Annotated in this window: 49 protein-coding genes (1 of these 49 running past the window's edge); 36 read left to right on the top strand and 13 right to left on the bottom strand. The window is 46.4% G+C overall.

Annotated features, from left to right (window positions below; all coding sequences use genetic code 11):
- From H735_RS13815 to H735_RS13800, 4 genes are all read left to right on the top strand, one after another.
- On the top strand, positions 1–595 hold the 3' portion of the coding sequence (locus H735_RS13815; RefSeq protein WP_020194671.1) for an MFS transporter. 593 nt of this gene lie to the left of the window's left edge; the window shows 595 of its 1188 coding nt (coding positions 594–1188); its start codon lies off the left edge, out of view; it ends in the stop codon at positions 593–595.
- 78 nt (positions 596–673) lie between these two features.
- On the top strand, positions 674–1303 hold the full coding sequence (locus H735_RS13810; RefSeq protein ID WP_020194670.1) for a GrxB family glutaredoxin: 630 nt from the start codon (positions 674–676) through the stop codon (positions 1301–1303).
- A 10-nt stretch (positions 1304–1313) separates the two neighbouring features.
- Positions 1314–2405, top strand: a complete 1092-nt coding sequence (locus H735_RS13805; protein WP_020194669.1) for an alkene reductase — start codon at positions 1314–1316, stop codon at positions 2403–2405.
- A 163-nt stretch (positions 2406–2568) separates the two neighbouring features.
- Positions 2569–2754, top strand: coding sequence for a hypothetical protein (locus H735_RS13800; RefSeq protein ID WP_020194668.1), 186 nt, complete (start codon positions 2569–2571; stop codon positions 2752–2754).
- Between the two features lie 58 nt (positions 2755–2812).
- Here the strand turns inward: H735_RS13800 and H735_RS13795 are convergent, their stop codons facing one another.
- Positions 2813–4255 (bottom strand): glutathione synthase, encoded by a 1443-nt coding sequence (locus H735_RS13795; protein WP_020194667.1) that lies wholly within the window; start codon positions 4253–4255, stop codon positions 2813–2815.
- 195 nt (positions 4256–4450) lie between these two features.
- On the opposite strand from H735_RS13795, the gene H735_RS13790 reads away from it, so the two are divergent.
- Positions 4451–4972, top strand: a complete 522-nt coding sequence (locus H735_RS13790) for a DUF2058 domain-containing protein (RefSeq protein WP_020194666.1) — start codon at positions 4451–4453, stop codon at positions 4970–4972.
- 61 nt (positions 4973–5033) lie between these two features.
- Here the strand turns inward: H735_RS13790 and H735_RS13785 are convergent, their stop codons facing one another.
- Positions 5034–5921 (bottom strand): LysR family transcriptional regulator, encoded by an 888-nt coding sequence (locus tag H735_RS13785; protein ID WP_020194665.1) that lies wholly within the window; start codon positions 5919–5921, stop codon positions 5034–5036.
- Positions 5922–6073: 152 nt separating this feature from the next.
- On the opposite strand from H735_RS13785, the gene H735_RS13780 reads away from it, so the two are divergent.
- Positions 6074–7057, top strand: coding sequence for a quinone oxidoreductase family protein (locus tag H735_RS13780; protein WP_020194664.1), 984 nt, complete (start codon positions 6074–6076; stop codon positions 7055–7057).
- Positions 7058–7123: 66 nt separating this feature from the next.
- On the opposite strand, the gene H735_RS13775 is transcribed toward H735_RS13780, so the two are convergent.
- Both H735_RS13775 and H735_RS13770 read right to left on the bottom strand, forming a co-directional pair.
- Entirely contained in the window at positions 7124–7573 is a 450-nt protein-coding gene (locus tag H735_RS13775) for a YHS domain-containing (seleno)protein (RefSeq protein ID WP_020194663.1), read from the bottom strand.
- An 84-nt stretch (positions 7574–7657) separates the two neighbouring features.
- A complete protein-coding gene (locus H735_RS13770) occupies positions 7658–8050 on the bottom strand; it encodes a ribosome recycling factor family protein (RefSeq protein WP_020194662.1) in 393 nt (130 codons plus the stop codon).
- Between the two features lie 186 nt (positions 8051–8236).
- Between H735_RS13770 and H735_RS13765 the strand changes: the two genes are divergently transcribed.
- Positions 8237–8671, top strand: coding sequence for a DUF6795 domain-containing protein (locus H735_RS13765; RefSeq protein WP_020194661.1), 435 nt, complete (start codon positions 8237–8239; stop codon positions 8669–8671).
- A 3-nt stretch (positions 8672–8674) separates the two neighbouring features.
- Here H735_RS13765 and H735_RS13760 read toward each other — a convergent pair whose 3' ends face one another.
- A complete protein-coding gene (locus H735_RS13760; RefSeq protein WP_009706318.1) occupies positions 8675–9541 on the bottom strand; it encodes a LysR family transcriptional regulator in 867 nt (288 codons plus the stop codon).
- A gap of 107 nt (positions 9542–9648) precedes the next feature.
- Here H735_RS13760 and H735_RS13755 point away from each other — a divergent pair, with 107 nt between their 5' ends.
- The gene (locus tag H735_RS13755) at positions 9649–10905 is read left to right on the top strand and encodes an adenylosuccinate synthase (protein ID WP_005439252.1); all 1257 of its coding nucleotides are present in this window, start codon (positions 9649–9651) and stop codon (positions 10903–10905) included.
- 115 nt (positions 10906–11020) lie between these two features.
- Here H735_RS13755 and H735_RS13750 read toward each other — a convergent pair whose 3' ends face one another.
- Entirely contained in the window at positions 11021–11236 is a 216-nt protein-coding gene (locus tag H735_RS13750; RefSeq protein WP_005439254.1) for a hypothetical protein, read from the bottom strand.
- Between the two features lie 463 nt (positions 11237–11699).
- Between H735_RS13750 and H735_RS13745 the strand changes: the two genes are divergently transcribed.
- Together H735_RS13745 and ansB are read left to right on the top strand one after the other, a co-directional pair.
- Entirely contained in the window at positions 11700–13187 is a 1488-nt protein-coding gene (locus H735_RS13745) for an EAL domain-containing protein (protein ID WP_042980039.1), read from the top strand.
- Between the two features lie 314 nt (positions 13188–13501).
- Positions 13502–14566: an L-asparaginase 2 gene (ansB, locus tag H735_RS13740; RefSeq protein WP_020194659.1), complete on the top strand. Its 1065-nt coding sequence runs from the start codon at positions 13502–13504 to the stop codon at positions 14564–14566.
- A 116-nt stretch (positions 14567–14682) separates the two neighbouring features.
- Here ansB and ppsR read toward each other — a convergent pair whose 3' ends face one another.
- On the bottom strand, positions 14683–15519 hold the full coding sequence (ppsR, locus tag H735_RS13735; RefSeq protein ID WP_005439262.1) for a posphoenolpyruvate synthetase regulatory kinase/phosphorylase PpsR: 837 nt from the start codon (positions 15517–15519) through the stop codon (positions 14683–14685).
- Between the two features lie 349 nt (positions 15520–15868).
- Here ppsR and ppsA point away from each other — a divergent pair, with 349 nt between their 5' ends.
- The 8 genes from ppsA to H735_RS13695 all read left to right on the top strand — a co-directional run bounded on the left by ppsA (position 15869) and on the right by H735_RS13695 (position 26073).
- The gene (gene ppsA / locus H735_RS13730) at positions 15869–18238 is read left to right on the top strand and encodes a phosphoenolpyruvate synthase (protein ID WP_027726571.1); all 2370 of its coding nucleotides are present in this window, start codon (positions 15869–15871) and stop codon (positions 18236–18238) included.
- Between the two features lie 176 nt (positions 18239–18414).
- Positions 18415–19194, top strand: a complete 780-nt coding sequence (locus H735_RS13725) for a lipid-binding SYLF domain-containing protein (RefSeq protein WP_005429616.1) — start codon at positions 18415–18417, stop codon at positions 19192–19194.
- Positions 19195–19311: 117 nt separating this feature from the next.
- Positions 19312–20133: a LuxR family transcriptional regulator gene (locus tag H735_RS13720; RefSeq protein ID WP_020194657.1), complete on the top strand. Its 822-nt coding sequence runs from the start codon at positions 19312–19314 to the stop codon at positions 20131–20133.
- Between the two features lie 81 nt (positions 20134–20214).
- Entirely contained in the window at positions 20215–21471 is a 1257-nt protein-coding gene (tyrS, locus tag H735_RS13715) for a tyrosine--tRNA ligase (RefSeq protein WP_020194656.1), read from the top strand.
- A gap of 158 nt (positions 21472–21629) precedes the next feature.
- Positions 21630–21926 (top strand): Dabb family protein, encoded by a 297-nt coding sequence (locus tag H735_RS13710; protein WP_020194655.1) that lies wholly within the window; start codon positions 21630–21632, stop codon positions 21924–21926.
- A 133-nt stretch (positions 21927–22059) separates the two neighbouring features.
- Positions 22060–23013: a LysR family transcriptional regulator gene (locus tag H735_RS13705; protein WP_020194654.1), complete on the top strand. Its 954-nt coding sequence runs from the start codon at positions 22060–22062 to the stop codon at positions 23011–23013.
- A 117-nt stretch (positions 23014–23130) separates the two neighbouring features.
- The gene (locus tag H735_RS13700) at positions 23131–25185 is read left to right on the top strand and encodes a hypothetical protein (RefSeq protein WP_042980018.1); all 2055 of its coding nucleotides are present in this window, start codon (positions 23131–23133) and stop codon (positions 25183–25185) included.
- A 96-nt stretch (positions 25186–25281) separates the two neighbouring features.
- Complete coding sequence (locus H735_RS13695; RefSeq protein WP_020196063.1) at positions 25282–26073, top strand: hypothetical protein; 792 nt, start codon at positions 25282–25284, stop codon at positions 26071–26073.
- Positions 26074–26154: 81 nt separating this feature from the next.
- On the opposite strand, the gene H735_RS13690 is transcribed toward H735_RS13695, so the two are convergent.
- Entirely contained in the window at positions 26155–27630 is a 1476-nt protein-coding gene (locus H735_RS13690; protein WP_020196064.1) for a DUF1214 domain-containing protein, read from the bottom strand.
- Between the two features lie 129 nt (positions 27631–27759).
- Here H735_RS13690 and H735_RS13685 point away from each other — a divergent pair, with 129 nt between their 5' ends.
- Both H735_RS13685 and H735_RS13680 read left to right on the top strand, forming a co-directional pair.
- Positions 27760–28785 (top strand): AraC family transcriptional regulator, encoded by a 1026-nt coding sequence (locus tag H735_RS13685; RefSeq protein WP_027726683.1) that lies wholly within the window; start codon positions 27760–27762, stop codon positions 28783–28785.
- Between the two features lie 125 nt (positions 28786–28910).
- Positions 28911–29915 (top strand): DUF1214 domain-containing protein, encoded by a 1005-nt coding sequence (locus H735_RS13680; protein WP_020196066.1) that lies wholly within the window; start codon positions 28911–28913, stop codon positions 29913–29915.
- Between the two features lie 76 nt (positions 29916–29991).
- Here the strand turns inward: H735_RS13680 and H735_RS13675 are convergent, their stop codons facing one another.
- Entirely contained in the window at positions 29992–30906 is a 915-nt protein-coding gene (locus H735_RS13675) for a LysR family transcriptional regulator (RefSeq protein ID WP_020196067.1), read from the bottom strand.
- Positions 30907–30934: 28 nt separating this feature from the next.
- Positions 30935–31294 (bottom strand): DUF6559 family protein, encoded by a 360-nt coding sequence (locus tag H735_RS13670; RefSeq protein ID WP_020196068.1) that lies wholly within the window; start codon positions 31292–31294, stop codon positions 30935–30937.
- A 129-nt stretch (positions 31295–31423) separates the two neighbouring features.
- Between H735_RS13670 and H735_RS13665 the strand changes: the two genes are divergently transcribed.
- From H735_RS13665 to H735_RS13615, 11 genes are all read left to right on the top strand, one after another.
- Entirely contained in the window at positions 31424–32305 is an 882-nt protein-coding gene (locus H735_RS13665; RefSeq protein WP_020196069.1) for a LysR family transcriptional regulator, read from the top strand.
- Positions 32306–32408: 103 nt separating this feature from the next.
- Positions 32409–33491, top strand: a complete 1083-nt coding sequence (locus tag H735_RS13660; RefSeq protein ID WP_020196070.1) for an efflux RND transporter periplasmic adaptor subunit — start codon at positions 32409–32411, stop codon at positions 33489–33491.
- Positions 33492–33500: 9 nt separating this feature from the next.
- Positions 33501–36557 (top strand): efflux RND transporter permease subunit, encoded by a 3057-nt coding sequence (locus H735_RS13655; protein WP_020196071.1) that lies wholly within the window; start codon positions 33501–33503, stop codon positions 36555–36557.
- 2 nt (positions 36558–36559) lie between these two features.
- Positions 36560–38044, top strand: a complete 1485-nt coding sequence (locus tag H735_RS13650; protein WP_020196072.1) for an efflux transporter outer membrane subunit — start codon at positions 36560–36562, stop codon at positions 38042–38044.
- Positions 38045–38485: 441 nt separating this feature from the next.
- Positions 38486–38641 (top strand): DUF5993 family protein, encoded by a 156-nt coding sequence (locus H735_RS31400; RefSeq protein WP_005429588.1) that lies wholly within the window; start codon positions 38486–38488, stop codon positions 38639–38641.
- 12 nt (positions 38642–38653) lie between these two features.
- Complete coding sequence (locus tag H735_RS13640; RefSeq protein WP_020196073.1) at positions 38654–39193, top strand: disulfide bond formation protein B; 540 nt, start codon at positions 38654–38656, stop codon at positions 39191–39193.
- Positions 39194–39410: 217 nt separating this feature from the next.
- The gene (gene gltS / locus H735_RS13635) at positions 39411–40637 is read left to right on the top strand and encodes a sodium/glutamate symporter (protein WP_020196074.1); all 1227 of its coding nucleotides are present in this window, start codon (positions 39411–39413) and stop codon (positions 40635–40637) included.
- A 147-nt stretch (positions 40638–40784) separates the two neighbouring features.
- Entirely contained in the window at positions 40785–41039 is a 255-nt protein-coding gene (locus tag H735_RS13630; protein ID WP_005441438.1) for a hypothetical protein, read from the top strand.
- A gap of 372 nt (positions 41040–41411) precedes the next feature.
- Positions 41412–42428: a GGDEF domain-containing protein gene (locus H735_RS13625; RefSeq protein ID WP_005441440.1), complete on the top strand. Its 1017-nt coding sequence runs from the start codon at positions 41412–41414 to the stop codon at positions 42426–42428.
- Positions 42429–42494: 66 nt separating this feature from the next.
- The gene (locus H735_RS13620) at positions 42495–43310 is read left to right on the top strand and encodes a helix-turn-helix domain-containing protein (protein ID WP_020196075.1); all 816 of its coding nucleotides are present in this window, start codon (positions 42495–42497) and stop codon (positions 43308–43310) included.
- A complete protein-coding gene (locus H735_RS13615; protein ID WP_020196076.1) occupies positions 43310–43963 on the top strand; it encodes a LuxR C-terminal-related transcriptional regulator in 654 nt (217 codons plus the stop codon). The genes H735_RS13620 and H735_RS13615 overlap by 1 nt, the downstream gene beginning before the upstream one ends.
- Positions 43964–44037: 74 nt before the next feature.
- On the opposite strand, the gene H735_RS13610 is transcribed toward H735_RS13615, so the two are convergent.
- A complete protein-coding gene (locus H735_RS13610) occupies positions 44038–46446 on the bottom strand; it encodes a beta-mannosidase (protein WP_020196077.1) in 2409 nt (802 codons plus the stop codon).
- Positions 46447–46738: 292 nt separating this feature from the next.
- Between H735_RS13610 and H735_RS13605 the strand changes: the two genes are divergently transcribed.
- Positions 46739–48322, top strand: a complete 1584-nt coding sequence (locus H735_RS13605) for a BCCT family transporter (RefSeq protein WP_009706347.1) — start codon at positions 46739–46741, stop codon at positions 48320–48322.
- Between the two features lie 97 nt (positions 48323–48419).
- On the opposite strand, the gene tnaA is transcribed toward H735_RS13605, so the two are convergent.
- The gene (tnaA, locus tag H735_RS13600; protein WP_020196079.1) at positions 48420–49841 is read right to left on the bottom strand and encodes a tryptophanase; all 1422 of its coding nucleotides are present in this window, start codon (positions 49839–49841) and stop codon (positions 48420–48422) included.
- A gap of 652 nt (positions 49842–50493) precedes the next feature.
- Positions 50494–52095 carry a long-chain fatty acid--CoA ligase gene (locus H735_RS13595; protein ID WP_005441447.1) on the bottom strand — a complete coding sequence of 534 codons (1602 nt, stop codon included), beginning with the start codon at positions 52093–52095 and terminating at the stop codon, positions 50494–50496.
- Positions 52096–52428: 333 nt separating this feature from the next.
- On the opposite strand from H735_RS13595, the gene H735_RS13590 reads away from it, so the two are divergent.
- The 4 genes from H735_RS13590 to H735_RS13575 all read left to right on the top strand — a co-directional run.
- Complete coding sequence (locus tag H735_RS13590) at positions 52429–53088, top strand: HAD family hydrolase (protein ID WP_020196080.1); 660 nt, start codon at positions 52429–52431, stop codon at positions 53086–53088.
- A 178-nt stretch (positions 53089–53266) separates the two neighbouring features.
- A complete protein-coding gene (locus H735_RS13585; RefSeq protein ID WP_027726685.1) occupies positions 53267–53923 on the top strand; it encodes a TetR/AcrR family transcriptional regulator in 657 nt (218 codons plus the stop codon).
- Positions 53910–55238, top strand: coding sequence for an efflux RND transporter periplasmic adaptor subunit (locus tag H735_RS13580; protein ID WP_020196081.1), 1329 nt, complete (start codon positions 53910–53912; stop codon positions 55236–55238). Before H735_RS13585 ends, H735_RS13580 begins: the two co-directional genes overlap by 14 nt.
- Positions 55235–57671, top strand: a 2437-nt coding sequence (locus H735_RS13575) for an efflux RND transporter permease subunit (RefSeq protein WP_042980013.1), incomplete at its 3' end; no start/stop codon positions are given. The genes H735_RS13580 and H735_RS13575, both read left to right, overlap by 4 nt.

Raw genomic sequence — 57671 nt, 5'->3', positions numbered from 1 at the left:
GGCTGCGTTCAAAAAACCAATGCTACTTATCAGCCTTGCGATCACCGTATTTGCTTGGTCGGGGTTTATGACTTTGTATGGCTACATCGCCCCTATCGCCATGCACATCACTGGCTTTGGTGAAAGTGCCGTGACTTGGATTTTGGTTATCGTTGGTGTCGGTCTGATTGTCGGCAACACCATGGGTGGTCGTTCATCAGATAAAAACCTACAAAAAGCGTCCATGTTCTGGGCTATCGCGATGATTGTGTCACTGGTACTGGTCGGCCTAACTGTCGACAGCAAAGTTCTGTTTATTGCCACCGCCTTTGTATTTGGTATTGCGTCATTCGCTAACGTGCCAGCAATGCAGCTACGAGTAATGAACCACGGCGGTGAAGGTCAAGAGTTAGCAGCGACAGCAAACATCTCTGCGTTCAACTTAGCCAATGCCTTTGGCGGCTTCTTAGGCGGCATGGTGCTCGATAGCCAAATGGGCGCTGGCATGATCCCTTACGCAGCCATCATTGTTCCACTGATTGGTTTGTTATTCATCGCCAAGGCGAACCGCAAAGAAAGCAAACAAACTGAGCTAACACCAAGCCTCAACAACTAATTTCATCCCTACTGGTAGCCCTAACTTAACGCCTCCCGAAAAAGCGGGGCTACCCAATTAAATCACTAGGAAAACACTATGAAACTCTACATTTACGAACATTGCCCATTCAGTGCTCGCGTCCGCTACGTTGCTGGCATGCTGAATATCCAACTCGACGTCATCAATATTGCTTATGACGACGACAAAACCACAACAGACCTGATTGGAACCAAACAAGTACCACTTCTTATCAAAGACAACGGTGGAGCGATGGCAGAAAGCCTAGATATCATCGCTTACTTCCTTGAGCTGGCTACATCAAGTGAAACAAGCCAACCATCTCAACAAGCGCTGGATTGGCAAAAAATTGCGTTTCTTCCACTGCAAAAAGTGGGTTACCCACGTTGGTCAAACATGGATTTACCAGAGTTTGCCACTCAGTCTGCACAGCTCGCTTGGCGCGCAAAAAAGGAAACGGATGCACTCAATTTTGATGCACTTTTGCAAGACACACCAAACATTGCCAAAGAGGTCGAAGCGCTCATTGAACGTGCGAAAAGTGTGTTGAATCTCGATTCATACCAGCATGTGACGTTGGTAGACGAAGCGATCTTATTTTCTATTTTGCGCGGGTTCTTCAGTGCCACAGAAATCCAATGGGACAACATCGTGAAAGATTGGATGGAATCGGTAAGCAACAAAACCCAAGTACCACTACTTAAGTAAGGAGTCGATCATGAGCAAGCTATTTGAACCAGCACAGCTAAAACAACTGGATCTACAAAACCGTGTAGTCATGGCACCAATGACCCGAGCGCGCACCAGCCAACCGGAAAACATTCCGAACCAAATGATGGCGACTTACTACAAGCAGCGCGCTAGCGCAGGCTTAATCATCTCTGAAGCCACCCAGATTTCAGACGATTCGCAAGGTTACTCGTTCACACCAGGCGTCTACACTGATGAACAAGTGGCAGGCTGGAAAACCGTCACTCAAGCAGCGAAAGAGCAAGGCGCAGCGATGTTTTGCCAGTTATGGCACGTTGGTCGCGTATCACACCCGACATTCCAAAAAGGCGAACAGCCTATTGCTCCATCGGCACTAAAGCCAGTAGAAACCCAAGTGTGGATTGCCGACGAACAAGGCAATGGCAACATGGTCGATTGTGTAGAGCCCCGAGCCATGACTCAAGCCGATATTGACCGCGTTGTGAGTGATTTTGCCTATGCCGCGAAACGTGCGATTGAAGCAGGCTTCGATGGAGTAGAAATTCACGGCGGTAATGGCTACCTGATTGACCAGTTCCTGCGTACCAATTCAAACCACAGAACCGACAACTACGGCGGTACTCGCGAAAACCGACTTCGCTTTTTGTTAGAAGTGGTCGATGCGGTGAGCGAAGCCATTGGTGCCAACAAAGTAGGAGTACGACTCGCGCCATTTATCACTTTCAAGGACATGAACTGCCCTGACATTGTTCCGACCATTCTCGATGCATCGAAACAACTTCAAGCTCGTGATATTGCGTACTTGCACCTGTCTGAAGCGGATTGGGACGACGCACCAGTGATTCCAGAAAGCTTCCGCACCGAACTGCGCGAATACTTCACCAACACGATTATCGTCGCTGGCAGTTACACCCAAGAGCGTGCTGACGAGGTACTTGAGAAAGGCTATGCGGATTTGGTGGCATTTGGACGCCCGTTTGTGTCTAACCCAGATTTGGTGGCGCGCTTACAGCACCAACAACCTCTGGCTGAACTGGATGGCTCGACACTATTTGGTGGCAGTGAACACGGCTATACAGATTACCCAGCGCTTGGTTGAGAGGCTTTACCCACTTGTGATAGCGATTCATAGCGTGCCGTATTTCTCAGATTAATCAGTTGCTATCCCATAAAAGGAAAAGCGCAACACAGCTCAACGTTTTCTTAAGTTTGAGTGTAATAAACTGGCTGCATATTCAGAATGCAAATTTAGGAGAACGCTCGTGTCTGATGAAAATACAAAACAAGAAGTGACGGTTGTTGATATTAAGATGCCATTTATGTCGATGGTGATCTTTATGGTCAAGTTCGCTATTGCTTCAATCCCTGCGATGATCATTCTAGGTATTATTTTCAGTATCTTAGGGGCGCTTTTCGGAGGGATGTTCCACGGTATGGGCCACATGTAACCAACTAATCCACAAATAAAAACACTCTCCATACTTTACTCATGGAGAGTGTTTCTTTTTAATCCACCAGCACTAAAGAATCTAAGATCCCTTTGCCGCTGTGGATGCCACCTTCGTTTTCACTGGCTGGTTTACTGCGAATCAAATAGCCCGCGTAGCCATCCAATTGTGTTACGGGTTCACCTTGATAGTGCGCCGTGAATAAACCAATTTCACTCACAAGGTCCGTCACCACGCTCTGCTTTGCATCACGCACTGCGATCGTCGGTATTTCTCTTTCATGTGGATACAAACGCTGCATCAAAGCCCAAGCACTGTATTGCTCTTGTGGCAGTCGACTCAGTTGTTTCGCGATATCGTCACCAAAGATACAGTGACCACCGCCCTCACCTTGGTTCTTCAATACCCATTCGTCTTTGTTACCAGAAGCAGCAAACCATTTAATCGTGTCAGTGTTAATTGGCTTCATCTCTGCCAATACGCTTTTGACCAACTGGGCTTCTTCAATATTGAGTCCCCAGCGCTGATACTCACTTGCCGGCATCATGGTTAACAACATTTGCATTGATTTGCTGGTCGCTAACTGTTGGCTGATGGTCGCATTCATCGCTACGTAGTGCTTTTCCATGAACAAACGAGTCTGGCTCAAGGTATGGCAACAGATTGGTTCATTTAGCTCTGGCGAGAAGTAGTCCATATATTGATAACCAGCACGTAAGTACACAACGTCAAGACCGCCAATGTTTTTTAGCAAGAGGAGTTGATTGTCACCGCTCGATAACTGTGAACTTAACTGTTCAAAGGTACGCCTTACCGTGCGAACCCCAAGCTTCTGCAATTCCACTTCGAGTAAGTGTTGGTCATACACGTTGTCTTCGTTTTTCTGCACCACCATCAGAAACGTCGGTGCGCCTTCTTCATTAAAATGCGCTTTGACTTTTCTCGCGGCAGTAGCAATGCCAAGCGCAAGTTGCTGCATGCCTTGGTTATCGACTGGCGTTGCCGTTTTATCTTCTAACCATTGTTGGTAAACACTGCCCCACTGAGAGCTCAAAAATTGATGCAGCTCTGTGGCACGCTGACCAAAAGGCGCCATCCCAGCCGCAATGCCATTAAACTCGATGACTTTAGCACCGTGTTGACGATCATCCATAAAGTCGGTGCGCATTAACAGCAGGGGTTGGCGTGCAGCTTCATGGTGAACCTCTTTATGCAGTTCCAATAAACGCTCAAAGAAAGTATCGGCTTTGCCTAGCTCGACCAAAGAGGTTTGCAGGAATTCATAATCCTCAGACACATGACTGATCAGCTTGGCGATCAACGGCGTCACTTTCTTCAAATGTGCGAACACATCGCGCTCTATCGTCATTGGCGCAAAACTAAAAGGACAGTGTCTTGCGGTGTTATCTGCTTGGCGAAACGCCACGCCGTGCATAATTGCCCACTCACAAGCTTCTTCAATCACTTGTTGCGGGATGGTTTTTTTGTCTGAGGTAATCATGGTTTTGCTTCAAAATTTTTCGCCTAATGTACTTAAGACGCTGGAAGTTGCAATAAGACGCACACTTTCTCGATTTATTTTTTGTTTTTTTGCTCAACAAAGCGCCGAGTCATATCCCGGCGTATGTTTAACCCTCTTTCTTTGCGGCGGATGACTGGTTAAAATGCACAAAATTGCGCACTAACTGGATAGATCATGGCAAAACTTACCCTTCAAGAGCAGATGCTAAAAGCAGGCTTGGTTAACGAGAAAAAACTGAAGAAAGCGAAAAAAGGCTCTAAAAAATCACGCGTTCAAGCTCGCGAAGTAAAAACGGCGGTTGAAGAGAACAAACGTCAGCAGTTAGAGCGAGACAAGCAATTGAGCGAGCAACAAAACGCAGAACGCTTGAACAAAGAAATCAAAGCGCAAATCAACCAACTGATTGAAATGAACAAGGTTGATTTGAAAGATGGAGACATCAAATACAACTTCACACACGACACGCTAGTGAAATCTCTGTACGTTGAGTCAGAGATCCGCGAACAGCTTATCAAAGGCATCTTGGCAATCGCGATTGTTGGTGAAAGCTACGTTGTCATCCCACGTGGTGTAGCAAACAAGATTGCTCAACGCGATGAATCAGTGATCATCGAACAGAAAGAACCAGAAGCAGACATTCCGGCAGAAGATGACCCGTACGCAGATTTCGTCGTACCAGACGATCTGATGTGGTAATGCTCCACTTCGTGGAACCCAAAATGAAAGAGCCGCGATCACCGCGGCTTTTTTGTGTTTGCTATTCGCTCTCTTGATAGCGTTGTCGAATGTAATCGACGATGTGCTTTATCTGGCTCTGCGCGTGTCTGCGTCCTAAATAGTACGCGTACATAACACGCTTACGAGGCTCTAAGTTTTCAATTTGTAACGTCACGATGTTTGCATCCTTTACCATAGACACTGGCAACATACCCATATATTTGCCCGACTGAATCGCGTGATACGCCAAACCAAGATCATCCACCGTCAAACCTTGCTGTGGCGATACAGCGACGTCTTCAAATTGCTTGTTCACAAACATCCAGTTCATTGCAGGACGAGTTATCACTCCCGGCAGTGATTCCAACTGTTCGATGGAAAGAGTGAGTTCACTCAATTGATGGTTTTCAACGTAATCACGGTGGGCACAAACGACGTATGGAATATCCCATAAATGCAATGCGATTGCAGATGAATCGACAAGTGGGCCGACTCGGAATGCTAAATCGATGTCATCTTTAATCAGATGCTTATTGTCGTTCGACAGAGAAACATCAAGCTGAAGATCGGGGTGCTCTGCTGCAAAATCGATAAGCCACGCCCCAAGAAAATCAATGCCAGCACGAACGGGCATCGACACATTCAACTTCCCCTTGAAGGCAACTTCAGAATCCACCGCAAAATCTATCGACTGGCGAATCGTCCCAAGCAGAGCCGAACAGTTTTGATAAAGCTCTTCACCTCGAGTAGACACTTTGACTTCACGGGTGGTGCGATGAAGCAGCACTAAACCCAAGTTGTTTTCTAGCGCTTCAATACGTCGACTTACCGTACTGTGAGGAATCTCTAACCGCTCAGAAGCGCGCTTTAAACTGCCCTCTTCTACCACGGTGCAAAATACCTGCAAATCATCCAACACTCGTTTCACGCACAACTCCTTTTAGCGAGTATGAATTTCTATTATCCCATTTTTGGAATAGTGATACTCAATATCGCCAATTTTTTCTCTCAGCGCAAGCGTCTAGTATTTGATTCACAGACACGGCAAACGCCCATTAATCGAATCACGAGGATAACATCATGAAAGCAGTATTACTGACTCAAACAGGCGGCAGCGACAAACTGGTTTACCAAGACGTAGCACAACCAACATTGAAAGAAGGACAAGTTTTGGTTCGCATTCATGCCGCTCCAGTTAACTTGATTGATACGATAATTAGAGAAGGGAAAATGCCACCTGGATTAATGCCTGAACTTCCAATTGTTTCTGGTGTTGAGGCTAGCGGTGTTGTTGTCGATTCAAACAATACAGAACTCGTCGAAGGAACCAAAGTAGCGTTTCTTGGTACTATTGGTTCGGCAACATATGCAGAATTTACTGCCGTTAGTGCAGATAAATTAATTGTTATACCAGACAGCATTGATCTTCAAGAAGCAGCCGTAATACCAGTAAACTATGGGACTGCGTTCCATATGCTGCACAATGTTGCTCGCGTCGAAGAGGGCAAAACGGCGCTCGTTTACGCTGCATCCGGCGGTGTAGGCACAGCCCTAATTCAGTTAGCTAAGCTAGCAGGTCTAAACGTTATCGCTTTGGAGCGAAGAGAGCATAAAGCAGAAAATGCCATCAAGCTTGGAGCTGATTTCGCCTTCACTTTAAATACAGACTGGGTGACTTCGGTAAAAGAGGTCACAGATGGGAGAGGTGTGGATTACATCTTTAACCCGGTAGCAGGCGACACAATTGTCGAAGACTTAGAAGTATTGGCACCACTTGGCCACGTAGTCATATTCGGAATTCTAGCTGGTATTGGGGATACGAACTTGCAAGCCGAGGCAATTAAACACTTTATCAAAGCACCAACCATTACTTACTCAGAAATCTACGCCACTTACTTCAATAACTATCCACTATTGAAGTCTGCTTTAGAAGCGCTTTACGAACTCCTAGAGCAAGGCAAAATTAAACCTGTGTTTACCACTCTGCCGTTGTCCGAAGCGGCGCAAGCACACGATAAAATCGAAAGTGGTTCGGTGATGGGAAAAATGTTGTTGCTACCGTAACTCTAAAGATTCCCCACAATCAAAAAAGGTCGCTGTAATAGCGACCTTTTATCTTATCGGACTTCGTTATTCTGCAAGTAACTTCGGCCAGTTTTTATCCCCGCTCGCAATGTTACCCGGAATGTCTTGTTGCCAAGAGGCTTGAACGGATTTGCTGTAGTTTAGGTAGAGCTTTCCATCGTGAATATTCCACGCATTGGGGTCTATCTTGGCGGTATAGCCTTTGCTCACTGCCCAAGCACAATAGCCGCCATATTGCGGTGCAAATTTCTCAGGATTTTTCACGAATGCATCCCGATTTTCAGCCGATGAAAAGTACCATTTGGCGTCATTCCAACGGTAAGTAAAATCGCTGTCACCTTTGACTGGCTTTGATTGAGTGAAGTAGGCGACAGGGTCATAACCACGAATCGCTTTACCGAGAAAGTCGCTATAAACAGGATCAAGAGCGAAAGCAGGAAGCGTCAAACTCCCCCAAATGAAGAACACACTCAACAGTTTCAATATCAGCTTCATAACCTTCCCTCTCTATGTTATCCGATGTTTGATAATCAATCGCTTACCAGTATAGACAGGGAATAAGAGAAGGAACTTTCAGGCTTATAGCATCTCTGCGTCGAAACGCGCCGTTCGAGCTTGGGCGATGGTACAGTTGGTTTCCGACATTAGCTCCGCCAAGGTAATGTTTGGATTCTCCAAGACCAATCGAATCAGCTTGGGTTCCAAAGGTTCAAGCTTATCGCTGTGCTTAGCGAGACCAATTTCCATTTTGTTTATCACAAATCGCATCGGCTCAGACTCTTCTGCTTTGATATGATCGAGAAATGCTTTCAAATCCAAAGCCTCACCAGCAATTTGCCAATTACGCGAGCGTCGTATGCGCTTCATTTCGCACTTCTTCTCAGCCGCTATTGCTTTAGCTCGCTTAGCGTGATCGCCACCAATTCGGTGAATCAAAGATGGTAGAGGGATGGAGATAATGTTGTCAGTCATCACAATAGTGGCATGGTTAATTTCGTCACCTATGATAAACAGCTCGCCTCATTTTTTCATCGAGAAAACCTAATCGTTTTCAAAGCGTGGTGATTTTGGTCGAAAATACGAGGTTTATGCTTGCTCACTCAATAGACTTTAAAGATTCTGACACCTTTTATATTTCAGCGAGAGGTGACATGAGAAATGAAAGGTGTCTTAAGCCCTTATATATCTGGCTATCTGCGTTTAAATGGCAAGCCCGTCGAGGGCATCAACATAGAAAGAACGATTGTTTTCAACGGTGTTGTATCCGACTTGACGCAATCTGATGCCGAAGGACACTTTGTTTTTGAAGCTGTACTATTAGATTCCAAACACCAACAACATTCTTTGCAAGATATTCGAGTGAAGCTGGATCTGAGTACCGAGTTTCAAGGTGATGAAGTGACGATATGGCAATCAAAGGTACACTCATTTCACCCTTCTCCCCTTCTGTTCATTTCTCTTGAAAGCTTGACCTGTAAATTGGACGCCCCACTCAAAGTCTTCACTTATCCGACAACACAAACGGAACCAGTCACCAATGAAATCTATAGTGTTTGCGACCTAAATGCGCTTACTTTCGAAGAGCTTTATTAGGGATTACCCCACTACAGACACATTCTCAGCTACCCATTTTAGGAGTTGTTTTGCGGCTTTAGACAGCACTTGGTTTTGGCGAACAATATAGCCAAAATCGGTGTTGGGGAAGCTGGGTAACGGCGTCACTTTTCGTGAGAGTTTCAATCTTGGATCGAGTGAGAAGTCCGGCACAATTGCGGTTCCGAATCCGGCTTCTGCCCAATCAATTTGTGCCTCTACACTGCCTACTTCCATGACTCTATGTTTTGGCAGGTTTAGCTCTGGCAAAGACGCGTCAATCAGTTCACGCGTTCGGGTATCGTGACCGAGCAAGATCAGTGTTTGGTTCTCTTCGCTGTTATCTCGCCAATCGAAGATGTTATCGCCGAAAGCACACCAATGAATCTGGGTCAGCGATGTAAAGTGCAGTGGTTGACTCTCTTTCTGTGCAATGACAAAACCGATGTCAGCACGAGCACTTTTTACCAAATCCACCGCTTGCGATGAGGTGGTGTTAAACAGTGCTAAGTCGATACCAGGATATTCGTTTTTGAATTGTTGGAATGGCTTGATAAGTAACAGGCGCGAGACAATGTCACTCGCCGCAATCGAGAGCGTTCCTTGCGTTAAGTCATTAATGGCATTGAGATCGGACTGGCAGATTTGCAGCTCATTCAACATGTGCTCGGCAGTGTCTAATAATCGCTTACCGGCCTGAGTCAGTTGTACTGGGTTGCGTTCAATCAACTTGGTACGAGTGGCTTGTTCTAGCTGCTTGATGTGAAGACTGACATTTGGCTGCGTCATGTGCAGTTCAATCGCTGTTTTTCCGAAATGTTTTACTTCTGCCAAGGTGACAAACGTACGTAACCAATTCAAATCCAACATAGAAAATTACCCGATATGACTTTCTTATCAAGTTAATGAGTATAATTAATTTCTCTTATTCATGCGAGCATCCTAAGATTTTCCGGTCTGTTTTTGGAGAATGAATTATGTCGTCTATCGTTGTTGTGGGTGCAAACTGGGGTGATGAAGGCAAAGGCCGCATCGTTGACTTTTTGGCAGAGCAAGCTTCTGCAAGCATTCGTTTCCAAGGTGGTAACAACGCGGGTCACACCGTAGTTAACGACCTAGGTACGTTCAAGCTGCACCAGCTACCAAGTGGCGTTTTCAACCCTGACTGTTTGGCAGTTTTAGGTCCGGGTATGGTTATCAGCCCTGCGTCGCTGTCTGAGGAGATTGCGGAAGTCGCGGAAGCGGGCGTTAAAGTGAACATGTGCATCTCTGATCGCGCAACACTATGTCTACCTCTACACGCACTAGAAGATACGCTAGAAGAACAACGCTTAGGCGACAAAGCATACGGTTCAACTCGTCAAGGTATTGCACCTGCATACGGCGACCGTGTGATGAAAAAAGGCATCCTAGTTGGTTGGTTGAAACAACCAGAAGTTCTAGTAGAACGCATCAAATTCTGGATGGACTGGAAACTACCACAACTACGTGCCCTTTACCCAACGTTCGAATTCGAGCAAACCGCTGAAGAAATGGCGAACTGGTTGTTAGAAGTGTCTGCACCTTGGCGTGATGCTATCTGCAACGTAACGCTGCCGCTAAAAGAGCTGCAAGCAAAAGACCAAACTCTACTGTTCGAAGCACAGCTAGGTGCGGGCCGTGACCTAGTTTACGGTGAGTACCCATGGACAACATCTTCAAACGTTGTGTCTATGTATGCTGGTATCGGTAGTGGTCTTCCTGCTCTACGTCCAGAGCGCGTTATTGCAGTAGCTAAAGCGTTCAGCTCATCAGTAGGTACTGGTACGCTAATCACTGCAATGGAAGAGCAAGATGCATTCCGTGAACTTGCAGGTGAATTCGGCGCAACAACAGGTCGTCCACGTGACATGGGTTACTTTGATGCAGTAGCGACTAAGAACGGCGTTGAGCTTCAAGCAGCGACTGAAATCGCACTGACCAAAGTAGACTGCCTGACTGGTCTTAAAGATCTAAAAATTTGTGTTGGTTACGAAGGCGAGCACAGCGAAAACCCAATTTGGCCTCAAACGGCTGCACTAGCACCAATCTACGAGAAGATGGAAAGCTGGAGCGAAGACATTACTGGTTGTCGTAAATTCGAAGAGCTACCAGTTGCGGCACAAAAATACGTTCTACGTATTGAAGAACTAATGGGTGTACCAGTGAAAATGGTATCGGTTGGTCCTGGTCGTGAACAAATGATTATGCGCTAAGACTTAAGTAGTACGTCTATTGGCAAGCGGCTTTTATCTTTTCCGGGGTAAAGCCGCTTTTTTTATGCACTTTATACTTTGTTAAAACAAGTACTGTTCTATGTTTTAACGAGCGTCAGAACGCTAATTCTTCCAACGGCCTCACCACAGAGCCGTGTTGCTGAGACAGCAAAGAGAACTCAACTTCTTGCCCACATCCGCAGTAAAAGTCGTAACCTTCACCGGTTAAAAACGGCGTACTTTTATCGATAAACCAATCTCTAGATTTTTTAGTATGAAGCTCACCACAACTTGGGCAAGTCACTTCAATCGAGAAAGTTTTCGCAATCATATCCCTAACCTCTTGTTTATTGCATCACGTACAACGAAATCGTTTGCTACAAATAAATTAAACGAAGTCTTGAAACACTTCGTTAAGATATTGTCAGAGGCAGGGGTGGAAAATGCGTGTTTCAACGACACTTTGAACAAGTTTTTGCAGAATTAGATTACCGACAAACTTTACTCTACATACCCCTTTAGGGTGAATAAATTTTGAACGCTTATTTATCACAATTATGTGATAGTAAGACTCATTTTTTATTTTAAAATAGTAACTTATCGTTATTTTATAAGATCATCTTCACAGTTTGCGCTGAACATTTCCTAAATATGAGACGCTTAATATAGTTTTATGTCATTACTTGCTTGCGCTACTGATATCTGTGACCAATAAATTCTTCAAAAACGCCTCCAAAAGATGGACAAACAACATCAAATTGGGTGTGGTCGGTGTTCTTTCTTTCACTTTCACCATGTTGGCTTTCATCCCTCTTGCGAACCAACATCATAAAAAGCTCACCGAACAAGCGGTGGTGTCTATCGAGAATGAGTTTCGAGACAATGTGAATGATCTCACCTACTTGCTTGATGACGCATTTTTTCTAAAAGCCTGCAATGATTTGATACATGACCTGAGAGCGAGTATCTTCAGCTTGGGAATGGCTAAAGATATCGCGACGTTCGACAGCGATGGTCAAGTGTTGTGTACCAGTAGCGAACGCAGCCCATCTTTTTTTATTTACAAAACCATCTTAAAACGTCTTGGCGATAGCGATGTACACGCCACCCTCTCCTACACCAAAAGCGCATTAACTCCGGACCAAGCACTGATTCTGTTTTTCACGAAACAAGAAGGCAGAGGCATTAGTGTGGTTTTTCCTAAGGAGTCATTAGAGACCCTCGTTGCTGACATCTTTCGCTTTGGGGACATGGACTATCGGATTGATGTCATTGGGAGAACAGTAAGGAGCCCGAGCGATAAACAACCTCTGCGCATGGAAGAAGTCGCCTCAGATGTGCTGCCTTTTACGGTTTACTCTTGCATTGGCTTTGCGTTCTATCTGCAGTTTCTGGTGAGCAAGCTTTGGTTAGGATTGCTAGTGATGGCGTTTGCGCTTGTGGTTCGCCTATTCTTCACTTCGAAGAAGTTTGCTAAGAACAGTTTGGAATTCTCTCTTACACAAGCGATCAAAAGTCGAAATTTGAGTGTGCACTATCAGCCAATTGTGGATCAACGAGATGGGTCTGTGATTGGTGGAGAATCCCTAGTGCGCTGGAACGATCCGGTTCAAGGCTTTATTTCCCCAGGTATCTTTATCCCTCTTGCAGAGAAAGTTGGCTTGATCGACCAGATCACTTATCTCGTTTTAGATAAAGCCATCAATATGATCGCCTCGAATAAGGTAACGTTCCATGATCGTTACATCAGCGTGAATGTCAGTCGTTCTTTGATCTTACGAGAGGATTTCATTGAAGAAGTTGAGTCTCGTTTGAAGTATCGTTACTTCATCAGCGAACGTTTGGTGTTTGAGATCACCGAAGAGGCTATCTTTAGTGGCGGCGAACTTACTGTGCTTCGTAAACATCTCGACCGCTTAGCCGTTCTGGGCATTCGTATTGCGGTTGATGACTTCGGCACAGGTTATTCGGGGCTGGACTTCATCAGCCAGTATCCGTTTGACATCATTAAAATCGACCGTGTGTTCGTCACCAACTTAGGTAACGGACAAACCATTCAACCTTTGTTAGAAGCCATCCACACGCTTTCCCAAACACTGAACATGTCAGTGATTGTGGAAGGCGTAGAAGAACAAACGCAATTACATGTTTTGCATGATCTCGGTTTCTACAACATACAAGGCTTCTACTTCTCGAAGCCGATACCGAAGCCTGACTTTCTCGAATATTTGGAATCGAAACAGGCAACGACGCTACAAACTCTCACGCCCGCTCTAAACTGAGTTTAAAGTCCTCTGGTGCTTGGCTGAGCGATGGATGTTCAGCCAAGTCTTACCTTAAAACCCTCATCAGACGTTGCCTTACTTACAAATCAGTAATTTACAATTAACCAATTGTTAAACACACTGCCGAAAGATCTCACTTGTTAATGAAGCACGTCGATTAAGTTAAACGCTTGATTTAATGTTCTTTAACTGATTAGTTGATCACGATTTTCATCTGCAAATTGGTGAACTTGTGCTCAAAAAATCTACCGCACTGTTTTTAGGATAGATATCGCTTCCCCCAACATCTAACCCAAAAACAGGTGAATCCTATGACTAAAAAGTTTCTCCGCCTAAGTACGATCACGCTCGGTTTGTGCATGAGTTCTTTGTCCTTCGCCAATGCCGACCTACCAAACATTAAGATCTTAGCAACCGGTGGTACTATCGCTGGCGCTGGTCAATCAGCAACGGAATCCAATTACACCGCAGGTAAAGTCGGAGTGGATTCGCTGATCAATGCAGTTCCTAGCATGACTAAGATTGCCGACATTTCTGGCGAGCAAGTGGTCAGCATCGGCTCTCAAGACATGAACGATGAAGTCTGGTTGACGTTAGCCAAACGCGTAAACGAATTACTCGCTCAAGATGATGTTGACGGCATTGTGATTACTCACGGTACCGACACGCTCGAAGAGACCGCCTACTTCCTTGATTTAACAGTGAAGAGTGACAAGCCTGTTGTCATCGTAGGTGCAATGCGTCCTTCTACTGCAATGAGTGCAGACGGCCCAGTTAACCTCTACAACGCAGTGGTGACCGCAACGGATGAAGATTCTCAAGGTCGAGGGGTTTTGGTTGCGATGAATGACACCATCTTTGATGCGCGTGACGTAACGAAAACTAACACAACCTCAGTCAGCACCTTCCAATCACCGAACTTTGGCCCGCTCGGTTACATTCACAATAGCGATGCGAAGTACCAACGTAGCCCAGAACGTAAGCACACCACTGAAACAACCTTCGACGTATCCAAGCTCGATAAGTTGCCACAAGTCGGTATCGTTTATAACTATGCCAACGCGTCGAGCTTACCGGTTAAAGCGTTCGTCGATGCGAAATTTGATGGCATCGTCAGTGCGGGTGTCGGCAATGGTAACTTGTACCACACCGTATTTGAGGAGTTAGAAAAAGCGAGTAAAGATGGCATCATGGTTGTTCGCAGCTCTCGCACGCCAACCGGCTCTACTACCCTAGATGCTGAAATTGACGACGATAAATACGGTTTCGTGGCATCTGGTACGTTGAACCCACAGAAAGCTCGTATTTTGTTGATGCTATCGCTAACACAGACCAAAAATTACCAAGACATTCAGAAGATGTTCCAACATTACTAATCGAACAGTTCACGAACTTTTCGATGAGTTAAAGCTAGCCGCTAATTAAAAAGAGGAGGCGCAGATGCCTCCTCTTTTGTAATTTATCGTTGGTAACTTAGGCAAACAAGGGCAACTTAGCCAAACAAGCGACGCTTCATCCCTGCTCTTTCAAGAATGCGGGTAGTGATCTCTTCTACCGACAGCGATGACGTGTTGATGTAAGGAATAGCTTCTCTTCTAAACAGTGCTTCTACCGTATCAAGCTCCAACTTACATTGCTCAGTGCTGGCGTATTCGCTGCCTGACAAGCGATTCTCGCGGATTTCATTCAACCGTTCTGGGTTGATGGTTAAACCAAACAGTTTATGGCGATGGATTTCAAACTCCGGCAATAAACGCATCATCTTGACGTCTTCGGCGATAAACGGGTAGTTCACGACACGTAAACCAAATTGCATCGCCATGTACAGACTGGTTGGGGTTTTGCCACTGCGAGAAACACCAAGAAGGATAATATCGGCCTCATCCAAGCCTTTAAGTGTGATGCCGTCATCGTGAGCCAAGGTGTATTCAATCGCAGCGATACGGTCGAAATAGGTATCCGAATCTTTGCTTACGCTACGTGAGCGCTGCATCTTCGGTTGTGGTTCCATTTGAATGTCGTCTTGCACCTTCTGCACAATGCTTTCTAGCACGTCATAGCTATGAGCAGGGGCTTTTAGCAGCATTTCACGAATTTCTGGCACAACAATCGAGAAGAAAACCAAAGGCTTAATCCCATCACGCTGGTAGGAAATCTCGATTTCTTTGATGACATCGGCGACTTTGTCTTCACTTTCGACAAAAGGAAAGGTTTTTTCATTAGGAATGAAGGAAAACTGACCCAGAACAACATGCCCTAACGTCTCACATGTTATGGCCGTTCCGTCAGAAACATAGAATACATCACGACTTTGGCTATTTATTTGCATTTTAGTTTAATTTTTAAAATTCATTTGAGTAGGATGGTTTACATAATATTAATAAATGAGTTTGGCTTGCAATTGCGTGCCCCACAGCTTTGAAAATTCTTCGGAGTTTTTTTAAGCCAAGACGTAATCGTTTGCCTTTCATATCAACCACGATAAGTGTTGAACTATGTTTGCGTCGGAAAATTCGTTTAAGCCCCAGTTGGGAAGTTGTAGTTAACGCCCCTTACCTACAATGGCTGCTTGTCAGCTCGATACTGCGTCTTCAATGACATTGACCTGCAAGGATGCTCAACCGCTGCTCGAGGTTGGTATAAATCCCTACAAAGCTGCAATGTTTCTGGAGAAAGACATGCAAAAGAACACCCTCTGGTTCAATGGACTATCCATGGATGATGTCGACAAAGTCGGCGGTAAAAATGCTTCACTTGGCGAAATGGTTTCTAACCTAGCCAATGTTGGTGTATCAGTACCAAACGGTTTTGCGACAACCTCGTATGCGTTTAACCAATTCCTTGACCACGAAGGTTTGGATGAGCGTATTCACCAACTACTTGATGAACTGGACGTTGAGGATGTAGAAGCCCTGCGTAAGACAGGTGCCACCATTCGTCAATGGGTATTAGAAGCCCCGTTCCCTGCGGATCTTGAACAAGACATCCGTGATAACTACAAAGAACTGACAGACAATCATCCTGAGATTTCTGTTGCCGTTCGCTCTTCTGCAACTGCAGAGGATCTACCGGACGCGTCATTTGCTGGTCAGCAAGAGACGTTCCTAAACGTAAAAGGCATTGATGCTGTATTAGAAGCGACCAAGCACGTTTACGCTTCTTTGTTCAATGACCGTGCAATTTCATACCGTGTACACCAAGGCTTTAACCACCGTGGCATTTCGCTATCGGCAGGTATTCAACGCATGGTGCGCTCGGACAAAGCCTCTTCTGGCGTTATGTTCACCCTAGATACGGAATCAGGCTTCGACCAAGTCGTATTCATCACCTCTTCTTGGGGCTTGGGTGAAATGGTGGTTCAGGGTGCGGTTAACCCTGATGAATTCTACGTTCACAAGCCAATGCTAGAAGCAGGTCAACACCCAATTGTTAAAAAGACCTTTGGCTCTAAGCAGATCAAAATGATCTACTCAGACCGTCAAGAGATCGGTAAGCAAGTTGAGATCATCGACACGTCAGTAGAAGAGCGCAACGCATTCTCTCTGAATGATGAAGAGATCAAAGAGCTAGCAAAACAGGCGATGATCATCGAAAAGCACTACAAACGTCCTATGGACATTGAGTGGGCAAAAGATGGCATCGACGGCAAACTTTACATCGTACAGGCACGCCCAGAGACAGTATGTTCTCAAAGCGAGCAAAACGTGATTGAGCGTTACGAGCTAAGCAACAAAGCAGATGTTTTGGTTGAAGGTCGTGCGATTGGTCAACGTATCGGCAAAGGCCCAGTGCGCTTAGTCGACTCTCTAGACCAAATGTCATTGGTACAAGATGGTGATGTGCTGGTGACAGACATGACTGACCCAGATTGGGAACCAGTAATGAAGAAAGCCTCTGCGATTGTCACTAACCGTGGCGGCCGTACTTGCCACGCAGCGATCATAGCACGTGAGCTTGGTATTCCTGCAATCGTTGGTTGTGGTGATGCCACCAGCAAACTGACGGACGGCGAGACCGTGACTGTGTCTTGTGCAGAAGGTGAAACGGGCTACGTTTACCAAGGCGAGCTGGATTTCGAAATCAAACGCTCTGCGGTCGATGAGCTTCCGCTGCTTCCAACCAAAGTCATGATGAATGTGGGTAACCCAGACCGTGCATTCGACTTCGCTCAAATTCCAAACGAAGGTGTGGGTCTTGCGCGTCTTGAATTCATCATCAACAAGATGATTGGTATTCACCCGAAAGCCTTGCTGAACTTTGATGCGCAAAGCGATGAGCTAAAAGCTGAAATCACTGAGCGTATCCGTGGCTACAAAGATCCAATCGATTTCTACGTTAGCAAGCTAACCGAAGGCATTGCGACTATCGCATCTGCATTCTGGCCAAAACGCGTGATCGTTCGTATGTCTGATTTCAAATCGAACGAGTACAGCAACTTGGTCGGCGGTAAAGGTTACGAACCACATGAAGAGAACCCAATGCTGGGCTTCCGTGGTGCGTCTCGCTACATTTCTCCAGTGTTTGAAGACTGTTTCGAGCTAGAAACTCAAGCAATCAAACGCGTTCGTAACGAGATGGGTCTGAAGAACGTTGAAATCATGATCCCATTCGTTCGTACACCGAGCGAAGCGGCATCGGTTATCGACCTACTGGCTAAGTTCGACCTACGCCGCGGCGACCAAGGTTTGAAAGTCATCATGATGTGTGAGCTACCGTCAAACGCTGTACTTGCTGAAGAGTTCTTAAAGTACTTCGATGGTTTCTCTATCGGTTCAAACGACATGACACAGCTTACGCTTGGTCTTGACCGTGACTCTGGCGACGTTGCTCACCTATTCGATGAACGCAACCCAGCAGTGAAAGCCATGCTGCAAATGGCCATCGATGCGGCAACCAAAGCAGGCAAATACGTCGGTATCTGTGGCCAAGGCCCATCAGACCACGATGACCTAGCGGAATGGTTGATGGAACAAGGCATCAGCTCTGTGTCATTGAACCCAGATACGGTTATCGATACTTGGTTGAAGCTAGGTAAAGTGAGCAAGTAATACGCTCCTTCCCAACTCGTAATGCAAAGCCCTCAAGCCTCGGTTTGAGGGCTTTTTCTATCATGTCAAGCTCTGTGAGTTCGTGACGGTAATCCCAACCTAAACGGCGTGCTAATTTTCCCTCTGAGATTTTTCACCTAGAATGAAAGAATCTGATTTCATAAAAGAATGGACCTATGAAAAAGCCACTTGCACTTGTTACCGCTTTAACGCTACTCGCCTCTCCGGCTTACGCAGATTGGGACGACATTTCTAACAGTCTCTCAGACCTTGGTGACGCCGTCTCTGATACTGCAAAAGACACTTGGGATGACACCAAGGCGTTCTCAAAACAAGCTTGGCAAGATTTCACTAACTGGTCTGAAGATGCGATCAACACTGCGGGTGAATGGACTGATGCCAGCATTGAGACCAGTAAAAAGTGGATCGACGATGCCGATAAGAAAATCGATGAATTGATGGAAGGCGATACACCTGAAGAAGCACGCCAAGCGATCGATTTAATGGCGGATAGCACCCTGCTAAAACTCTTCAATGAGAAACCAGAAGCAAAAGATCTTTACGACAACGCTTACGGCTATGCGGTGTTTGATTCACGCAAACTGTCGCTGATGTTCCACACCAACTCCGGCTCTGGTGTTGCAGTCAACAAGTCAACGGATAAGCGCACTTACATGAACATGTTTGGCGCGGGTGTTGCCCTTGGTGTTGGCGGTAAGTTCTACCAACAAGTCGTGCTGTTTGAGGAAGAAAAAGACTTCAACACCTTTGTCGAAGAAGGCTGGGAAGCATCGAGCGAAGCCTCTTTAGTTGCTGGTGAGGATGGCGAAGAGATGACAGCGCAATTCAACAGCGGCGTGGCGGTGTATCAGCTAAACACCACTGGCTTGTTGGTTGATGCGAACGTTTCTGGCTCGAAATACTGGGTGAATAAAGAGCTGACCGATTCGCAGTAACCGCTTAGTGACAATGATTTATTGATGGGGGGCACAACGCTCCCCTTTTTGATCACTTTGGGATCACTGTCTGTTGCGTTATGCTTATCTCAACCTTTATCGAACTCCCGAATCCCCATGCCGAACGACGCATTCAACACTCAACTTGCAGAGACAATTTCTGCCCTTAACTCACCAAGCTTTACGCCTAAACTGATGCGCGTTATTGCTTCGTTATTGAGTTTTGATTGCGCGGTGATCCTCGGCTACCGCGAAGGCAAACACCCTATCTATCTGTATGATTCGATTGAGAATGAGCGCGAGCTTTTGTTTCAGCGTTACCTCACCACCTCTTTTCAAAACGACCCGTTTTACCAGAAGCTTAACGCTAACAAAGAGCAAGGCATCTTTACGCTCAAAGATGTCGTAGGCAAAGACGTCACGCGTAACGATCTCGATTACCAAGCCTACTGTGAGCAGTTTTACCATCAAACGGGTTGGAAGGATGAACTCAGCATGCTGATTGAAATCGAGCCGACACGTTGGGTGATGCTCTACTTTGGGTTTATGCAGGACGATAAGCGCTTCACCAAGCCTCAAGTCACCAAGCTTAAATCTTACTTCGCCATTATCCAGTCTTTGTGCCAACAGCACTGGAAACAAACCGAGTTTACACTCGCCGAGCCAGTATTCAGCCCTAACGTTTATTCAGGACAAATGCGTGCCGCGATTGAATCCGCATTGGCATCGTTTGGTCAAACCGTCCTTACTAAACGAGAACAAGAAATCGCGGCACTGATCGCGCAAGGCTATGACAGCAAAGAGATTGCAACGCAGCTCGATGTTGCAGAAGGCACCGTTAAGAACCACCGCAAACGCATCTACGCACAGTTAAATGTCGCGTCGTTAAGCGAGTTCTTTCAGTTGTTTCTCAACCACCTGATCACTCAATCAAGATAACAAACTGTCCCTTTAGGGATATATCTCGATTCCGCATCGCCTTTTAATCTGAACACAACCAAACCAGATAAAGATAAGACGATGACACTGATTGAAGATTTACAAGCTCGCGGTTTGATTGCCCAAGCGAGCGATTTAGACCAAGTTCAACAACTGCTTTCTACGCCACAAACCTTGTACTGCGGTTTCGATCCAACCGCAGGTAGCCTGCACATTGGCCACCTTGTGCCACTGATTATGCTCAAACGTTTTCAAGATGCAGGACACCAAGCCATCGCCCTAATTGGCGGTGCGACCGGTATGATTGGTGACCCGAGCTTTAAAGCCACAGAGCGAAGCTTAAACTCAGAAGAGACCGTAACGGGTTGGGTACAAGATCTGTCGAATCAAATTCAACAGTTGATGAATAACCAAGTCAGCAAACCAATGATCATGGTAAACAATGCGGATTGGGTGAAGCAGATTAATGTGATCGACTTCTTCCGCGACGTAGGTAAGCATTTCTCCGTGAATACCATGATCAGCCGAGAGTCGGTGAAGCAACGCTTACAACGTCCAGATCAAGGCATCTCATTCACCGAGTTTAGTTACGCGCTACTGCAATCTTACGACTTCGCAGAACTAAACCGTCAGTACGGCTGCCGCCTACAAATCGGTGGCAATGACCAATGGGGCAACATTGTTAGCGGCATTGACCTTACTCGCCGTCAAAATGATGAGCAGGTCTTCGGTCTAACCCTACCTTTGATCACCAAATCTGACGGCACTAAATTTGGTAAAACCGAAGGTGGCGCTGTGTGGTTAGATCCAAGTAAGACCTCACCTTACGCTTTCTACCAATTCTGGTTATCTGCGGAAGATGCCGATGTTTACCACTTTCTGCGCTACTACACCTTCTTGAGTTGCGATGAGATTGCTGCGATTGAAGCCCAAGACAAAGAGAGCAAAGGCAAACCACAAGCACAGCGTATCCTAGCAGAGCAAATGACGCGTTTTGTCCACGGTGAAGAAGGCTTAGCAAGTGCAGAGCGAATCACTCAAGCGCTATTTAGCGGCAATGTGCAGCAGCTAAGTTTGAGCGAGCTAAAACAGTTGGAACTCGATGGCTTACCAAGCATGCAAAGCGCCGAGCAAGACTTGGTAGAACTACTGGTTGAATCGGGCTTAGCCAACTCAAAGCGCATTGCTCGTGAGCTGATTGGCAACAACGCCATCAGTGTGAACGGCGAGAAAGTGGATGCAGAAAACCCAAGTTTGAACTTCCCGTTGTTCGATCAATACTGGTTGCTTCAACGAGGTAAAAAGCATTTCTACTTGGTGAAACGCGTCGAAGGTTAACGGTTCCCATCTAACGACCTAGATAAACCAACTAAAAACGCGAGCCAAAGTGTTCGCGTCTTTGATTCCTTATTTTGTGAAGCCAAAAGCTAACTTTAGAGTGGATGCCCGTTATAGTGTTGTTCTTCAAACACAACAAAATATAACAACACAAAACCATGATCAGACACATTCTACTCATCAAATTTAAAACATCTGCCACCAGCGACAAAATCCAACAACTTCGAGAGCTATTCGAAGCCATGCCAACGAAAGTGGAAGGTGTAACCGACGTTGAATGGGGTTTAAACAACAGCCCAGAAGGAAAGAACAAAGACTACACACACGCCGTGATGATGACGTTTGCCGATGAAGCGGGTCGTCAGAACTACTTACCTCATCCAGAACACGATGCGTTGAAAGAGGTATTTAGACCACTACTTGAAGACATCATTGTGTTTGATTACGAAATCTAATTGATGTGTTCAGCTAATCGATTCAAGCCATCAACTTGTGAGTCAAAGGTCCAACCTTTTGTTGCAGCTTTGACTCTCAGTACTAAATTAAGGATATTGAAGTAAGCGACATCAACGGCAAAGGACGTGAATATTGAAAGATTTATACTCCAACTTAGACTTAAATCTTCTGAGAACTTTTTTGGTCATCTATCAGGAGCAAAATCTTCAAAAAGCGTCCAATCGATTGTTCGTCACCGCGCCCGCTCTCAGTAAATCCTTAACTAAGTTGAGAAACCATTTCGATGATCCGCTGTTTGTCAAAGTGCCCACGGGGCTATCACCGACTCACTTTGCTACTGAACTTTACGGTGTCATTGAGCCAACGTTCGATAAGCTCTCGAAAAAGCTGAACTCCCTCAACCAATTCGATCCTGCAGAGCTTGAAGGTAAAATCACCGTCGCGATTTCCCCGATATTATTGCAAGCTTTAGGCAAAGACCTATTCAGTGAAATTAGCCGACAAGCGCCAAACGTGGAACTTCACTTGCCTTGCTGGAATAATAACTCACTCGATGATCTTGCCAATGGAACCTGTAAAGTCGGCATTAACTACGAGTTACCTTTCTCGCGCAAAGACATTCTTAGCGAAGTGGTGGGGCAAGACTTGTTTGGCATCTACGTTCGCAAAGACCACCCTCTGGCAGCAAAAACCATTTCGTTGGCCGACACCATTTCTTACCCTCTGGCGCTTTTGCTCGTCACGGATTGGAACATCGATGAACCATACGCGATCAAAGTGCTTCGAGAATACTATCCTGATGTTCCGCCAAAGATTGCGTTTCGCTCCGAGTTGCCATCCCCTATTCTGGAAATATTGGCAGAGACAGACCTGCTGTTTCCCTATACCGCCTTTTTCCACATTGAGCGTTATCCCAAGCTCACCGCTTTGGATATCAAGAAAGATCAGTTGGACAAACTGCTTAAGCGGATTCATGTCTATTACCCCAACAAGGATCGATTCGACCCTGTTCAGCAATGGCTAATGGCAATTATTGCTAACTTACTGAATCAATTACCTCAGGCACACAACCCTATTAACTCTTAGTTAATACCCATTTTCCTTCTGCTCAATATTCGTCCAGATGTATTAAAAGTAAGATTTTCTCATCGGTCGGGCATGCATCGCTCTGCCTTTCTTCCAAGCGATTATGAGAAATCACCAATGAGAAAATCACTTCTAGCTACCATCGTTTTTAGTTCTCTTTCTGTTAATGCTTACGCTGTGCAAGTCGACACTCGTGAAGCTAATCGTCAAACCTCAATCTTAATTGATCAACAACTTTCCGCATCACAGGCGATGTATGTCGCTAGCTTGAATGCACGTAATCAACAAATGGAATTGAGTGAGTTTGCAACGGAAGACGCTACCGATGAAAGCAGTTGGGACAGCGCAGGCGCGATTGCTGGCGGCCTTCTTGTTGGGGCGGTAGGTAGTATCAGCACGGGTGGTTCAAGTTCCGATCCTGCTTCACCGATGAAGCCAATCTCAGTGACGCCAAATAACCCAATCGAGACCGAGATTGGGAATCCGAACATGGAATACGACTACGCATGGCACGACCAAACTCTTGTCATCACCGAGAAAGGCACTGATGTTTGGGTAGCGACAGGTACGCTTGAGAAGACTAACTCTGGTGTTGAGCTTGTTATCAAGCACAGCACAGGCGAAGTGGTTCGTATCCCGCTAGAAAACGGCAAGCCTGTTATCAAGCCGGGCACGCCATCAAACCCTATTGAAGGCGAAGTTGGTAACCCGAATATGGAATACGATTACGCATGGCACGACCAAACTCTTGTCATCACTGAGAAAGGCACTGATGTTTGGGTAGCAACAGGTACGCTCGAGAAGACTAACTCTGGCGTCGAGCTTGTTATCAAGCACAGCACAGGCGAAGTGGTTCGTATCCCACTAGAAAACGGCAAACCAGTGATCAAACCGGGCACGCCATCTAACCCGATTGAAGGCGAAGTTGGTAATCCGAACATGGAATACGACTACGCATGGAATGACCAAACGCTGATCATCACTGAGAAAGGCACTGATGTTTGGGTAGCGACAGGTACACTTGAGAAGACTAACACTGGCGTCGAGCTTGTTATTAAGCACAACACAGGCGAAGTGGTTCGCATCCCACTAGAGAACGGCAAGCCTGTTATCAAGCCGGGCACACCATCTAACCCGATTGAAGGCGAAGTTGGTAACCCGAACATGGAATACGATTACGCATGGCATGACCAAACTCTTGTCATCACTGAGAAAGGCACAGATGTTTGGGTAGCGACAGGCACGCTTGAGAAGACTAACACTGGCGTCGAGCTTGTTATCGAGCACAGCACAGGCGAAGTGGTTCGTATCCCGCTAGAGAACGGTAAGCCTGTTATCAAGCCGGGCACACCATCTAACCCGATTGAAGGTGAAGTTGGTAATCCGAATATGGATTACGATTACGTATGGCATGACCAAACGCTAATCATCACTGAGAAAGGCACTGATGTTTGGGTAGCGACAGGTACGCTCGAGAAAACGAATACTGGTGTTGAGCTTGTTATCAAACACAGCACAGGCGAAGTGGTTCGTATCCCGCTAGAGAACGGCAAACCTGTTATCAAGCCGGGCACGCCATCAAACCCAATCGAGGGGGAAGTTGGTAATCCAAATATGGAATACGACTACGCATGGAATGACCAGACGCTGATCATCACAGAGAAAGGCACCGATGTTTGGGTAGCAACAGGAACACTTGAGAAGACGAATACTGGAGTTGAGCTTGTAATCAAGCACAGCACTGGCGAAGTGGTTCGTATCCCGCTAGAGAACGGTAAGCCTGTTATCAAGCCGGGCACACCATCTAACCCAATCGAGGGTGAAGTTGGTAATCCAAACATGGAATACGACTACGCTTGGCACGACCAAACGCTGATCATCACTGAAAAAGGCAACGATAACTGGGTAGCAACGGGCACTATTGAACCAAACAATACTGACTCCGGCTTTGACCTTGTTATTAAACACAACACTGGTGAAGAGGTTCGTATTCCACTTGAAAATGGCAAACCAGTGTTCAAACCAACTGGAAACAATGAGTTTGATGCTTACCAAATCACAGAGAAGGTAAACGCTTCAGACTTCGATATTCAAAACGTTAAAGATCGCTTTAATGCTTTGTCTGCGGAGCAACGCAAGAAAATCCGTCAATTTGTAAATACTAGAAAATAACGTCAGTCGGAATTCAAGCCCCCTTTCCTTGGGGGCTTTTTTATCTTAATTCTGTCCCGCATTCACAGCATGGAAGCCCATTAAAGAGAGCCGCTCGTGAGATTTCCGTTTACAACCTTTATCGTTTCTTTGCTACTTCTGCCATTTCAAACCAACGCAAGTACAGAACCGGAGCATGTCCATACTAAACTCCAAGAACTAGAATCACCGGAAGAATCCCAACAAGATTGGGGAACCTTACTTGTCGAAACATTCGATGTTTCAGTCAGTAAAAGTGATTTTCTTGGGGAATATTCGAACGACTATGTTTTCACCCTAAATGGTTCTTATAACTTGAACGATAAGTGGCGCCTATTTGGCTCGGTAGACAGCGACAAATTTGGTGACATTGGGCTTGGTTATTCTTTCCTACTCTTCGACCAAATTTACAACGAAGTAAGCGCTTCTGTTGGTGGAAACACAGATAAAACGGGCGTTTATACCACAGGGTTGTTTTCAGCCGCGCAATTAGGTGACGCGATAGTGTTCACCAATTTCGATGTTCAATACATCGATAGCCGATTTGAGGGAGAGGGTTGGGACATTCGTGATGAATCGTTCAATCTGAACAAGTTGGTTGGTGTGCTTTACCCTGTGAATGATGTATTAGAGCTGTCTGCCTCGTACGGACACGACAGTAATCTTTACGGAAAAGCGCAGCTCAATCTTGATGAATTGCCATGCTCCAGACCGATTTGCACCAACAGAAATACAACCGATGCCGACAGCTATATTAATCTCGGCTTTACGTTGAATCTTTGGGGAGTAAAACCGTATTTATCTCATCGATTTGACCTCAATGATTCAAACCGAAACTACTGGGATTTTAGTTTGTCATTTGATTACTAATTCAAATTAGCGGCAGAGCATCAAACGCAGTGAGTCTTAAAAAAGCCACCACGACAATTTTCATCATGGTGGCTTTTCGGGTTATTTCACGTGTTTAAAGTTTGGCAAAATCGTTTCTGGTTTCTGCTCAACAAACGCTTTGCTTGGTGAGTAAGCACGGAAGTACACAAACCAGTTTTCATCTGGTCGAGTTTGTACCCAGTTTGCTTCATTCACACCTTCTGGCTTGGTTGGTGAAAAGTGGAACGTGTAGTTACCGTCTGCGTCTTTCACTGTGCCCGGAACGTTTGAGCCCACATCGGCACGTTGAATACTGTTATCGATGATGGCGCGGTTTTCCACGTTGTACACAGTGATGGTCCAGAACAAATCGGCGTAGTTCACATCGCCATCTAAAGTTAGCGTGTAGTGATTACTGCCGTTTAGACCATAGCCTTCGCCGTCACGATAGTTATCAAGGTATATCTGACCCCAGCCACCGTTTTCAAAACCATGCATCGCAATATCGTTCGTCACTGCTTCATAAAACCATGCTGCGCGACCATCGAGATCCATGCCATAAGCGCGATCTTGATTTGGTGTTGATGCTGTTGCAACTTCCCAACGGTTCCCTTCAGGCCCATATTCCGATTGATGTAAACGACCCGTTTTGTTGAAGTCGATATTCTTAGTCATGGCCTCACCAAGTACTACCGCTTCTTTCATGATCTTCACTTGCTCAGCATTTGGTTCGAAAGGTTTACCCTTCTCAATCCCCAATGGACGCAACATGTCATGCATCATGCGATCGCGCTCTGCAACAGGTTCTGTTTGAATGGCTTCGTTGAGCACTTGCCAAAACTCCATACCACGTGGGTGTTTCGCATCGAGACCTTTTTTCGGGAAGTTAACACCTCGGTCACTGAGTGGTTTGCCATCCAGATGCGTGATAGACATCGACTCCAAGTCCGTCATGCGCTGTTTCTCGGTTTTTGCCATTAAACGCACACCAAAGAAGACATAGTTGGTATCCGATTCAAGTACCACCGCATCTTTTGGTAGGTTCTTCGGTGTTTCGCTGCCCTTGGCTTTTATGACGTATGTGCCTGGTTTGGTCATTTGTGCAATGCCAATCTGCCACATGGTATGCACCGCACCACGCAGTTCATCGGTCGGGATGTTAACCACTACGGGCTCTTTCTCTACGTTAAACCATGTAATCGCGTAAGGCGTTGAGGTGTTGTAAGTTAAGCCGCCTAATTTAGACTGGTGAGATGCCACATAAGTAATTTGGCCATCTTCTGAGCCCATTTTTTCATACGCCGCCTTCCACGCGTAGTTAGACGTCAGCGGAATAGACCAAATGTAAGCTTGTGTCGCGCGCTGAAAATCCATCAGATTAAACAGTTTCTTTGAGCTTTCCTCTGTTGGGATGCCATTGAGCACGCTGGTTTCAAAAGCAAAATCACCAGAGCGGGTGTGCATGTTCTCAATCTTGATGTTGTTGTCTGCGTATGCGCCACTGGTTAAAGCGGCAAATATCAAACCAGAGATAAGGGTTTTCGTTACTTTTTTCATGTCTATTCTCTACTCGTCGTTTCAGGCGGTATCGGGATGAAGTTGAAATCAGTCATTTCTTGACCAACTCAATTTGGCGCAGTATAAAAACAAGCCAAGACCCAAAATTGACATTTTGAGAATATTTGAGTGAAAAACGAATATCGATTGAGTGCGTTATATCTCTCTGCTTTCCCTAGATTGTGCAGACGATATGGTGTTGAGCCTCAAACCTTAACCTCGAAGCTCAATATTCAAATCTCAACCTTACACGATGAAAACCAAGAGCTTAGCCATCAGCAATTTGCAAAACTGCTGAACTTGGCCGCCAAAGAGACCCAAGACCCGCTGTTCGCCCTAGAGCTCAGTACCTTGATTGACTACCAGTCTTTAGACATCGCTATGTTGCTGATTGCCAGTCAGGAATCTCTCGCAAACATCTATCCGGTTTTGTTTGGTCTATACAGCTATCAACAGCGCGCTTCTCGCCATCAACTTGATATTCGTGACGACATTGCTCGTCATTTTACTCAGTTCTTATTCGAACCCAACGTCGATACAAGCCAACACGCATTGCTTTCCATTGGAGGCATTATTACAACGTTCAAGATGATATTGGGCGAACGGTTGAAGTTACATCAAGTCCATTTTAAAGCGCGCTACCAAGGTGAGTCAGGAGCACAGCAGCAAACACAGATAGAACGTATTGAACGTTTCTTTGGATGCAAAGTGATATTGGATAGTCAGTTCGATGGTTTTGAGTTCCCCAAAGCCCTACTCGCAGAAAAGCCCGATTTGGAGATGACCATTACCAATCAAATGCGACGCAAGGTCTCTCACGGTCTTCAACATCACAACACGCTATTGGAAATCACCACCAACTCTATTCTGCTATTGCTTCCTCTCGGTGATATCAGCAAAACCTTGGTCAGCAAAATGCTCGGCATCCACCCGAGAACATTGCAGAACTTGTTGAACAAAAATAACCTCACCTACCGAGATATCGTGAATTCAGTTCGCGACACAGAGAGTAAGAAGCTACTCACCAACAGCGAATATCCAATCCGCACCATTGCTGACATGCTTTGCTACGCTTCTGCCGATTCTTTTATCCGCCAGTTCAAACGCACCAATGGCATCACCCCTTTGCAATATCGAAAACAGCATTGCGTATGACGGCTTGCAATCCAAGTTTGCAATTCGATTTGGTTATTATCTGAATTACATCAATTCATTTCTTTCATCACTGGCATATTGATAAAGTGAGGTCATCTCTTAATGACGACCTCAAGGTAAGCGACATGAAAAAGACCATCTTAGCGACTCTTATTGCCATCACCTCTATGCAGACCATGGCAGCCGTTAAAGTGACCGACGAAAACTTCGCCCGTGCAGAAACTGACCTGTACTTCACTCAACAACTAGAGCGCCAACCAATCAATGTGTTTGACCACAACCGAGACAGCGTCACCGTTGATAATCAGATGATCATTCGCTCAAACACCGACTTACTTTACTCAACAGCCGTGGTCGATGTGTCGAAAGGTGCCACTTTCCGTTTAGCGAAAGGTGATGCTTACCAAATCATGCATTTCTTCAACAACAATCACGACAACCACATGGCGATTTATGGTGGTGACGAGATCTACATTGATTCGAAAATTGCAGGCTCGGATTACATTTACATCTTAATGCGTACCGCTACGACGGCTGGCATGGAAGAAGCACATCGCTTACAAGATGCCGCCGTGATTGATGCAAAATCCGCAAAACCATTTAAGCCAGCACAACATTGGGACAGCGCCTCTCGCGACGCGGTACGTGCGAAATGGGAGAAGCAAGTCAACACGATTAAGACAGAAGAAGCCTTCACTACTGGTATTACTGCAACACCAGATAACAAGCAATTTATGATTGGTACCGCTGTGGGCTGGGCAGGCTTACCAGCAGAGTACGCGGTGTACTCTTCACGTGCAGGTACTGGCAAAGTTGAGTGTGCTGACATCACCTTCGATAAACCGTCACTAAGCTATGAAAAAGGCGGCTACTGGTCTATCACCGCATATTCAGGCAAAGGCTGGTTGATGACGGATAACAACAGCGCAGACTCAACCTCCGCTGTACCAAACAAAGATGGCTCTTACACCATTCACTTCGCACCGAAAGGCGAGACGTGTGGTGCCGCGAATAACGTAATTGAAGTGAACGATGCGGGCTGGAATTTCGCGCTGCGCGCTTATCGTCCGAGTGACAAAGCCAAAGCGATTGAGGAAATGCACAACTTCCCGAACGTGATGGCAAAATAACGCAGAACAGGCTTAATCTCCTCAGACCAAGCCTCTAAGAACACACCTCAAAGAACAAGCCTCTCGATGGAGAGGCTTATTGTTTTTCTTGGATGATGGCTCGAGAAGTGGTGATGATTTTTCGTTTGAGCCACTGATGCATCGGGTGCATGCGTTTATTGTGCGATTCCACCAGCACAATATTTTTAAGTTCATCTGGGGTGTGATTAGGGAAAGAGACATATTCAAACTCACCGCGCAGATAATGAGCAAGCTGTCGAGAGCAAGGCAAGATGATCTCACTCTGTTTGACCACATCAAGCAAGGTATGCAGATAGGAGCTTCGCGCTTTTACTTTCAACACTTCACTTGAAAGGTGCTTAGCAATAAAGGGCTGAGTATCATTCCAACCCGGCACCACCAAACTGGCGTATTCTGCTTGATTGATTTCAGCTTGAGACAGGGTCTTTCCTGCCAACGGGTGGTGGGTTTTAACTAACCCAACAAAATCATCTTCACCAATCACTTGGTGGGTAAATTGCTTATTGGTGTCGATTGGCGAGTAGTTGATGGCCGCTTGAATTTCGCCATCGAGCAACTTTTTGAGTGTTTGAGAGCCCCAATTCACTATGTTTACTTGTGCGTTTGGTGCCTCTTCAATCACCGCGAGACACAAGCGTGCACCGAGCCAATTGGAGATAAAGCCATTAATCGCAATGGTAATGTTGCCTTGGTAGTCGGCAGGCTCAAACGTTGGCGAGTCAAGAATCACCTCATCCAAACTCTCCATGATCATCGGTAGCTTGTCACCCAGCTCAAGCGCACGAGGCGTTGGTTTTAGGCCAGAGTGAACACGAGTAAACAACTCATCATCAAAGTAATCACGAAGCCTTCCCAACGCTTTGCTGACTGCGGGTTGGCTCAACGCTAATTGGTCACCCGCAATACGCGTGTTCTTGGTTTCAAGTAGCACCAGAAAGATGCGAAGTAAGTTGAGATCCAGCTGCTTCATCGTGATTCGTTCCCCAATACAACCCTGTTTAGTATCGGCTATTCATTCCGAATCGGTGCGACATGTCATCGTCCATACGACCGCCTTTCCAACCACCCGAACCAAGTAGATTCAGTACATCTTGCGCCGTGTAATCTCCACCATCAAAAAAGTCATTCGAGACATCAGCACGCAAGGAAGTAAGCTCAGCTCTAACGTCTGCGCTCAGTTCTTGAGGATCGGCATACAGAGCCAAAGCGATCTGTTGTTGGCGCTTGCTCAACTCGCTTGTGCTGCTTTGCACTTGTCCGATAGAGAAATACTCGCGACTTCCATAGCCCTTAATCAATCTGGCAGAAAGCAACTTAATGACCTTCTTGATTCGACGACGTTGAATGACTCTCAGCACATTAATTTCCTATTTCTCTTTTCAAAAAAGTATCTGTTATCAAAAGTCACGTTATATTTTGTGCATAACGTTATGATGCTTTAGAGTGTCACGGTTTAGTACAGTGTTCAATAAGCATGGAGCGCCAGTGTGAAAATCGACGATCTTAAACTCTTCATTAAAGTGGTCGAGTTAGGAAGCTTTACCGCCGCAGCAAACGCATTGGATTTGCCGCGCGCGAATGTGAGTCGACGAATTGGCGAGTTAGAGCAATCCTTGGGCGCTCAGTTATTCCATCGCACCACACGCAGTTTATCGCTAACGAACAACGGCGAAGCTTATTATGAGAACCTGCAAAAAGCGCTGACCATGCTCGATTCCGCGAACGAACAAGTCAGCAATGACACCAATGAAGTTCGCGGCCGCATCAAACTCGGGTTACTGCCAGAAACCGACGAACTGGTTCGCCCAATTCTGTTTAACTTCCACGATAAATATCCTCATGTTGAGTTGGATATTCGCAACATCAACAATGGCTTTAGTGACATGTTCCAACAGGGCTTGGACATCGCTTTCCATGGTGGTGCATTGTTTGATTCCGACATCGTTGCGCGTAAGCTTCTAACACTCGACCGTTGTTTAGTCGCTTCTCCCAATTACCTTGAAACACACGGCATGCCAGAAAACCTAGAACAACTGAAGGAACACCAGTGTGTCTGTTTTCGTTGGCCAAATGGCGAGGTAGACAATGTATGGCACTTCCAAGAGCAAAGTGTACAACTGCACCCGAAGCTCATTTCTAACAACATTGGCTTTATTAAGAACGCGACGATTTTAGATCGTGGTATCACCTTTATGCCCAAACTACTGGTGAAGCGTGAGTTGGAATCCGGCAGCTTGGTGCAGCTATTGTCACAATATTCTGTCACTGAAGAATCGGGGTGGTTGCTTTACCCGCAGCCTAAGACATTGAGTCAGGCGAGCCGCTTACTTATTGACCACCTCATTAAAGAAGTCCCAAAACTCGTTTAGCTGAATGCATTGTCTCGTTTTTTGAGACAGTGAGTCTCATTGCCGAGTGATTATCTGAACATTGTACAATTGTATGATGGCACCAAAATTATGGAGCCATCGTATGAATCGTCTATTCAAAACTACTGCATTAGGTGCCGCAACATTGGCACTGTTTGGCTGTAATCAAAGCCAAAACACGTTCACCGAACCAGAGTCCCCTCGCCCAATTCAAGTTGTTGAAGTCACGGGTGAAAATACGGCGTTGAACAAATCGTTTAGTGGCATTGTTCAAGCAAAAGAGACCGCATCCCTTTCTTTTCGCGTTCCTGGCACGGTTGAGCGCGTTTTGGTGAAGAAAGGCGATCATGTCGAGAAAGGACAGATCATTGCTACGCTTGATCCTCACGATTACCAAGTTTCTTTGGAAGAACTTCAAGCACGTATGCTGGAAGCAAAGTCTGCGCATAAACTGGCAAAGGCTGAGCTAAAACGCGTGAAACAAGCCACCGATGATGACGCGATTGCCAGTGTGAATTTGGATCGTGCTATCAGCGGTTATGAGCGCAGTTTGTCTGCGGTTAAAGTGGTAGAGAAGAATATTCAACGCGCGCAAGATGCCTTGGCTTACACTACGCTGCGTGCACCATTTTCTGGCAGCATTGGCGAGGTACGAATCGACGCATTCGAGCAGACATTGCCGGGCGTAAGCGTCGCCACTCTTCAACAAGACGGTCAGTGGGAAGTGGATATCGACGTGCCTGAGAACATGATTCGTCAGTTTAGTCTTGGGCAAACAGCGGCACTGTCTTGGTATGGCTCAGAGCAAACATACCGTGCGAACGTCGCTGAAATCGCGCCTAAAAAACATCTCATCAAACAAACTTACCCTGTCACTCTAGCTATCGATTCAATTTCTAACGAGCTGTTCAATGGCAAAGCCGTTACGGTCACAACCTCATTTCAGCCCGATCAATCCAGTCATTGCTTCCCCTATTCTGCCATTTTAGGTGAAAAGAAATCGCTACACGTCAATGTCGTTCGTGACGCTATCGTGCACACCGAGCCAGTGAGTTTACAATCCATCGACTCGCATCAAGCTTGTGTCTCCGGCGCTTTCAGTCCAGGCGACTATGTGGTCATTAGCGGCACTCATTATCTTCAAGCTGGCGACAACACGCCGAACTTAACCATCAAAACGCTATAGGTTCGAATCATGATCAATTTAGCTGAATTCGCGATAAGACAGCGCACTTTCGTGTTGTTCTTTATCGCCTTAAGTGTGGTGGCAGGGCTGTATTCTTACTTCGATTTAGGCAAGTTGGAAGACCCTAGCTTCACGGTTAAAACCGCCGTCGTTGTCACCTTGTATCCGGGCGCCTCGGCGGAAGAAGTGGAACAACAAGTCACCGATACCATTGAGACTAAGCTTCAAGAAATGGCCGAGTTGAATCGCCTGCGCTCATTGTCTCGTCCGGGGATGTCGATGGTATTTGTCGACTTGAAAGAGAGCCTCAATTCCAAAGCGCTTCCGCAGCAATGGGATTTACTGCGCCGCAAAGTCGACGACGTAAAACTGCAACTGCCATCTACAGCGCAAATCAGCATTGTTCAGGATGAGTTCTCTGAAGTGTATGGCATGCTTTTCTCTATCCATAGCCAAGACGCCGCACCTGAAGAATTACGCCGCTATGCAGAAGAATTGCAACGCCAAATCAAAGCCGTAAAAGGCATCAAGAAGATTGAGCTACACGGCGTGCAACCACGAGTGGTTTACATTGATATGCCTGACGAACGTCTGGCTCAATATGGCTTGTCTGTCGCGCAGGTGTGGAGCCAACTCAGCACACAGAACATGACCTTTGAAGCAGGCAAGTTCGATGCTGGCACCGAGCGCATTCGCATCATTCAAACAAGTGAATTTCAATCATTAGATGATATTCGCAATTTGGTCATCAAAGGTGGCGTGAGTGAGCTAGGTACAGGCTTGATTCGCTTAGGTGACATCGCCGATGTATCCATGGGCTACCAAACACCAGCACTAACAGAAAGTCGATTTAATGGTGAGCCTGCGGTGACGCTAGCGGTCAGCCCTGTTGAAGGTATCAATGTGGTCTCGCTCGGCGACACGATTCGCGACATCATCCAAAACTACCAACAAACCCTACCGCTTGGCGTTGATATTTCTACTGTGGCTTACCAACCTGAAGAAGTGCAAAAAGCGATTGATGACTTCGTCGGTAACCTCCTTGAAAGTGTCGGCATTGTGTTTGTGGTGCTGTTCGTCTTCATGGGCTTTAAGAGCGCGACAATTGTGGGTTCAAGCTTATTGCTGACTATCCTGCTCACGCTGATCTACATGAACATTGCAGGTATTGATTTGCATCGAGTCTCGTTAGGTACCTTCATCCTTGCTCTAGGTATGTTGGTAGACAACGCCATCGTGATCACTGACATGATGATCGTAAAACTGAGCAAAGGCATCGAGCGCACACGTGCTGCTATTGATTCAGTTAAGGAAACCGCCGTCCCTCTGCTTGGCGCGACCGTCATAGCCATCATGGGTGCAAGTCCAGTTCTGTTCTCCAAAACCGACTCAGCCGAATTTGCGGGCTCAGTGTTCTACATCGTCGCGTCTTCGCTTCTTCTGTCTTGGTTGGTCGCGATGACCTTCACCGTACTGATGTGCTGGATGTTCATCAAACCAACACCTATCTATGAAGACGCAAAGCCAAGCCGTTACAAGCAGTTGGTGTTTTGGACGGTTGATAACCCAATGAAAGCTCTGACAGCATTGATTCCCCTGCTTTTGGTGACTGCCGTGGCCGTGCCTTACGTAGCGGTAAACTTTATCCCGCAATCGGATCGCCCTATCGTGTTCCTTGATTACTGGCTACCAAATGGTGCCAAGATTGAGCAAACCTCAGCAGACATGCGCAAAGTCGAGCAGTGGCTACTCAAGCAACCAGAAGTAGAAAGCATCTCTAGCTACATGGGCGCAAGTGCGCCACGCTTCTCGGTGACCGTAGAACCAGAGCCGCTTGATCCTGCATACGGGCAGATATTGATTAACACCAAGGATTACGAAAGCATCAGCCAACTTGTTGAACGTGGTGACAAATGGTTACAGCACACTTTCCCAGACGCAGAACCTCGCTTTAGAGCACTAAAACTGGCGACCTCAGACAAGTATGCAGTAGAAGCTCGCTTCTCTGGCCCTGATGAAGCGGTGTTGCACCAACTGGCGGATCAAGCAAAAGCAATCTTTGCTACTCACCCGGATGCCAAATACGTTCGTGATGACTGGCGTCAAGAAAGCAAGGTGCTCAAACCCATCATCAACCAAGACAAGATGCGCCAAGCTGGCATCAACCGTGCGGACATCGCTTTTGCTCTGAAACGCGCTTCTGATGGCATGCCATTAGGTCAGATGAACCTTAATGACGAGTTGATTCCAATTCAACTGCGTGGCACGTCTCAAAACATGGCGTCACTAGAAACTCTGCCAGTACGTTCGCTGCTTGGCATGCACAGTGTGCCTCTCGGCCAAGTGGTCGATGGCTTTGAGCTAGTACCAGAAGAAAGCATGATCTGGCGTCGCAATCGCGTCAAAACCATCACAGCACAAGCAGGTGTTGAGCGTTCAACCACACCAGCAAGAGTACGCAACGCGGTGAAAGATCAAATCGAAGCGATTCCTCTGCCAGGCGGCTATAGCTTGGAATGGGGCGGCGAATACTACGATGAACACAAAGCGGTTACTGACATCTTTAAACAGCTACCAAAAGCAATGCTGATCATGGTGATCATTCTGGTCGCAATGTTTAACGGCTTTAAGCAACCGATCATCATTCTAGCCACACTGCCTTTGGCGGCTACCGGTGCCACCTTTGCTCTGCTTGGTTTTGACAAACCATTCGGCTTTATGGCGTTGATTGGTGCCATCACCCTGACAGGCATGATCATTAAAAACGGCATTGTGTTGATGGACCAAATTGAGTTGGAACGTGCGAACGGCCGCCCATTGTCAGATGCCATCAAAGAAGCCACCGTTAACCGCACCATGGCGATTTCGATGGGTGCACTAACAACCGCACTCGGCATGATCCCGCTGCTATCGGATCTCCTGTTCGACCAAATGGCAGCTACCATCATCGGCGGTCTGGCAGCAGCGACCGTGTTGTCACTGTTCATCATGCCGGCACTGTATCGCTTGGCATACAAAGAAAAATCACCAACAACGCAAACTGACGCTGAATTGAAGGAGGCGTAATCATGAGAAAGTTCGTTATCGCGCCACTGGTGTTGGCAATGAGTCTATCCGGTTGCGCCGTTGGACCAGACTATCAAACGCCAACCACCAGCATGGCCGAGACTTATTTGTATGCCGCTCAAAATGGCGTCAGCCGCAATGCTGAGAGAGAAGCGTTTTGGTGGACAGAGTTTAACGACCCAACGTTGAACGATTTGGTGCTTGATATGCAAAGCCAAAACATCCCGCTTAAGGTCGCGGCAGAGCGCATCAAAATGGCAGACAGCTATAAGAGCGTTGTTGAGTCATTCAAAGTGCCGACCATCAATGTTGGTGCCGGATACGTCAATTATCAGCTGAGTAAGAACGACTCACTGCTTGGCCCTGCCCTGAACCCAATTGGTGATTCCGCCGCAGGCCTGCCACCACAAATTGGCAAGACAACCTTGTTGGACAACCAGCATGATGGTGTTTTTGCCGGAGCAAGTATCGCTTGGGAATTGGATTTGTTTGGTCGCATTGATCGCCAATCCAATGCCGCCCAAATACGAGTTGAGCAAGCAGAGATTTATCAAAGCGGGCTGACGACTTTGCTTACTGCAGATTTAATTCATAACTACTTGCAGTATCAAGGGGCAAGCGAGCGTCTCGACTTAGCTAAATCAAACCTTGAAGACCAAAGGAAAACCATGGACTTGGTCGAGAAAGTGGTCCGTAGCGGTTACGGTTCGGATCTCGATTTAGCGCAAGCCAAAGCGACGCTTGCAGCGATGGAGTCAATCATTCCTCAGTTGGAAATCGCGCAGCAAGTACACAAACATCGTATCGCAGTACTGCTTGGTGAGCCTTTGTCGAAAGTCGAAGTGAGACTTGCAGAGACTCAAGGTGTACCAGCAATGCAAAATGTCGTGCCAATCGGATTACCTTCCGACTTAATGCAGCGTCGCCCTGATATCCGCCTAGCGGAGCGAGAAATGGCAGCGATCAATGAAGAACTTGCGGCAAGTATTGCCAATCAATATCCGAAGTTTTTCTTAACCGGCGCTCCGGGCGTGTCTGCTTCCAGCTTTGATGATCTGTTTAGCAGTGATTCTTTCGGCTGGGTTGGCGCGGCAGGCATCAGTTGGAATGTCTTTGATGGTGGTCGTGGCGATGCTTTAGAGGACATCAACCAAGCTCGTTTTGACGCAGCAACTCTGACTTACCAACACGCCGTAGATTCGGCTTTTGCTGAAGTGGATTCCACACTATTTGCTTATGGCAGAAGCCAAGAGAATCAGCGCCGTATTGATGATGCTCTGGTTGCGACAGATAAAGCCGTGGGGAAAGCCAAATCCCTCTACCGTGCTGGTTTGATTGACCACTTGTCGGTACTGGATGCTCAGCGCCAGCAACGCATGATGCAAGATCGACAAATCGCTGCCAAATTGCAAACAGCTCAGGTCACTGTCGCACTCTACAAATCACTGGGTGGTGATTGGGCATTAGAGCAATCTCCACAAAGTTAAACCGAATGAGTTGAGTAACGATTTTGGGGAGTGGGTTAGCTTCATCTGGGACCTCGAATCTAACCCCTCCTCTTTTTTATTGTAGATATACCCAAGTGACTTCAAGATGCAGGATTCAGAGCGTTGTCATTGATTCGAGAGCAAGGAAAGCAACGCAGTGTAATAGCCAGCTCTTTCCAAGTTGTTTGACGCAGCCATTGGTTTAATTAAGAAAGCGACTCAATGACACGCTCCCGAAGGGCGAGTTGCCTTGGCTTGCATACTTTGTTGCCGATTCTTGATTTAGGCCCACTAAACCTTTAAATCGACGCCGCGTCTGCAAACCAAGTCATTCTCGCTGAACCAAGCATCTCGAAGTTATTTGGGTATAAAGTCGCGCATTAGCTCGCGTTTCCTATAGTTAAAAGGATTGAAATCAGAGAGTAAGGAAGGAACTCCCTCATGATGACATTAATCTTTTTGCTGTTATTGATCGCGATGCTCAGTGCATTTTTAGGTAAGAAAGCGGTGGGCTATGCTTTCTTTGCTTCCTCGGTGATCATTGGACTGTATTGGTTCAATCATCACGCCACCGACCCTCTTTCCATCTTGTTGTAAAGGGGATTGCACATGAATCGAAACTATCTGGCTTTACTCAATACCCTTGGTTTACTGGGCATGACAGCCGTTCTACTGATTGGCTTTGTTCTGCAATTTGTACTGAATGAGTTGCCTTGCCCTTTGTGTTTATTGCAGCGCATTGGCTTCATCATGATCATGTTCGGTTTCTTGTTGAACGTGGTGTATGGGCCGCAGTCGCGACATTATGGTGTGGTCCTTATCGGCGCACTCTATGGCGTCGCTACGTCACTGAGACAAGTCTCTTTGCACGTGATTCCAGGTACGCCTGGATACGGTAGCCCAATCTTCGGGATGCACTATTACACTTGGGCGTTTGTGTTGTTTGTTGCCACCATTTTCGCGGTCGCCGTTATTCTGATGCTCACAAGTAAAGAGGAGTCTCCAGAACCCTACGAAATGAGCAATCTAGGTCGCATCACATGTTTGTTAGCGATTTCTGTTGTGGCACTCAATGTTATTGGGACTTTTGCCGAATGTGGTCCTTATCAATGTCCAGACAATCCAGAAAGCTACTGGCTATTTAACTAACGAGCCCTTAGTCGAAGCAAGAGGAGTCATGCATAGGTACATGTGACCTTGTATTACTCCTCTTTTCTATCGGTTACGAAAATACGATTCTCAGCACAATCCGACTTGGTTCAAATTCGTTGGTATGCAATTGGATGTCATACAAACATGTCAGTATGTTTAGAGATAAACGTACCGATTAATTCTCTCATCATGTTTTACCAAAGCAGGAGTGGTTATGAACTTTGTCGACGGTGTATTACAGGTCGAATCTTTTCTCGCGGTGACCCTCGGGATCATCGTGTTGTTTTTAGGCAGGCGCCTAACCCAAGCCAGCAGTTTCTTAAAGGAATTCAGTATTCCTGAACCGGTTTCCGGCGGCATCTTGGTATCGGTGTTGTTCGCCGTTATCCATTACGTCACTCAAATCGATGTCCAATTTGATCTTGCTACCCGAGACTTGTTGTTGGTGTATTTCTTCACCACTATCGGCATCAACGCCAGCCTTCAAGATCTGTTCAAAGGCGGTAAGCCATTATTGATCCTGCTTTCGGTCACCATCGGTTATATGTTGATTCAAAACCTAACCGGCATTGGAATCGCGACCATGTTAGATCAGCCAGAGGCGGTTGGCTTGTTGAGCGGCACGGTGTCTCTGATCGGCGGACACGGCACTGCGATTGCGTGGTCACCTCGCATCGCTGAAATATTCGATCTTGATACAGCCATGGAAATCGGCATCGCAAGTGCAACGTTTGGCTTGATCTTAGCAAGCTTGATGGGCGGACCGATTGCAAAATACCTGATCAACAAACACAACCTAAAGCCAGCTAAAGTGGAAGAAATGGACGTGGGTACGGCGCAGGATGAACCGCAACCGTCCATCAATGCTTATGACTTCTTAGATGCGATGTTAGCTATCCATGTTTGTATCATTTTGGGCGCGATTTTAAATGAAGGCGTAAGCAGTTTGGGGCTGGAATTACCGTTGTTTGTGACCTGTTTGTTTGCCGGTATCTTGATTTCTAATCTTATTCCTGCCTCTTACCCTCGCCTTACCGGTACTCGCTGGCCAGCAAGAAAACCAGCGGTTGCGTTGATCGCGGATATGGCGTTGGGCGCGTTCTTAGCCATGTCACTGATGAGCATGCAGCTATGGGCTTTGGTCGATTTGGCTGGACCTATTTTTATCATTCTTAGCGCGCAGTTCCTGGTGGCAATTTGTATCGCGATATTTGTCGTCTTTCCATTGATGGGGAAAAACTACGACGCTGCTGTGGTGTGCTCTGGGTTTGGCGGCATATCTTTGGGTTCCACCCCAACCGCCATGGCCAACATGTCTGCAGTTGCTCAAAAATACGGTAACTCGCATCAGGCGTTTATTATCGTGCCTTTGGTTTGTGCATTCTTCATCGATTTAGCCAATGCTCTCATCATTCCGTACTTCATTAATTGGATTGGATAATTAAGACGCCATCTGGTTAAAAAGAGGTCACTTCGGTGGCCTCTTGTCATATTCATGCAAATATTGCTACCACTTCCCCCCTCACTCAGTTGTATAATGTTTCTCTTGAAATATTTTGTTACGAAGTCAGTAACTCTTGAGATGAACATGAACAGCAGTAGATGGGTTGGCCTTTCCATTGGCACACTCTTTTTAATTGGCACACTTATTCTATTTGGATCGACCGTGCATGCGTCTTGGTACAAGATCCCAATGGAAGCCGTGAATGGCATTGCATTCACCTTGTCTTTTGGATTAGGTTTGAATCACTTTATTGCCTACATTTCTGCGTTCGTCACGCTCGCAGCGCTGTTTTATCTTGGTTATGCAACCGGTTACCGCATCCATCAAAAACTCAAGTAGACATCTCAAACTTAAGACTGATTTCACTCACACTCCATAGCACTTAAGTATTAGTTTTTCCTCGATAAATTTGCTGTTAACCCACTTTTTATGCGGACATATTGAGATCGGGGCATTTTCCCGAAAACCGTATAGTTTTATGCAACCTCGCCTCATAGAATAGTTTATAAAAACGGCAGTAGGTATCGAGCATCTTTATGAAATGCAGTGTCGCTTGCAGACGAGAAAAACGCCCGAAAAAGCATATGCGCCTCGCATTTCCAAATTCATGCGGTGCAAATTCTTTGTTTCTCACGTTCTCTATCCACACTCAATCCATACTGAACCCTATCTCTGACTGCCCATTATTTGCTGTTCCTTTGAGACATAACTATGGACAGAACGCAGTTCACCAAAATCTTTACGCGCTACTACATGCGCTCTACAAGTTTGGGGATTCTAATTACCCTATTCGCTTGTGCAATCAGAGGGGTTAATTATGTTGTATACCTTCCTTACGTGTTATCCGCGGTTGCTTGTTTTACCTACCTTTGGGTGGGGCGAACGTTCGCATTTGAGCAAAGACATCGCTCTGTCGTCATTGCTCTGATCCTCGGCTACACCCTCACTTTTTACCTGTACTACTTCTTAGGCGGCCACTTCCTCTTTTCGTCATTAGTCACAATAAACCTTCTTTTAGCCTTAATTGAGTTCGGTGTTTTTTGGTCATTAATCACATACACCCTATCAATGGCAGTTTGCTTTAACATTGATTTGATAACCGCAGGCAACGACCTGTTTAAACTACAGGGTTTAAGTGAGTTCTCCATTCGGAGTACGTTTCTGTACTTGTTCAACCTATTTATTTACAAAGGGTTGCGCTCTATCGAGAGCTATTGGCACAGCGCATGGCAAACCCAATATGAACAAGTTGAAAAACTAGAAAGACTGCTCGAGATTGACGAGCTAACAGGGTGTTATTCCCGCTTTAAAGGCAACCAGCTGATAGAACGACAGATTCAGCGTGCTCAACCATTTACTCTGTTTTATATCGACTTGGATGGCTTTAAAGCCGTGAATGACGAATTCGGGCATGATGCCGGAGACAAAGTTTTACGCATTACCGCCCAACGCATTTTGCATCTACTAAGTGATGGCCAGTTCGCAACAAGAATTGGTGGCGATGAGTTTATTCTTTGTCTACCCGAGCTAGAACATACAAAGGATTTAGAACAGTTTCAGTCTTTGCTGCACCAAGCATGTAGTGCACCTATTTTTATCCATTTTCAAAACGTTCACATCGGTCTGAGTGTCGGTGTCGCGCGCTTCCCTTATGAAGGGAGCTGTAGTGACTCCTTAATCCAGCACGCAGACCAAATGATGTACCTCACTAAAAAATCAAGAACATAGAGTTTTGGCTCAGTCCGAGCCGCTTCGAAGCAATCAAAAAATATAATGAGTTCAGGACGTAGATATATGGTTAGCAAGTTAGAATTTTCGCATGCGGTCGCTGCAATTCGAAAGGAGAGGGGATTAACTCAAGGTCAATTGGCGGACGACTTAGCAAGGAGTTACAGCGCTTTCGAAAGCTTAAATCAACCCACGTTAAGTCAGTGGGAAAGCGGAAAAGTCACACCGAGTTTATTAAAGCGACTCGCCTTCTCTCACTATATCGGTGAGCAGTATGAATACACTTCCAGCGAGTATAAACGGATAAAAGCCTCGCAAAGTAAAAACATCTATTTGAGCTTTAAAGACATTGTTTACGAGTATCAGGTTACCGATGTGAAAAGTTGTTCTCTCAGCCAAATCAGCGATTCAGAGTTCGAACAAATTGACGCTGTCCACAAGCAGTTAATTACCCCCGGAGGTGTAGAGGACACGCTCAACCAGTTTGGCGAATCCCCCAGCAAGGCTCGCCTCTACTATTGCAAGGGCATGCTAGTTGGACATTTGATTTACCAAGAGCTGAGGTCTGAATTTCGGATTCTCAGCTTATGGCATTTAGGGCGCTCAATTTTGAAATTCTTGGTGACTGACATCATCCAAGTTATGGGCAATGCCATCATCCATTTTCCGGTTCATGAGCCCGTAATTAAACAACTTCTATTCGACATTTTCATACGGGATTTCTACCACCACCGGCGGGTCACGTTTTTTAAAGCCCCCGCGACACACATATTCGAGAACCCCATGGTGAAGCATTGCTTTGATGGACTCTTAGATCTGGTGCTCTATCGCTTCCATCAAGTAGGAAATGAATTTATGCAGTCTCGACAGGAGGCCCACTAATGATAAATAACAACGCAACCAACAATACCATCTTATTGTTTACCTTCAATAATATACAAGGTCGAGGCTTACAATCGGCCATTGAGCAGCAACTCGGACAGCCAGTGCTATTGGCAAAAGGGGCTGAAGTAGAATTACCTCACTATAGAGATGAGCACTATATGGCGATCGTCGACAGTTCCCTGCCCGATCTCTCTGAGGTCAAAATGACGCTCAGTGAATTGGAACATGTTGATGCGACGGTGTTGGTGAACGCTGAACCCAACTTGGGCGTGGAGAGCCTGCTCACTTGGTCAAACCTCAAAGGCTTGTTCTATTTTGAAGATGATTTCGACAAGGTAATCAGAGGGTTGAAAGGTATTCTGAGTGGGGAGAACTGGCTCTCTCGAGACATTCTCAATCGACTGCTTGGCTATCTAGTAAATCTTAACCACACGGTTACTGAGCTGGATACGAAACTCGAAATTGAACTCACGCGTCGAGAAATGCAAGTACTGACCGCCCTGTGCCAAGGCGGCTCCAACCTTGATATTGCAGACTCGTTGTTTGTCAGTGAGCACACGGTGAAATCGCACCTGTATAGCATTTTCCGCAAATTGGAAGTGAAGAACCGAATGCAAGCGGTCGCTTGGGCGAAACGTAACTTGTTCTAGCCCCGTTCAAAAACAAAGGGAGCACGGAGGCCCCCTTTTATGCGCTTGCTATGCTTAGACTCGCTTGAGCTCTCTTATTGCATCAAATGATAGACGCGTAGCGATTCTGCCATCGTTGCTAAATCTTCACCCAAGAATTCAACCGTGACAGGTTGGTTCGCCAGTAGCGTGATGCTCGAATCATCAAAGCGTCCTGTGGTATCACATTCCAAATGAACAAAGAACGCTGGTTTATCTGCGACGAGTGTGACTTTGTTAGCTTCAATCGTTACGTCAATCTTGGCGCTTTCCATTGGCAATGATTTTAGTTCGTGAGTACTAAACCAAGTGTTGGTGATTCTCTCTTGCCCTACTTGCCCTTCTACGTAGAAGAAACCCGATTTCAATTCGGACGAATCAAACGCCTCATCCAACTGCCAAACGACGGTATTGCTGTCGCTAGAAACCGTGTGCTCTAGCGACCAAGTTTGCTTCACTTCACCTTGCCAGTTCACCCAATGTAGTTGCGCACTCACATCAACTGATTCTTTGGCATCGTTGAGCAAATGTAGGGTCAGCTTGCCCGTGTGTTCTGAGAACACCAAATACTGCGGCGCAAAGAAGCGTTTCGCGTGGTAATGCAATTGCTTCCAACGGCCACTGTACTCCAGACTAGACCAAGAACTCACTGGCCAGTTGTCATTGAGCTGCCAATACAACATGCCACGACATATCGGAGAGATAGCACGCCAATGGTCACAAGCGGTTTTGATTGCCATCGCCTGCTGCACTTGGCTGAGGTACAACATTTGCTCGAAGCCGGAAGGGAAACGGAAATAGCGAGTAAACATCTCCGTGATGATGCTGTTACCGCGAGGGTTCTTTTGGTGCTGCTCAAACGTTGGTGAGGTGACGTTCCAGTCTTGCTCTGGAACGAACTGTTTTGCTTCGGCAAACGAAGGCCAAGATTGGAAACCAAACTCGGAACAAAAACGCGGGTTGATGTTTAGATAAGCATTAAACGATTTGCCTGAGTGCCAAACGTCCCAGAAATGCATGTCGCCTTTGCTGTCATCATGCCATGCATCGCCAAAATCCAACTCACCGTTACAAGGAGAGCTTGGCCAAAAACGACGTGACTCATCTTGCTGACCAATCACCTGCTCTATCATTCGATTCAGACGATCATAGTTCACCGTGTATTTGACTTTGTTGTGCTTGGATTCGTCGTACCAACCAATCGCCCCAATCACTTCGTTATCACCACACCACAGTGCAATCGATGGGTGCTCTTTCAAACGTGGGATTTGGAATCGCAACTCTTGTTCCACATCTTTCAAGAAATCATCATCAGATGGATACAGCGAGCAAGCGAACATCATGTCTTGCCAAACCAATAGACCTAATTCATCACACAGGTTGTAGAACGTTTCGCTTTCATATTGGCCGCCACCCCAGACACGAATCATGTTCATATTGGCATCGACCGCGCTTTGCAGAAGTGCACGATAGCGGCTTTCACACTCACGCCCTGGCATGGCGTCCACCGGAATCCAGTTTGCGCCCTTAGCATTGATTGGCACGCCGTTAACAACAAACTCCATCGCCGAGCCATGCTCATCAGCTTGGTTGTTTAGGCTCAGATCTCGCAAACCAATCGTGCGTGACAGTGCTTGCTTACCACAAGTGACCGTAATTGGATAAAGATGTGCTTTGCCATAACCCGCAGGCCACCAGCGTTTTGGCTTGGCAATATGGAACTGGCAGTGATAGTAACTACTTCCTTCGGTTTGAAGCGATTGGCGCTGACCATCGAATTCAATTGAAATTTCATGAGGTTGAGTATCGGTTTCGACTTCAACTAATACATCAACCTGTACACTACCATCCGTTTGCCATTGTTGCTCTGTCGAGAATCCTTTGAGCCACACATCGTTTATGACATCAATTTGAATCGGGTCATAGATGCCAGACACCATCAAACAAATGCCCCAGTCCCACCCCGAGTGACATTGGGTTTTGCGAATCAAGTTCATGTGCGGGATCTGGTTGTTCCCCATCGCCGAAGGAATCGGGAAAGGCAATTTCTGCGCACGTTCTAGCCCTTCTAAATCCACTCGGGCAAACTCAACTCGAATCGTGTTAGTGCCTTGTTTTAAGTAAGGTTTGATATCAATACGTTGCTGGGCAAACATGTTGCTGCTAGTTAGTGCTTGCTCACCATTGATATAAAAGGTCGCTAAGGTGTCTACACGGGTGAGCGTCATCCACACTTGTTTGGCAGAAAGCACAGAATCATCGACATCAAACTCGCGTGAAATGTGCCAATCACAAGTTTCAATCCAACGAACTTTCGCTTCGTTATCAGCAAAATAGGGATTCGGGATGAGCTCCGCTTGTAACAATGCGGATACATTGTCACCGGGCAAAGTCATAGGAATATCGATATCTGGACGCTGTGGCGAGGTAAGTTGCCACGTTCCGTTAAGTTCAAAATGAGCCATAGGGTAAGACCTTTAATTTTTATTAGAACAGGTTGGCTCAATGTAATCTTGCGGTGACCCTACAAGAATAAGGGGAATGTCATTTCCGTATGAAATGCGGCGCACTTCACGTAAAAATTCTCTAACCAGAAATCAGTAATTTGGCTAGGAAAACGACATTTAATCCGGTTTCACGGTTATATTGAGCATCTCAACGTGCTAGTATCAGCGGCTTTTTGATCATCCTCACACTTTTCGAGCCATTTGTGTGAGGGAAATGCACGGCTTCCGAGCCCTAAAAAGCGAAGTAATTATGTCAAATATGACGAACGCCGCCTCTCATGCTCCTATTCAGGAGGCAGACTATTCTGCGATTCATCCTCCTTCCCTTCTTAAGCGTCTTGAACTCACCAACCCAGTATTCTGGCTAAGTGGTAGCTTCCTCACCGTGTTTGTATTGCTTGCTCTGACGAATACAGACTCTCTGACCGCAATGGTTAACGCAGGCTTCGGGTTTGCGACTCAATACTTCGGTGCCTTCTGGCAAGTATTACTCCTACTAAATTTCCTTATTGGTTTGGCTATCGCGCTAGGTCGTACGGGTTACGTGCGCTTGGGTGGTTTAGCGAGACCAGATATCGATACCTTCAAATGGTTGTCGATCGTACTTTGTACCCTACTCGCGGGTGGCGGTGTTTTCTGGGCCGCAGCTGAGCCTATCGCGCACTTTGTTTCTGCGCCGCCTCTGTACGGTGAAGCATCACCAAAAGCATCTGCAATCAATGCACTTTCTCAGTCTTTCATGCACTGGGGCTTCCTTGCTTGGGCAATCTTAGGTTGTCTTTCTTCTGTGGTGTTGATGCACCTTCATTACGACAAAGGCTTACCACTAAAACCGCGTACTCTGCTTTACCCTGTCTTTGGCGACAAAGCGATCAACGGTTGGATTGGTGACGTGGCTGACGCCTGCAGCATTATCGCCGTAGCCGCTGGTACTATTGGTCCAATTGGCTTCTTAGGTCTGCAGATCAGTTACGCGTTGAACTCGCTATTCGGTTTGCCAGACACTTTCATCACTCAAAGCATGGTGATTGTGGCTGCAATTCTAATGTACACCTTGTCAGCGCTAAGCGGCGTGAGCAAGGGCATCCAACTTGTGAGCCGTTACAACATCATTTTGTCTGTGGCTCTAATTGGTTACATCCTGTTCTTCGGCCCAACCAGCTTTATTGTCGATGGTTACGTGCAAGGCATTGGCCGCATGGTGGACAACTTCTTCCCGATGGCGCTTTACCGTGGCGACACAGAATGGCTAAGTTGGTGGACAGTATTCTTCTGGGGCTGGTTTATTGGTTATGGCCCGATGATGGCAATCTTCATCGCGCGTATCTCACGCGGCCGTACCATTCGTCAGTTGATCCTTTCTATCAGCATCGCTGCACCTCTGATTACCTGCTTCTGGTTCAGTATTGTTGGCGGCAGTGGCTTGGCATTCGAGCTAGAAAACCCAGGTTTGATTTCATCCGCATTTGAAGGCTTTAACCTACCAGCGGTTCTGCTTGCGATTACCTCTGAACTGCCATTCCCAATGGTGATTTCGGTATTGTTCTTGATCCTGACTACGACGTTTATCGTGACCACAGGTGACTCAATGACTTACACCATCAGTGTGGTAATGACAGGTTCAGCAGAGCCAAACGCTGTGATCCGTTCGTTCTGGGGCTTAATGATGGGTGTGGTGGCTATCGCGCTTATCTCGATGGGCTCTGGCGGCATCTCTGCTTTGCAATCTTTCATCGTGATTACGGCCGTGCCCGTGTCTTTCATTTTGCTACCAAGCATTTGGAAAGCACCAAGCATCGCCAGCCACATGGCAAAAGAGCAAGGTTTGGTTTAATCAAATAAGCCTTACGACAAACATAAAACAAGCGCCGATTTAAGGCGCTTGTTTTTTATTGAGCCATTGTAATAACCGCTTCATTACCCAAGGTAAGTTACGACCCGATCTCTTTGAGTCGAGCAGTAAAGTGACGCAGGACTGGCGGTTCGTAAGTGAACTCCAAACCTTTGACATTATGTACATTCTCTTTCACTTTTTGGAATGCTTCGATAACGTAATCCATGTGCGTTTGAGTGTAAGTCGCCCTTGGCAAAGTCAGACGTAAAAACTCCGCAGGACAAGGCAACTGCTTGCCTGTTTCAGGGTCTCGTCCGAGCAACAGTGAGCCAATCTCCGGCGCTCGAATACCGGCAACTTTATACAACTCACACGCCAGAGCATGAGCAGGAAATTGATCACCCGGAATATGCGGTAGAAGTTTCCCTGCATCAACAAACGCCGCATGACCACCGGCTTGCTGGCAGACAATACCTATCGCCTCTAACCCTGAGACCAAGTATTGAATCTGAGCGATACGGTACTCCAACCATTCCTGTCGCATCCCGTCGTAAAGGCCAACCGCAAGGCGCTCCATCGCTCCTCCCTCTAAACCGCCGTAAGTAGGAAAGCCTTCTTGCACCACACACAGAGTTCGGCATTCGTTGTAAACATCGATAAAGCTGTCATCCTTGAAACACAACAACCCGCCCATCTGAACCATTGCGTCTTTCTTTGCAGACATGGCTAATGCATCGGCATATTTGTAGCTCTCGAATGTGATCTCTTCAATCGACCAATCTTGGTAGCCCGGCTCACGTTGCTGAATAAAGTAAGCATTTTCTGCATATCGAGCTGAGTCCATGATGACAGGAATATCGTATTTCTGACCAATGGCATACACCGCTTTTAAGTTCGCGATAGAAACAGGTTGGCCACCGGCAGAGTTGCACGTAATTGTACTGACGATATAAGGAACGTTTTTCGGGTCGGCATCAAGAATCGCTTGCTCAAGCTTATCGATATCAAAATTGCCTTTGAAATCAGCATTGACTGACGTATCAAACGCTTCTTCCGTATAGACATTTTTAGCCACACAGCAATTGATTTGCGTATGCCCCTGAGTGGTGTCAAAGAAGTGATTCGACAATGCGACCATTTTGGTTCGGTCGAGCCCTTTCTCTTTTTCACGTTTGGCGATCAAGACCGGAATGTAAATCTGTTCTGCACCACGGCCTTGGTGAGTAGGAATCGTCAACTCGTAGCCAAAAATGTCTTTCACTGCATTCGCCAGCGCATGATAACTACGGCTGCCGCTGTATGCTTCATCGCCTCTAAACATGGCGGCCTGCATATCTTGAGTGATCGACCCAGTACCACTGTCTGTGAGCAAATCAATAAACACATCGTCGCTTTCAAGCAGAAATGGATTCATTCCTGACTCTAAAATGGCTTGTTCACGATACGCTCTCGTTGTTCTTTTTACGGGTTCAACGACACGAATACGAAACGGTTCTGGCAAATGTTTAAAGTTTTCCATCAAAAATACCTTACTTCCAGATAGCCGCACACGCCTCTTCCATAAACGAAAAGTACAAATGTGCGCACTAATTTAATAGCAATTAATTGTTCTAAAGAGAGATAACTTTTGAACAGCAAACTCAGCGAAGGGCTCGCTTAGTCAGCGCTTCAACGACCGTATTACATAGCTCAACGATCAGTTAAAACGGACTCTGCTGTTAAAGTCGGATTGCATTAAGAAAGGTAGATTTTAGAAAGATAGGCACGTTGCGGATCACGCGTGTACCAAGCAATAGAGCTTGAGCACTGCTTGTGTCGCATCATTAAAGGCATACGCATCTTACATCCTCTTCAAGCAGTCAATAAAGAAAACACATGAATTGTGTTTTCCCCAAAACCAAGCTTAATCATGAATTAGCATTGGTTAATTTCTAGTCTATTTCGTCGTTATTACTAACACTAAACTTTAACCACCACAATCGCTGCGCGCTCGTACCATCAAGGATATGAGAATAGAATCACAAAAAAATAGCCTAGTTATGCAATGGCTCTCAGTCACTTTTACGCAGAAAAAATAGCGAAATTTGAATCGCTTGCTTAGAAAAAACAGCCCCGACACATAATCTGTATCGGGGCCGTTTTTATGGGTTGGATTCGAAAAGCTTCACTGCTTACAGGTGAAGTTTACGCAGCTCTTTCTTATCCACTTTACCGACGCTGGTCTTGGCGATCTCGTCCACCAGCTTCACTTTGAGTAATAACGCTTCTCTGGCAAGAATGCCTTTGCTGATAAAGTCTTTCGCAAAACCTAACAGCTCTTTCTCAGTCATCTCTGCATCGTCTTTTAACGTCACCAACGCTAGCGGCACCTCGCCCCATTTGTTGTGTGGCATGCCAATGACTGCGACTTCCGACACGGCCTGATGCTGGTGCAGAATGTCTTCCAGCTCCAAAGAACTTACCCACTCACCAGAAATCTTAATCATGTCTTTTACGCGGTCAGTGATCTTGATAAAGCCTTCATTGTCGATATGCGCGACATCGCCAGTGTGTAGATAACCACCACGCCACAAGGCTTTAGAGTTCTTGTTGTCTTTGTAGTAGCTTGGCGTTAACCACGGCGCACGCACTACAATCTCACCCGCACTCTCTCCATCGTGTGGAAGCCTGTTCATCTCATCATCGACAATATGAGCTTCTACCAGCGCGACTTTCTTACCAGTCTTAGAGCGGTATTCCGCTTGCTGATCTAGGTCGAGTTCAAGCTGCTCTGGAGTCAGTTGAACAATAGACAAAATAGGTCCTGTCTCGCTCATGCCGTAACCCGCAAACACATCAATATCGCGCTCAAGGGCTGATTTACACAATGCTTTCGGTAGCGCTGCACCACCAATCACAACTTTCCAACCAGAGAAGTCAATTGACTTGGATTTTGGTGAGCTCAATAGCAGATGCAGGATGGTTGGCACACAGTGTGAGAAGGTTACCTTCTCTTGTTCAATCAAGTTAAGCAGAACATCTGGGACATATTTGCCCGGGTAGACTTGTTTCACGCCAAGCATGGTCGCCATGTAAGGAAGCCCCCATGCGTGGACGTGGAACATTGGCGTAATCGGCATGTAGATATCACCTTGATGCAATCGGCCTTGCGACGCATTGGTGCCGATGGTGCTCAATATGCCCATGGTGTGCAGAACCAGTTGGCGGTGAGTAAAGAACACCCCTTTAGGGAATCCGGTCGTACCCGTGGTGTAGAAAGTGGTCGCAATGGTGTTTTCATCGAAATCAGGGAAGTTGTATTCGGTGCTTTCTTGCTCCAGAAGGCGCTCGTATTCACATTCATCGTTATCGCGTAAAACCACGTAACGCGTCACCGTATCAATACGACCTTTGATCTGATCCAGAATTGGCAGAAACTCTTCATTGATCAGGATAATGTCATCTTCCGCATGGTCGATGGTGTAAAGGATCTGCTCTGGAGACAAGCGCACGTTGATCATGTGCAGCTTTGCACCAATCATCGGGATAGCAAAGTAGCATTCAAGATAACGGTGTGAGTCATAATCCATTACCGCTACCGTATCACCTTTCTTCACACCCATTTTGGTCAGCGCGTTTGCAAACTGTCTCACTCGGTCATGAAACGTTTTGTAGCTGTGACGACGGTGGTTCGCGTAGACGATTTCTTGCTCGGGGTTGAAAGCAACTGGGGAAAACAGCAAGTTTTTAATTAACAACTGATAATTGGATGGATCATTTACATACTGGTTCATATCGGGGATTCTTTTTGTATTTTTCTTAACGTTCGCTTTGCGCGAGTGGCGCTATTATCACTCAAAGACAAGACTGTATTCAGTACACAATATTGAGATCAGGTTCGAAAGACGCCATATATCTATAGTACGCAGTTTCTAAAGTACCCCTGTATTGTAGCCTTCTATCACCAAGTCAGAAATGCTTCATCCCACGACTTAGTCATTAAGTTTTGTCATGGTCAGAAAAAGTGCAACGAAACCGTCACAGTTTGTCGTTAGCATACGTCCCACACTCGTAAACCTCGCTCTATACTGACCGACAACCTCAATCCAAACTGTGAGAAGCCAACTATGTCCAAGCCTTTGTATGTTTTTGATCTGGATGAAACCTTAATCAACGCTGACTGCGCAATGATTTGGAACGAATTTATGGTTGAGAAAGGCATCGCCACTGCGCCTAACTTTATTGAGGAAGATAAGCGTCTAATGGGCTTGTACGCAGAAGGCAAACTAGACATGGAAGATTACCTAACGTTCTCCATAAAGCCGCTAGAAAACATGCCTATTGAACAGGTAGACGCCTTAGTGGAAGAGTGCGTTGAAAACCATATTCTGGCTAAACAATTCCCTCAAGCCAAAACACTGATTGAACAACTGTCTCGTGATGTGATTGATATGGTCATCATCTCGGCCAGCGTCACTTTTTTGGTTGAAGCGGTTGGTCGACGTATCGGTATTCCTAATGCTCTCGGCATTGATTTAGTCGAGCAAGGCAACTGCTACACCGCGGAAATAGAAGGCATCCCGAGTTATCGCGAAGGCAAGGTTACACGCCTAAAACAGTGGCTAGAGGCAAAACCAGAAACCTATTCAGACATCCATTTCTATACGGATTCGATCAACGACTTGCCACTGTGTGAATACGCGGATTACGCCTATCTGGTCAATCCATGCCCTCGCCTAAAAGAACAAGCCGATAGACCGAATTGGACTGTGTTGAGTTGGGGGTAAATCAACTCAACAGCACTTACCCCTTCACGAGATACAAAAGATCAGGCCTTACTGCTCCTTTTTGTGCCTCTCCTTCACAAATTAATCACTTGATTAAATACTGATTAATTTTTCGCATGTCGCATAAGAAATCAGCGTCTTATAATTAATCAAATGTTTAATATCTTGAGAGACGATTGTGACGGAAGCTCATCGAAGGGCGGGAAGACCTACAGATAAAATCGACGCACGGGAGAAGCTGATTTTCCATGCGCGTGAACTCTTCACCATTATGGCTTACGACAAGGTGTCTACTCGCCTAGTCGCGCAGAAAGCAGGTGTGAACGTGGCGATGATTCGCTACTACTTTGGCAACAAAGAGGGCTTGTTTGAGACCATGTTGCGCGAAACGCTGTCGCCGATGCAAAAGCAGATGCAAGCATTGATGTCCGACAGTAACGAGAAAAACTTCCTCGACTTAATGCGTACCTACTACCGCGAGATGATCAAAGCGCCACAGTTCCCGCGTTTGATTGCCCAAGTCATGCATATGCCTCCTTCAGAGACCCAACGCAAGCTGCTCGAAAAAGTTATCGCTGATATCAGCAAGCCAATGCAAGGCGTGATCTTTGATAAGTTGATCGACAGCGGCGTTTTGCGAAAAGACGCCGACCCTCAACTTTGTCGCGTCTCTTACATCAGCTTAATGGTGTTTCCTTTTATGGCACCTCCCTCGTTGCTCGCCCTTCATGGTATCGAGCTCTCTGAAGCCTTCTTGAACCGATTATTCGAACACAACATACAACTGATGAAACATGGATTTTTAGACTCGGGCGACCAATATGAAAATGAATAAAAAGCTGCTGTTCTTTCCTGCCCTTGCTGTTGGGGTCGTCATTCTATTTTTGGCGATTAGCCTCAAGCCAGATTTGCCCGTCAAACCAGCCGGTGATCGAGCAAGGTTGGTCGAGACAATTCCTCTTGAGCTGAAAGCTATCGCGCCTGTTGCTATTGGCTTTGGCAAAATCGCTCCGAAAGTTGAGTGGAAAGCGATAGCCGAAGTGACCGGTAAGGTGGTTTACCGTCATCCGCAACTGGAAAAAGGACAAGTGCTGCAAGCAGGAACGGAAATCTTGCGCATCGACCCACTCGATTACGAGTTGAAACTGGTTCAAGCTCAAGCCGATCTCAAATCTGCCCAAACCTCTCTGGCTAAGCTGAACCAAGAAGAAGCGAATCTCAAAAGCACCCTCAAGATAGAAGCCAACCGTCTGGTTATCGCCAACAAAGAGTTAGACCGTAAACAAAACCTGCGTAAGAAAGGCTTAACCTCACAATCGGATGTAGATCAGCAAGAGCAAAGCGCACTCTCTCAACGTAAGTTGGTGTTGGATATCGAAAACCAAATCGGTTTGATGCCGGATGAAAAACGTGTCGCGGAAGCCCTAGTTAAGGTCAATGCATCAAAGGTGGACGAAGCGAAACGTTCGCTTGATAAAACCATCATCACCCTTCCTTACGATTTGCGCATTGCAGAAGTCGAGATTGAGCAAAACCAAGTGGTTAATCTACAACAGACCATGGTGACCGGGCATGGTATTGATGTTATGGAGGTTGAAGCTCAACTGTCCATTCATGACATGCAAACTTTGGCTGCGAGCATCGGTGAGTTTGTTCGTGATGAATCTGGTATTCCACAACCTGATATGAATGCGATTCATGCCAACATTGAACTCAGCAGCGGTAACCTCTCTGCAAGCTGGCCAGCGAAAGTGGCACGCATCAGTGAAACGGTTGATCCAAGCCAAGCGACGGCCGGTGTGATTCTGGAAATTGAACAAGACTACCGTGCATTAAACCCAACCTCTGCGCCTCCATTGGTGAACGGCATGTTTGTGCGAGCCTTGATTGAGGGGCAAGAGAACCCGAGTTGGGTCATCCCAGAGCGTGCGCTTCATGGCGATAAGATTTACCTGATGGGCGATGACAATCGTCTGCAAGTCGTGACGGTTGAAGTGTTATATCGCCGAAATAACCAAGTGGTGATCGATGGCGAATTGGAGCAAGGTCAGAAACTGATCATCAACGATTTGCTGCCTGCGATTAACGGCATGCTATTGAAAGAGTCACCTGAACCGTCAGAAACGGCTATTGAGGAGTCTGATTCATGATCCGATTCTTCGCCAAGCACCCAACAGCAGCCAACTTGCTGATGCTAACGCTGCTGATATTGGGGATTTCTTCACTTTCCACGATTAAGCGGGAAACCTTTCCTGAGTTTGATCCGCCCTACATCCTAGCTGGTGTGGTTTACCCTGGCGCTTCCCCGCAAGAAGTCGAAGAGAGTATCTGTGTCCGAATGGAAGATGCTGTTGATGGTCTTGCTAACATTGAAGAAACGCAATGTGAAGCGATTGAAGGCTCTGCGCGTCTTATCTTAAAACTGAATGAAGAAGCCGACATCGGGCGCATGCTGGTCGACGTTCAAACTCAGATCAACTCGATTAATGACTTCCCACAAGAAATTGAATCTCCCGTTGTACAAGAGCTAGATTGGAATGAGCCAGTTGTGGATGTCGCGATCACCGCAGACACCACATGGCCAGAGTTAAAAGCTTACGCAGAACAACTTAAGCGCACGTTAAAGCTCGATTACGATGTGTCTTTGGTTGAAGTTGCGGGCTTCTCTGACCACCAATACCGAGTAGAGTTAGATACTCAAGCTATCCGACAACTTGGCTTAAGTGTTGGTGATATTGCTGAGCAGATTGGTCGTCAAAACGTCAAGTTGCCAAGTGGTAATGTCGAAACGCCAGATAAGAACTTTCTGATCCGCTTTGACGAACGACGCGTAACGCCAGAAGAGCTTGAGACTATTGTCGTGGGCTCTGGTCCAAATGGATCAATCATCCGTCTAAGAGACATTGCGACGATTACCGACCGATTTGAATTGGACGAACAGAAAGTCCTCTTTGATGGTCACCCTTCTGCGCTACTAAAAGTCAGCAAAAACAAAGAAGACGATGCACTGCGCATTAAAGAACGTGTTGCTCAATTTGTCGAAGAACAACAAGCCATCGCGCCAGACGGTGTGATGCTACAAATGACCAATGACCTTTCATCCGTGCTTTGGGATCGCCTGACCATGATGGTCAAAAACGGTTGGCAAGGTATCATTCTGGTCTTCGCCACCATGTGGTTGTTCTTTAGTTTTCGCTATTCCTTTTGGGTCGCGGCTGGTTTACCCGTTGCCTTCTTAGGTGGGTTATTTTTGATGGCTCAACTTGGCCTGTCCATCAACATCATGTCTTTGGTTGGGTTACTCATGGCCATCGGTATCATGATGGATGACGCCATCGTTATTGCTGAATCGATTGCCGCTCACCTCGACCGAGGAGAAGAGATCGATGATGCCGTAATTAAAGGCGTGAAAAAGGTACTGCCGGGGGTTATCTCTTCCTTTTTAACTACGGTGTGTATTTTCGGTAGCTTGTTATTCCTGCAAGGTGAAATGGGTGCTGTACTTAAAGCAGTTCCTCAAGTTCTGATCCTCGTACTGAGTTTAAGTTTGGTGGAAGCCTTCTTGATCCTACCTAACCACCTTTCTCATTCACTGCATAAACAAAAACAAGAGCGAAAGACACCGAAGTTCAAACAAAAGCTGCTGGCTTCTTTTGAAAACTTCCGCAACACCACCTTGGTCAACGCAGTGGATAAAGTGGTCGAGTATCGCTATGCCTTTATGGGTGGCGTGGTCGCCTTGCTTCTTATCTCCGCAGCCACGTTAGTAGGTGGTTTACTCAAGTTCCAACCCTTCCCTGAACTGGATGGCGACATTGCAGAAGCGCGCATTATTCTCCCTCCGGGTTCTTCTCTGTCTCAAACTGAAGCCGTCGTCGATAAGATCGTCGCTTCCGCTCAAAAGCTAGATAAAGAATGGACAGAAAAAGTGGAAGACGGCAATCCATTGGTTCTGCACATCACCAGTCAATTCAATGCTAACGCCGACGCGAATGAATCTGGCCCTCACATTGCCACGGTACGTCTGGATTTGCTGGGCGCAGAGAGTCGTAACACACTCATCGATGAATTTATCGATGCATGGCGCGAAGACATCGGTGAACTTGCCGATCCTATCTCGTTGGTATTTAAACAACCGACCATGGGGCCGGGTGGACGAGCGATTGAGATTCGAGCGAAACATGATGATCTGGATGCGCTCAAAGCGGCCTCTATCGACATTCAGCAATACTTGAATGAGTTTGACGGTGTCCATGGCGTATTGGATGACATGCGCATGGGTAAAGAAGAAGTCTTGGTTAAACTGCGTCCGGGAGCGGAAGCTTACGGGATTAACGGCCAACTCATCGCCAATCAATTGCGTGCGGCTTTCTTTGGCCAAACCGCAGACGAAATCCAAGTTGGTGTAGAAAACATTTCCATCGAAGTTCGCCTCGATAAAGCACAAGCTGGTGACTTGCAGCAATTGGCAAACTTCCCAATTATCTTGTCCGATGGCAGTCAAATTCCACTCGCGACCATTGCTACTTTGGATTTCCAACGTAATTACGTAAGAATCCAGCGCATTGATGGCTTGCGGACTG

This window comes from Vibrio owensii CAIM 1854 = LMG 25443 (assembly GCF_000817815.1).
GTDB lineage: Bacteria > Pseudomonadota > Gammaproteobacteria > Enterobacterales > Vibrionaceae > Vibrio > Vibrio owensii.
Note: the sequence above shows the minus strand (reverse complement) of the source record. Positions and strands in the feature narration are given on the sequence as shown.

Bases quoted from the DNA above. Each gene is read 5' to 3' on its own strand.
- H735_RS13795 (WP_020194667.1), bottom strand. From the start codon at position 4,255: ATGATTACCTCAGACAAAAAAACCATCCCGCAACAAGTGATTGAAGAA.
- H735_RS31400 (WP_005429588.1), top strand. From the start codon at position 38,486: ATGATGACATTAATCTTTTTGCTGTTATTGATCGCGATGCTCAGTGCA.
- H735_RS13595 (WP_005441447.1), bottom strand. From the start codon at position 52,095: ATGAACCAGTATGTAAATGATCCATCCAATTATCAGTTGTTAATTAAA.
- H735_RS13700 (WP_042980018.1), top strand. From the start codon at position 23,131: ATGAGAAAATCACTTCTAGCTACCATCGTTTTTAGTTCTCTTTCTGTT.
- H735_RS13615 (WP_020196076.1), top strand. From the start codon at position 43,310: ATGATAAATAACAACGCAACCAACAATACCATCTTATTGTTTACCTTC.
- H735_RS13620 (WP_020196075.1), top strand. From the start codon at position 42,495: ATGGTTAGCAAGTTAGAATTTTCGCATGCGGTCGCTGCAATTCGAAAG.
- H735_RS13790 (WP_020194666.1), top strand. From the start codon at position 4,451: ATGGCAAAACTTACCCTTCAAGAGCAGATGCTAAAAGCAGGCTTGGTT.
- H735_RS13690 (WP_020196064.1), bottom strand. From the start codon at position 27,630: ATGAAAAAAGTAACGAAAACCCTTATCTCTGGTTTGATATTTGCCGCT.
- H735_RS13710 (WP_020194655.1), top strand. From the start codon at position 21,630: ATGATCAGACACATTCTACTCATCAAATTTAAAACATCTGCCACCAGC.
- H735_RS13630 (WP_005441438.1), top strand. From the start codon at position 40,785: ATGAACAGCAGTAGATGGGTTGGCCTTTCCATTGGCACACTCTTTTTA.
- tnaA (WP_020196079.1), bottom strand. From the start codon at position 49,841: ATGGAAAACTTTAAACATTTGCCAGAACCGTTTCGTATTCGTGTCGTT.
- H735_RS13610 (WP_020196077.1), bottom strand. From the start codon at position 46,446: ATGGCTCATTTTGAACTTAACGGAACGTGGCAACTTACCTCGCCACAG.
- H735_RS13775 (WP_020194663.1), bottom strand. From the start codon at position 7,573: ATGAAGCTGATATTGAAACTGTTGAGTGTGTTCTTCATTTGGGGGAGT.
- H735_RS13580 (WP_020196081.1), top strand. From the start codon at position 53,910: ATGAAAATGAATAAAAAGCTGCTGTTCTTTCCTGCCCTTGCTGTTGGG.
- H735_RS13650 (WP_020196072.1), top strand. From the start codon at position 36,560: ATGAGAAAGTTCGTTATCGCGCCACTGGTGTTGGCAATGAGTCTATCC.
- H735_RS13725 (WP_005429616.1), top strand. From the start codon at position 18,415: ATGAAAAAGCCACTTGCACTTGTTACCGCTTTAACGCTACTCGCCTCT.
- H735_RS13720 (WP_020194657.1), top strand. From the start codon at position 19,312: ATGCCGAACGACGCATTCAACACTCAACTTGCAGAGACAATTTCTGCC.
- H735_RS13805 (WP_020194669.1), top strand. From the start codon at position 1,314: ATGAGCAAGCTATTTGAACCAGCACAGCTAAAACAACTGGATCTACAA.
- H735_RS13810 (WP_020194670.1), top strand. From the start codon at position 674: ATGAAACTCTACATTTACGAACATTGCCCATTCAGTGCTCGCGTCCGC.
- H735_RS13755 (WP_005439252.1), top strand. From the start codon at position 9,649: ATGTCGTCTATCGTTGTTGTGGGTGCAAACTGGGGTGATGAAGGCAAA.
- H735_RS13780 (WP_020194664.1), top strand. From the start codon at position 6,074: ATGAAAGCAGTATTACTGACTCAAACAGGCGGCAGCGACAAACTGGTT.
- H735_RS13745 (WP_042980039.1), top strand. From the start codon at position 11,700: ATGTTGGCTTTCATCCCTCTTGCGAACCAACATCATAAAAAGCTCACC.
- gltS (WP_020196074.1), top strand. From the start codon at position 39,411: ATGAACTTTGTCGACGGTGTATTACAGGTCGAATCTTTTCTCGCGGTG.
- H735_RS13660 (WP_020196070.1), top strand. From the start codon at position 32,409: ATGAATCGTCTATTCAAAACTACTGCATTAGGTGCCGCAACATTGGCA.
- ppsR (WP_005439262.1), bottom strand. From the start codon at position 15,519: ATGCAAATAAATAGCCAAAGTCGTGATGTATTCTATGTTTCTGACGGA.
- H735_RS13625 (WP_005441440.1), top strand. From the start codon at position 41,412: ATGGACAGAACGCAGTTCACCAAAATCTTTACGCGCTACTACATGCGC.
- H735_RS13605 (WP_009706347.1), top strand. From the start codon at position 46,739: ATGTCAAATATGACGAACGCCGCCTCTCATGCTCCTATTCAGGAGGCA.
- H735_RS13675 (WP_020196067.1), bottom strand. From the start codon at position 30,906: ATGAAGCAGCTGGATCTCAACTTACTTCGCATCTTTCTGGTGCTACTT.
- H735_RS13640 (WP_020196073.1), top strand. From the start codon at position 38,654: ATGAATCGAAACTATCTGGCTTTACTCAATACCCTTGGTTTACTGGGC.
- ansB (WP_020194659.1), top strand. From the start codon at position 13,502: ATGACTAAAAAGTTTCTCCGCCTAAGTACGATCACGCTCGGTTTGTGC.
- ppsA (WP_027726571.1), top strand. From the start codon at position 15,869: ATGCAAAAGAACACCCTCTGGTTCAATGGACTATCCATGGATGATGTC.
- H735_RS13655 (WP_020196071.1), top strand. From the start codon at position 33,501: ATGATCAATTTAGCTGAATTCGCGATAAGACAGCGCACTTTCGTGTTG.
- H735_RS13680 (WP_020196066.1), top strand. From the start codon at position 28,911: ATGAAAAAGACCATCTTAGCGACTCTTATTGCCATCACCTCTATGCAG.
- H735_RS13765 (WP_020194661.1), top strand. From the start codon at position 8,237: ATGAAAGGTGTCTTAAGCCCTTATATATCTGGCTATCTGCGTTTAAAT.
- H735_RS13590 (WP_020196080.1), top strand. From the start codon at position 52,429: ATGTCCAAGCCTTTGTATGTTTTTGATCTGGATGAAACCTTAATCAAC.
- H735_RS13750 (WP_005439254.1), bottom strand. From the start codon at position 11,236: ATGATTGCGAAAACTTTCTCGATTGAAGTGACTTGCCCAAGTTGTGGT.
- H735_RS13770 (WP_020194662.1), bottom strand. From the start codon at position 8,050: ATGACTGACAACATTATCTCCATCCCTCTACCATCTTTGATTCACCGA.
- H735_RS13760 (WP_009706318.1), bottom strand. From the start codon at position 9,541: ATGTTGGATTTGAATTGGTTACGTACGTTTGTCACCTTGGCAGAAGTA.
- tyrS (WP_020194656.1), top strand. From the start codon at position 20,215: ATGACACTGATTGAAGATTTACAAGCTCGCGGTTTGATTGCCCAAGCG.